Origin of the sequence: Pantoea sp. S61, assembly GCF_016625145.1 — a bacterium.
Classification (GTDB): domain Bacteria; phylum Pseudomonadota; class Gammaproteobacteria; order Enterobacterales; family Enterobacteriaceae; genus Pantoea; species Pantoea rwandensis_B.
The window spans coordinates 346,029-402,519 of the sequence record NZ_JACVUO010000003.1 but is presented as its reverse complement, the minus strand read 5'-3'; the positions used below and the strand labels follow the sequence as shown (position 1 = coordinate 402,519).

The 56,491-nt window shown below is 52.0% G+C and carries 56 protein-coding genes, 1 pseudogene and 1 other annotated feature (2 of these 58 only partly in view); of the genes and pseudogenes, 32 read left to right on the top strand and 25 right to left on the bottom strand.

Annotation, left to right across the window (positions count from 1 at the left end; all coding sequences use genetic code 11):
* The 3 genes in view from galU to IAE30_RS09885 are tightly spaced (at most 23 nt apart) and all read left to right on the top strand, a layout consistent with a single transcriptional unit that may run on beyond the window.
* Positions 1–862 carry the 3' portion of a UTP--glucose-1-phosphate uridylyltransferase GalU gene (galU, locus tag IAE30_RS09895; protein ID WP_034828817.1) on the top strand. Its footprint begins 47 nt before the window's first position, so 862 of the gene's 909 nt are visible here — the last part of the coding sequence; its start codon lies beyond the left edge, outside the window; its stop codon occupies positions 860–862.
* Between the two features lie 23 nt (positions 863–885).
* Positions 886–2,226 (top strand): UDP-glucose/GDP-mannose dehydrogenase family protein, encoded by a 1,341-nt coding sequence (locus tag IAE30_RS09890; protein ID WP_038646648.1) that lies wholly within the window; start codon positions 886–888, stop codon positions 2,224–2,226.
* 14 nt (positions 2,227–2,240) lie between these two features.
* Positions 2,241–3,248 carry an NAD-dependent epimerase gene (locus IAE30_RS09885; RefSeq protein WP_200536824.1) on the top strand — a complete coding sequence of 336 codons (1,008 nt, stop codon included), beginning with the start codon at positions 2,241–2,243 and terminating at the stop codon, positions 3,246–3,248.
* 96 nt (positions 3,249–3,344) lie between these two features.
* Here IAE30_RS09885 and hns read toward each other — a convergent pair whose 3' ends face one another.
* A complete protein-coding gene (gene hns, locus IAE30_RS09880; RefSeq protein ID WP_034828823.1) occupies positions 3,345–3,752 on the bottom strand; it encodes a histone-like nucleoid-structuring protein H-NS in 408 nt (135 codons plus the stop codon).
* A 417-nt stretch (positions 3,753–4,169) separates the two neighbouring features.
* On the opposite strand from hns, the gene tdk reads away from it, so the two are divergent.
* Positions 4,170–4,790, top strand: coding sequence for a thymidine kinase (gene tdk, locus IAE30_RS09875; RefSeq protein ID WP_034828884.1), 621 nt, complete (start codon positions 4,170–4,172; stop codon positions 4,788–4,790).
* A gap of 52 nt (positions 4,791–4,842) precedes the next feature.
* Here tdk and adhE read toward each other — a convergent pair whose 3' ends face one another.
* The gene (gene adhE / locus IAE30_RS09870) at positions 4,843–7,521 is read right to left on the bottom strand and encodes a bifunctional acetaldehyde-CoA/alcohol dehydrogenase (protein WP_045832160.1); all 2,679 of its coding nucleotides are present in this window, start codon (positions 7,519–7,521) and stop codon (positions 4,843–4,845) included.
* A 444-nt stretch (positions 7,522–7,965) separates the two neighbouring features.
* Here adhE and IAE30_RS09865 point away from each other — a divergent pair, with 444 nt between their 5' ends.
* The 7 genes from IAE30_RS09865 to oppF all read left to right on the top strand — a co-directional run bounded on the left by IAE30_RS09865 (position 7,966) and on the right by oppF (position 16,584).
* Positions 7,966–8,613 (top strand): YchE family NAAT transporter, encoded by a 648-nt coding sequence (locus IAE30_RS09865; RefSeq protein WP_038646654.1) that lies wholly within the window; start codon positions 7,966–7,968, stop codon positions 8,611–8,613.
* A 575-nt stretch (positions 8,614–9,188) separates the two neighbouring features.
* Positions 9,189–10,829, top strand: a complete 1,641-nt coding sequence (locus IAE30_RS09860) for an ABC transporter substrate-binding protein (RefSeq protein ID WP_200679439.1) — start codon at positions 9,189–9,191, stop codon at positions 10,827–10,829.
* Between the two features lie 159 nt (positions 10,830–10,988).
* On the top strand, positions 10,989–12,626 hold the full coding sequence (oppA, locus tag IAE30_RS09855; protein WP_034828830.1) for an oligopeptide ABC transporter substrate-binding protein OppA: 1,638 nt from the start codon (positions 10,989–10,991) through the stop codon (positions 12,624–12,626).
* A gap of 81 nt (positions 12,627–12,707) precedes the next feature.
* Positions 12,708–13,628 carry an oligopeptide ABC transporter permease OppB gene (gene oppB, locus IAE30_RS09850; protein WP_038646657.1) on the top strand — a complete coding sequence of 307 codons (921 nt, stop codon included), beginning with the start codon at positions 12,708–12,710 and terminating at the stop codon, positions 13,626–13,628.
* Positions 13,629–13,643: 15 nt separating this feature from the next.
* Positions 13,644–14,552 (top strand): oligopeptide ABC transporter permease OppC, encoded by a 909-nt coding sequence (oppC, locus tag IAE30_RS09845; protein WP_038646658.1) that lies wholly within the window; start codon positions 13,644–13,646, stop codon positions 14,550–14,552.
* 11 nt (positions 14,553–14,563) lie between these two features.
* Positions 14,564–15,583, top strand: a complete 1,020-nt coding sequence (locus IAE30_RS09840; protein WP_038646659.1) for an ABC transporter ATP-binding protein — start codon at positions 14,564–14,566, stop codon at positions 15,581–15,583.
* Positions 15,580–16,584, top strand: a complete 1,005-nt coding sequence (gene oppF / locus IAE30_RS09835) for a murein tripeptide/oligopeptide ABC transporter ATP binding protein OppF (protein WP_200679437.1) — start codon at positions 15,580–15,582, stop codon at positions 16,582–16,584. The genes IAE30_RS09840 and oppF overlap by 4 nt, the downstream gene beginning before the upstream one ends.
* 53 nt (positions 16,585–16,637) lie before the next feature.
* On the opposite strand, the gene IAE30_RS09830 is transcribed toward oppF, so the two are convergent.
* Together IAE30_RS09830 and cls are read right to left on the bottom strand one after the other, a co-directional pair.
* Positions 16,638–16,967: an HI1450 family dsDNA-mimic protein gene (locus IAE30_RS09830; RefSeq protein WP_196250121.1), complete on the bottom strand. Its 330-nt coding sequence runs from the start codon at positions 16,965–16,967 to the stop codon at positions 16,638–16,640.
* A gap of 37 nt (positions 16,968–17,004) precedes the next feature.
* The gene (cls, locus tag IAE30_RS09825; RefSeq protein ID WP_200679435.1) at positions 17,005–18,465 is read right to left on the bottom strand and encodes a cardiolipin synthase; all 1,461 of its coding nucleotides are present in this window, start codon (positions 18,463–18,465) and stop codon (positions 17,005–17,007) included.
* A 163-nt stretch (positions 18,466–18,628) separates the two neighbouring features.
* Here cls and IAE30_RS09820 point away from each other — a divergent pair, with 163 nt between their 5' ends.
* Positions 18,629–18,802, top strand: coding sequence for a YciY family protein (locus IAE30_RS09820; protein WP_097117257.1), 174 nt, complete (start codon positions 18,629–18,631; stop codon positions 18,800–18,802).
* A 16-nt stretch (positions 18,803–18,818) separates the two neighbouring features.
* Here IAE30_RS09820 and IAE30_RS09815 read toward each other — a convergent pair whose 3' ends face one another.
* Together IAE30_RS09815 and IAE30_RS09810 are read right to left on the bottom strand one after the other, a co-directional pair.
* Positions 18,819–18,989, bottom strand: a complete 171-nt coding sequence (locus tag IAE30_RS09815; RefSeq protein WP_200679433.1) for a hypothetical protein — start codon at positions 18,987–18,989, stop codon at positions 18,819–18,821.
* A 3-nt stretch (positions 18,990–18,992) separates the two neighbouring features.
* Positions 18,993–19,289: a YciI family protein gene (locus IAE30_RS09810; protein WP_200679428.1), complete on the bottom strand. Its 297-nt coding sequence runs from the start codon at positions 19,287–19,289 to the stop codon at positions 18,993–18,995.
* Positions 19,290–19,494: 205 nt separating this feature from the next.
* On the opposite strand from IAE30_RS09810, the gene tonB reads away from it, so the two are divergent.
* A complete protein-coding gene (gene tonB, locus IAE30_RS09805; protein WP_200536826.1) occupies positions 19,495–20,217 on the top strand; it encodes a TonB system transport protein TonB in 723 nt (240 codons plus the stop codon).
* A gap of 53 nt (positions 20,218–20,270) precedes the next feature.
* Here the strand turns inward: tonB and yciA are convergent, their stop codons facing one another.
* From yciA to IAE30_RS09790, 3 genes are read right to left on the bottom strand one after another with little or no spacing between them, the layout of a single operon-like run.
* The gene (yciA, locus tag IAE30_RS09800) at positions 20,271–20,687 is read right to left on the bottom strand and encodes an acyl-CoA thioester hydrolase YciA (RefSeq protein WP_038646664.1); all 417 of its coding nucleotides are present in this window, start codon (positions 20,685–20,687) and stop codon (positions 20,271–20,273) included.
* Between the two features lie 53 nt (positions 20,688–20,740).
* Entirely contained in the window at positions 20,741–21,280 is a 540-nt protein-coding gene (locus IAE30_RS09795) for a septation protein A (protein WP_038646666.1), read from the bottom strand.
* 59 nt (positions 21,281–21,339) lie between these two features.
* Positions 21,340–22,074 carry a YciC family protein gene (locus tag IAE30_RS09790; protein WP_034828852.1) on the bottom strand — a complete coding sequence of 245 codons (735 nt, stop codon included), beginning with the start codon at positions 22,072–22,074 and terminating at the stop codon, positions 21,340–21,342.
* A gap of 340 nt (positions 22,075–22,414) precedes the next feature.
* On the opposite strand from IAE30_RS09790, the gene ompW reads away from it, so the two are divergent.
* Positions 22,415–23,047: an outer membrane protein OmpW gene (gene ompW, locus IAE30_RS09785; RefSeq protein ID WP_200679427.1), complete on the top strand. Its 633-nt coding sequence runs from the start codon at positions 22,415–22,417 to the stop codon at positions 23,045–23,047.
* 60 nt (positions 23,048–23,107) lie between these two features.
* Here the strand turns inward: ompW and IAE30_RS09780 are convergent, their stop codons facing one another.
* Positions 23,108–23,422: a BON domain-containing protein gene (locus IAE30_RS09780; RefSeq protein ID WP_034828856.1), complete on the bottom strand. Its 315-nt coding sequence runs from the start codon at positions 23,420–23,422 to the stop codon at positions 23,108–23,110.
* Positions 23,423–23,671: 249 nt separating this feature from the next.
* On the opposite strand from IAE30_RS09780, the gene IAE30_RS09775 reads away from it, so the two are divergent.
* A complete protein-coding gene (locus IAE30_RS09775) occupies positions 23,672–24,109 on the top strand; it encodes a hypothetical protein (RefSeq protein WP_200679426.1) in 438 nt (145 codons plus the stop codon).
* A gap of 45 nt (positions 24,110–24,154) precedes the next feature.
* On the opposite strand, the gene trpA is transcribed toward IAE30_RS09775, so the two are convergent.
* From trpA to IAE30_RS09745, 5 genes and pseudogenes are all read right to left on the bottom strand, one after another.
* Positions 24,155–24,958: a tryptophan synthase subunit alpha gene (gene trpA, locus IAE30_RS09770; protein WP_045832156.1), complete on the bottom strand. Its 804-nt coding sequence runs from the start codon at positions 24,956–24,958 to the stop codon at positions 24,155–24,157.
* Complete coding sequence (gene trpB / locus IAE30_RS09765) at positions 24,958–26,151, bottom strand: tryptophan synthase subunit beta (RefSeq protein ID WP_045814391.1); 1,194 nt, start codon at positions 26,149–26,151, stop codon at positions 24,958–24,960. The genes trpA and trpB overlap by 1 nt, the downstream gene beginning before the upstream one ends.
* A 45-nt stretch (positions 26,152–26,196) precedes the next feature.
* Entirely contained in the window at positions 26,197–27,564 is a 1,368-nt protein-coding gene (trpCF, locus tag IAE30_RS09760; RefSeq protein ID WP_200679425.1) for a bifunctional indole-3-glycerol-phosphate synthase TrpC/phosphoribosylanthranilate isomerase TrpF, read from the bottom strand.
* Between the two features lies 1 nt (position 27,565).
* Positions 27,566–29,159 (bottom strand): annotated as a pseudogene (gene trpD, locus IAE30_RS30030) (bifunctional anthranilate synthase glutamate amidotransferase component TrpG/anthranilate phosphoribosyltransferase TrpD).
* Positions 29,159–30,721 carry an anthranilate synthase component 1 gene (locus tag IAE30_RS09745; RefSeq protein ID WP_200679422.1) on the bottom strand — a complete coding sequence of 521 codons (1,563 nt, stop codon included), beginning with the start codon at positions 30,719–30,721 and terminating at the stop codon, positions 29,159–29,161. Before IAE30_RS09745 ends, trpD begins: the two are co-directional and overlap by 1 nt.
* Before the next feature lie 24 nt (positions 30,722–30,745).
* Positions 30,746–30,850, bottom strand: a sequence feature (Trp leader region).
* Between the two features lie 154 nt (positions 30,851–31,004).
* Between IAE30_RS09745 and IAE30_RS09740 the strand changes: the two genes are divergently transcribed.
* Together IAE30_RS09740 and IAE30_RS09735 are read left to right on the top strand one after the other, a co-directional pair.
* The gene (locus tag IAE30_RS09740) at positions 31,005–31,889 is read left to right on the top strand and encodes a PHP domain-containing protein (protein ID WP_200679420.1); all 885 of its coding nucleotides are present in this window, start codon (positions 31,005–31,007) and stop codon (positions 31,887–31,889) included.
* 12 nt (positions 31,890–31,901) lie between these two features.
* Entirely contained in the window at positions 31,902–32,522 is a 621-nt protein-coding gene (locus IAE30_RS09735) for an L-threonylcarbamoyladenylate synthase (protein WP_200679418.1), read from the top strand.
* On the opposite strand, the gene IAE30_RS09730 is transcribed toward IAE30_RS09735, so the two are convergent.
* Complete coding sequence (locus IAE30_RS09730; protein ID WP_200679416.1) at positions 32,523–33,179, bottom strand: serine protease; 657 nt, start codon at positions 33,177–33,179, stop codon at positions 32,523–32,525.
* 476 nt (positions 33,180–33,655) lie between these two features.
* Entirely contained in the window at positions 33,656–33,895 is a 240-nt protein-coding gene (locus tag IAE30_RS09725) for a hypothetical protein (protein WP_200679414.1), read from the bottom strand.
* Between the two features lie 103 nt (positions 33,896–33,998).
* Here IAE30_RS09725 and rluB point away from each other — a divergent pair, with 103 nt between their 5' ends.
* Positions 33,999–34,916: a 23S rRNA pseudouridine(2605) synthase RluB gene (rluB, locus tag IAE30_RS09720; RefSeq protein WP_034821500.1), complete on the top strand. Its 918-nt coding sequence runs from the start codon at positions 33,999–34,001 to the stop codon at positions 34,914–34,916.
* Between the two features lie 36 nt (positions 34,917–34,952).
* Here the strand turns inward: rluB and cobO are convergent, their stop codons facing one another.
* The gene (cobO, locus tag IAE30_RS09715) at positions 34,953–35,540 is read right to left on the bottom strand and encodes a cob(I)yrinic acid a,c-diamide adenosyltransferase (protein ID WP_200679412.1); all 588 of its coding nucleotides are present in this window, start codon (positions 35,538–35,540) and stop codon (positions 34,953–34,955) included.
* The gene (locus IAE30_RS09710; RefSeq protein WP_200679410.1) at positions 35,537–36,301 is read right to left on the bottom strand and encodes a YciK family oxidoreductase; all 765 of its coding nucleotides are present in this window, start codon (positions 36,299–36,301) and stop codon (positions 35,537–35,539) included. Before IAE30_RS09710 ends, cobO begins: the two co-directional genes overlap by 4 nt.
* Before the next feature lie 174 nt (positions 36,302–36,475).
* Here IAE30_RS09710 and sohB point away from each other — a divergent pair, with 174 nt between their 5' ends.
* On the top strand, positions 36,476–37,522 hold the full coding sequence (sohB, locus tag IAE30_RS09705) for a protease SohB (protein WP_200679409.1): 1,047 nt from the start codon (positions 36,476–36,478) through the stop codon (positions 37,520–37,522).
* A 26-nt stretch (positions 37,523–37,548) separates the two neighbouring features.
* Here the strand turns inward: sohB and IAE30_RS09700 are convergent, their stop codons facing one another.
* Positions 37,549–37,797: a DUF2498 family protein gene (locus IAE30_RS09700; RefSeq protein ID WP_200679408.1), complete on the bottom strand. Its 249-nt coding sequence runs from the start codon at positions 37,795–37,797 to the stop codon at positions 37,549–37,551.
* A gap of 370 nt (positions 37,798–38,167) precedes the next feature.
* Between IAE30_RS09700 and topA the strand changes: the two genes are divergently transcribed.
* The 5 genes from topA (at position 38,168) to acnA (ending at position 45,886) form a co-directional block, all read left to right on the top strand.
* Positions 38,168–40,765, top strand: a complete 2,598-nt coding sequence (topA, locus tag IAE30_RS09695; RefSeq protein WP_200679407.1) for a type I DNA topoisomerase — start codon at positions 38,168–38,170, stop codon at positions 40,763–40,765.
* 192 nt (positions 40,766–40,957) lie between these two features.
* A complete protein-coding gene (gene cysB / locus IAE30_RS09690; protein WP_034821485.1) occupies positions 40,958–41,932 on the top strand; it encodes an HTH-type transcriptional regulator CysB in 975 nt (324 codons plus the stop codon).
* 492 nt (positions 41,933–42,424) lie between these two features.
* Entirely contained in the window at positions 42,425–42,583 is a 159-nt protein-coding gene (locus IAE30_RS09685) for a YmiA family putative membrane protein (RefSeq protein ID WP_071845610.1), read from the top strand.
* Between the two features lie 3 nt (positions 42,584–42,586).
* The gene (locus IAE30_RS09680; protein WP_034821480.1) at positions 42,587–42,766 is read left to right on the top strand and encodes a hypothetical protein; all 180 of its coding nucleotides are present in this window, start codon (positions 42,587–42,589) and stop codon (positions 42,764–42,766) included.
* 438 nt (positions 42,767–43,204) lie between these two features.
* Positions 43,205–45,886: an aconitate hydratase AcnA gene (gene acnA, locus IAE30_RS09675; protein WP_200679406.1), complete on the top strand. Its 2,682-nt coding sequence runs from the start codon at positions 43,205–43,207 to the stop codon at positions 45,884–45,886.
* A gap of 40 nt (positions 45,887–45,926) precedes the next feature.
* Here the strand turns inward: acnA and ribA are convergent, their stop codons facing one another.
* The gene (gene ribA, locus IAE30_RS09670) at positions 45,927–46,520 is read right to left on the bottom strand and encodes a GTP cyclohydrolase II (RefSeq protein WP_034821474.1); all 594 of its coding nucleotides are present in this window, start codon (positions 46,518–46,520) and stop codon (positions 45,927–45,929) included.
* Positions 46,521–46,749: 229 nt separating this feature from the next.
* On the opposite strand from ribA, the gene pgpB reads away from it, so the two are divergent.
* The 5 genes from pgpB (at position 46,750) to yciH (ending at position 50,355) form a co-directional block, all read left to right on the top strand.
* Positions 46,750–47,514: a phosphatidylglycerophosphatase B gene (gene pgpB / locus IAE30_RS09665; RefSeq protein WP_200679405.1), complete on the top strand. Its 765-nt coding sequence runs from the start codon at positions 46,750–46,752 to the stop codon at positions 47,512–47,514.
* Between the two features lie 127 nt (positions 47,515–47,641).
* Complete coding sequence (locus IAE30_RS09660; RefSeq protein ID WP_038646699.1) at positions 47,642–47,947, top strand: LapA family protein; 306 nt, start codon at positions 47,642–47,644, stop codon at positions 47,945–47,947.
* Positions 47,948–47,953: 6 nt separating this feature from the next.
* A complete protein-coding gene (gene lapB / locus IAE30_RS09655; RefSeq protein ID WP_038646700.1) occupies positions 47,954–49,123 on the top strand; it encodes a lipopolysaccharide assembly protein LapB in 1,170 nt (389 codons plus the stop codon).
* A gap of 201 nt (positions 49,124–49,324) precedes the next feature.
* The gene (pyrF, locus tag IAE30_RS09650) at positions 49,325–50,032 is read left to right on the top strand and encodes an orotidine-5'-phosphate decarboxylase (protein ID WP_200679404.1); all 708 of its coding nucleotides are present in this window, start codon (positions 49,325–49,327) and stop codon (positions 50,030–50,032) included.
* Positions 50,032–50,355: a stress response translation initiation inhibitor YciH gene (gene yciH / locus IAE30_RS09645; protein WP_200679403.1), complete on the top strand. Its 324-nt coding sequence runs from the start codon at positions 50,032–50,034 to the stop codon at positions 50,353–50,355. The genes pyrF and yciH overlap by 1 nt, the downstream gene beginning before the upstream one ends.
* A gap of 68 nt (positions 50,356–50,423) precedes the next feature.
* Here yciH and osmB read toward each other — a convergent pair whose 3' ends face one another.
* Positions 50,424–50,642, bottom strand: coding sequence for an osmotically-inducible lipoprotein OsmB (gene osmB, locus IAE30_RS09640; protein ID WP_034821457.1), 219 nt, complete (start codon positions 50,640–50,642; stop codon positions 50,424–50,426).
* A gap of 328 nt (positions 50,643–50,970) precedes the next feature.
* Between osmB and araD the strand changes: the two genes are divergently transcribed.
* The 3 genes from araD (at position 50,971) to IAE30_RS09625 (ending at position 53,890) form a co-directional block, all read left to right on the top strand.
* Entirely contained in the window at positions 50,971–51,669 is a 699-nt protein-coding gene (araD, locus tag IAE30_RS09635; RefSeq protein WP_038646707.1) for an L-ribulose-5-phosphate 4-epimerase, read from the top strand.
* A 230-nt stretch (positions 51,670–51,899) separates the two neighbouring features.
* Complete coding sequence (kdgT, locus tag IAE30_RS09630; protein ID WP_038646709.1) at positions 51,900–52,883, top strand: 2-keto-3-deoxygluconate transporter; 984 nt, start codon at positions 51,900–51,902, stop codon at positions 52,881–52,883.
* A gap of 140 nt (positions 52,884–53,023) precedes the next feature.
* A complete protein-coding gene (locus IAE30_RS09625; protein WP_034821448.1) occupies positions 53,024–53,890 on the top strand; it encodes a crotonase/enoyl-CoA hydratase family protein in 867 nt (288 codons plus the stop codon).
* Positions 53,891–53,902: 12 nt separating this feature from the next.
* On the opposite strand, the gene pdeR is transcribed toward IAE30_RS09625, so the two are convergent.
* The 3 genes from pdeR to IAE30_RS09610 form a co-directional block, all read right to left on the bottom strand.
* A complete protein-coding gene (pdeR, locus tag IAE30_RS09620) occupies positions 53,903–55,888 on the bottom strand; it encodes a cyclic di-GMP phosphodiesterase (RefSeq protein ID WP_200679401.1) in 1,986 nt (661 codons plus the stop codon).
* A gap of 156 nt (positions 55,889–56,044) precedes the next feature.
* Positions 56,045–56,341 (bottom strand): YbdD/YjiX family protein, encoded by a 297-nt coding sequence (locus tag IAE30_RS09615; RefSeq protein WP_038646713.1) that lies wholly within the window; start codon positions 56,339–56,341, stop codon positions 56,045–56,047.
* On the bottom strand, positions 56,334–56,491 hold the final stretch of the coding sequence (locus IAE30_RS09610; RefSeq protein ID WP_200679399.1) for a carbon starvation CstA family protein. It continues 1,909 nt past the right edge of the window; 158 of the gene's 2,067 nt are visible here — the last part of the coding sequence; its start codon lies off the right edge, out of view; the stop codon is at positions 56,334–56,336. The genes IAE30_RS09615 and IAE30_RS09610 overlap by 8 nt, the downstream gene beginning before the upstream one ends.

Genomic DNA, 56,491 nt, shown 5'->3' with positions numbered 1-56,491 from the left:
AGGTCTGGGTACGCGTATGCTGCCTGCTACTAAAGCTATTCCAAAAGAGATGTTACCGCTGGTCGATAAGCCGCTGATCCAATATGTCGTGAATGAGTGTATCGCTGCGGGCATTAACGAAATCGTGTTGGTTACACACTCTTCCAAAAACGCCATCGAAAACCATTTTGATACCAGTTTTGAACTGGAATCCATGCTGGAAAAACGCGTTAAGCGTCAGCTGTTGGACGAAATCCAGTCTATCTGTCCTCCACACGTGACCATCATGCAGGTGCGTCAGGGTATTGCGAAAGGCCTTGGCCACGCAGTGATGTGTGCACACCCACTGGTCGGTGATGAGCCGGTTGCCGTGATTCTGCCGGATGTGATCATCGACGAGTACGAATCTGATCCGACCAAAGACAACCTGGCAGAAATGCTGGCGCGTTACGAAGAAAGCGGCCGCAGCCAGATCATGGTAGAGCCGGTTGCTGATGTAACCGCTTACGGTGTCGTTGACTGCAAAGGTGCTGACCTGGCGCCAGGCCAGAGCGCGCCGATGGTGGGTGTGGTTGAGAAGCCTAAAGCTTCTGAAGCGCCATCTAACCTCGCGGTTGTGGGTCGTTACGTGCTGTCTGCTGACATCTGGCCTCTGCTGGCGAAAACCCCTCCAGGTGCTGGCGGCGAAGTTCAGCTGACCGACTCCATCGCCATGCTGATGGAAAAAGAGACCGTTGAAGCCTATCACCTGACCGGTGTAAGCCATGACTGCGGTAACAAACTGGGTTATATGCAGGCTTTCGTTGAGTATGGCGTTCGTCATCCAGTACTGGGTAAAGACTTTACTCAATGGCTGGAAGGCGCTGTAGGCAACAAAAAGTAATTCATTAAACACAGGATAATTCAATGAAAGTCACTGTATTTGGTATCGGCTATGTCGGTCTGGTTCAGGCTGCGGTGTTAGCCGAAGTCGGACATGACGTTCTCTGTATTGATGTCGATGAAAAGAAAGTCGAAAACCTGAAAAAAGGCCATATTCCGATTTTCGAACCGGGTTTGACGCCGCTGGTGATGTCTAACTATGAAGCGGGTCGCCTGAAGTTCAGCACCAATGCAGAAGAGGGTGTTAACCACGGTGTGATGCAGTTTATTGCTGTGGGTACGCCGCCGGATGAAGACGGTTCTGCCGATCTGAAATATGTGACTGCGGTTGCGCGGACAATTGCAGCGCACATGAACGATCATAAAGTGGTGATCGATAAATCTACCGTCCCTGTTGGAACGGCTGATCGTGTGCGTGCAGTAATGGCCGAGACGCTGCAAAAACGTGATGCAAACATCCCGTTTGATGTGGTTTCTAACCCTGAATTCCTCAAGGAAGGGGCTGCAGTAAACGACTGCATGCGTCCTGAGCGCATCGTAGTGGGTACCGATAACGACGAAGTGGTTGAATTGCTGCGTGAGCTTTATGAGCCATTCAATCGCAATCACGATCGTATGATTCTGATGGATATTCGCAGTGCAGAGCTGACCAAGTACGCAGCGAACTGCATGCTGGCGACCAAAATCAGCTTCATGAACGAGATCTCTAACCTGGCAGAACGTTTGGGAGCCGACGTTGAGAAAGTCCGCCAGGGGATTGGTTCAGATTCACGTATTGGTTATCACTTCATCTACCCTGGCTGCGGCTACGGTGGTTCGTGCTTCCCGAAAGACGTGCAGGCGCTGATTCGCACTGCTGAGTCGATTGGTTACACACCGCGTCTGTTGCAGGCGGTAGAAGATGTGAATGATTCACAGAAGAACAAACTGCCGAGCTTCATCAAACGTCATTTTGGCGACGATCTGCGTGGCAAAACCTTCGCTCTCTGGGGCCTGGCGTTCAAACCTAATACCGACGATATGCGTGAAGCCTCCAGCCGTGTGCTGATGGAAACGCTGTGGGAAGCGGGTGCGACCATTCAGGCATTTGACCCGGAAGCAATGGAAGAAGCGCAGCGTATTTATGGCCACCGCGACGATCTGAAGCTGACCGGTACCAAAGAAGCGGCGTTGCAGGGTGCTGATGGCCTGGTCATTTGTACTGAATGGCAGAACTTCCGTGCGCCAGATTTCGACGTTATCAAAACCGCGTTAAAACAACCCGTGATTTTTGATGGTCGTAACCTGTATGATCCGGAACGTATCAGCAAACGCGGCTTTACGTATTACGCTATCGGCCGCGGAGCATCAATTCAAATTGTGTAATAAATGAGGGATGTATGAAGTTTTTGGTTACCGGTGCGGCAGGTTTTATTGGATTTCACGTGAGTCAGCGTTTGCTGGCCGCCGGTCACCAGGTCGTCGGTATCGATAACCTGAATGACTATTACGATGTCAGCCTGAAACAATCGCGCTTAGACCAAATCCTTCAGCATCCCGAGTTTATTTTCCTGAAAATGGACCTGGCAGATCGCCAGGCCATTTCTTCATTATTCGATGATCATGCATTTGATCGCGTGATCCATCTGGGTGCACAAGCGGGCGTTCGTTATTCAATTGATAACCCACACGCTTACGCCGATGCCAATCTCATTGGCCACCTCAATATTCTCGAAGGGTGCCGCCATCATAAAGTTGGCCACCTGCTGTATGCGTCATCCAGCTCAGTTTATGGGCTTAACCGCAAAATGCCTTTCTCAACGGATGATTCTGTTGACCATCCTATTTCTCTGTATGCGGCCACCAAAAAAGCCAACGAATTGATGTCGCATACTTATTCCCATTTGTACCAGTTGCCCACCACCGGTCTGCGCTTTTTTACTGTTTACGGTCCGTGGGGACGTCCGGATATGGCATTGTTCAAATTCACCCGCGCAATGCTGGCCGGTGAGCAAATTGACGTCTATAACCGTGGGCAAATGACCCGAGATTTCACTTACATTGATGATATTGCTGAAGCTATCGTGCGCATTCAGGATGTGATTCCGCAGGCTGATGAAAACTGGACCGTGGAAGCGGGATCGCCGGCCACCAGTTCTGCGCCCTATCGTGTTTACAATATTGGCAACAGCCAGCCGACCAGCCTGATGACCTATATCGAGTCACTGGAAAAAGCGTTGGGCATTGAAGCGAAGAAAAATATGCTGCCGATGCAGCCGGGAGATGTGCTCAATACCAGTGCGGATACCCAGCCGTTATATGACGCGATTCAGTTCCGTCCGCAAACCAGGGTTGAGCAGGGCGTGCAGAACTTTGTTGATTGGTATCGTCGCTTCTATCAGCAATAACGACGCATTAAAAAAGGAAGCCAGCGGCTTCCTTTTTCTTACCCGGTGTAAAGTGAACTCACGTTAGCGTTATTCACAATTCGAAGCACTGGAGAATTACAGCAGGAAATCGTCCAGTTGTTTACCTTGTTCTTCAATCGCTTTTTTAATCACGGCTGGTGTACGACCCTGGCCTGTCCAGGTACGGTTTTCACCATTTTCATCAACGTAAGAATACTTGGCAGGACGTGCAGCACGCTTGGTTTTACCCGGTGCTTTGGTTTCAGAAAGTGCCTGTAACAGTTCGTTTGGATCGATACCATCCGCAATCAGCATTTCACGGTATTGTTCCAGTTTGCGGTTACGTTCAGCATTTTCAGCCTGCGCGTGAGTTTCTTCTTCACGACGCTCATTGACGACAACCTCGAGTTTTTCCAGCATCTCTTCCAGTGTTTCCAGAGTGCATTCCCGAGCTTGCGCGCGCAATGTACGGATATTATTAAGAATTTTAAGTGCTTCGCTCATTGTCCTAATCTCAAAATATAATAAATGGGAGTTGTTCTGCCGACTCATAATAGTGGGGCTAAAAAATAACTGCAATAGTCAGATTAAAAAGTAAAACGTAAAGTAAAAACCAGAAATCACATTGTATAACGGTTTACAAATATATTTACCATTAGCGCTTAGATCCGAAGCCTTGATTATCCGCGTTTGCCACCGTGACGTTGTGCTAATCCTTACACTTTGGCGGTAATAATGCTGAATAAATTCTCAGCATAGATTGTTCTTTGCCAAAAAGTGCTGTTTTAACTTCGATGATGAATCACGTACCTGCCATTGCCGTTAATTTGAGCAAATGATAAAAATAATGCATCGCTACAGGTTTACTTGTTTATGGTAAACTGCGCGCCATCAGATTTGTGCTGCGATGAGATTCTGCATATGGCCCAACTTTATTTTTATTACTCCGCGATGAACGCGGGTAAATCCACTGCTTTGCTTCAGTCCTCCTATAACTATCAGGAGCGCGGCATGCGCACGCTGGTGTATACCGCCGAGATTGATGACCGCTTTGGTGCGGGCAAGGTAAGCTCGCGGATTGGTCTTTCGTCCCCTGCTTTTTTATATAACGCTGCGACACAATTAAATCAGGAAATAGCCAGGGAGCATGCGAAGCAACCGGTTCATTGTGTGCTGGTGGATGAGAGTCAGTTCCTGACACGTGAGCAGGTCAGAGCGTTATCGGATGTGGTCGACAATATGGATATTCCCGTATTGTGTTATGGATTACGCACTGATTTTCGCGGCGAGCTCTTTACCGGCAGTCAATATTTACTGGCATGGGCAGATAAACTGGTTGAGCTTAAAACCATCTGCCATTGCGGCCGTAAAGCCAGCATGGTATTGCGCCTTGATGCCAACGGTAAACCGTTCAGCGAAGGAGAGCAGGTGGTGATTGGCGGTAATGAGCGATATATTTCTGTCTGCCGTAAACACTATAAACAGGCGATTGATGAAGGATCGTTAAAAGCTATCTATGGTGCGCAATCTCCGCACGCTTGATTATTTAGTGATAAAAAAACCCGCCGCAGCGGGTTTTTTGTTTTTTAGCCGGTTAGGCTTTTTTGGTCTTTTTCTCGATTTTCACCGTTTTATCATCGGCGGCTTCAGCAATTGGGCCTTCAGCTTCAGAGAATTCGCGGCCATAGAAGGTATCCAGCATGATTTGCTTCAATTCAGCAATCAGCGGATAACGCGGGTTCGCACCGGTACACTGGTCATCAAACGCGTCGTCTGCCAGCTTATCGACTTTCGCCAGGAAATCGGCTTCCTGCACGCCTGCTTCACGGATAGAGGTTGGGATACCCAGTTGAGTTTTCATCTCTTCCAGCCATGCCAGCAGTTTTTCAATTTTCTGGGCAGTGCGGTCACCCTGTGCACTCAATCCAAGATGGTCGGCAATTTCAGCGTAGCGACGACGTGCCTGTGGGCGATCGTACTGGCTGAAAGCCGTCTGCTTGGTTGGGTTGTCATTCGCGTTGTAACGGATGACGTTGCAAATCAGCAGGGCGTTGGCCAAACCGTGCGGAATGTGGAACTCCGAGCCCAGCTTATGCGCCATGGAGTGACACACACCGAGGAAGGCGTTGGCGAAGGCGATACCGGCGATGGTTGCCGCATTATGCACACGCTCACGCGCCACGGGATTCTTCGCACCCTCACGATAGCTGGCAGGCAGGTTCTCTTTCAGCAGCTTCAGCGCCTGCAGCGCCTGGCCATCAGAGTACTCATTTGCAAGGACAGAGACATAGGCTTCCAGCGAGTGAGTCACCGCATCCAGACCACCAAATGCACAGAGCGAGCGTGGCATATCCATCACCAGATTGGCATCCACAATCGCCATATCAGGCGTCAGTGCATAGTCCGCTAACGGATATTTCTGGCCGGTCGCATCGTCAGTGACCACCGCAAACGGCGTGACTTCAGAACCGGTACCGGAAGTGGTGGTGATAGCCACCATGCGTGCTTTCACGCCCATTTTCGGGAACTTGTAGATACGTTTACGGATATCCATGAAACGCAGCGCCAGCTCTTCGAAGTGGGTTTCAGGATGTTCGTACATTACCCACATGATTTTCGCGGCATCCATTGGCGAACCGCCACCCAGGGCGATAATCACATCAGGTTTGAAGCTATTCATCTGCTCAGCACCTTTACGTACGATGCTCAGCGTTGGGTCCGCTTCAACTTCAAAGAACACTTCGGTTTCAATGCCGTGGGCTTTCAGCACGCGAGTGACTTGATCGGCGTAGCCATTGTTAAACAGGAAACGGTCGGTGACGATAAAGGCGCGTTTAGCGCCGTCGGTGGCAACTTCCTCCAGGGCAATCGGCAGTGAACCACGACGGAAGTAGATAGACTTCGGAAGTTTATGCCACAACATATTTTCAGCTCGCTTGGCCACGGTTTTCTTGTTGATCAGGTGTTTAGGTCCGACGTTCTCAGAAATTGAGTTACCGCCCCAGGATCCACAACCCAGCGTCAACGATGGCGCAAGTTTGAAGTTATACAGGTCGCCAATACCGCCTTGCGAAGCGGGTGTGTTAATCAGAATTCGGGCGGTCTTCATTTTGTCGCCAAAGAAGTGCACGCGCTCGTGTTGGTTATCCTGGTCAGTGTAGAGACAAGAGGTATGGCCGATACCGCCCATAGCCACCAGTTTTTCTGCCTTATCTACCGCGTCGTAATAATCTTTTGCACGATACATCGCCAGGGTTGGCGACAGTTTTTCGTGGGCAAACGGTTCAGACTCATCCACCAGCTTCACTTCACCGATGAGAATTTTAGTGGTCGCAGGGACGCTGATACCGGCCAGTTCAGCAATTTTTGCCGCAGGCTGACCGACGATAGCGGCATTCAGTGCGCCATTTTTCAGGATGATATCCTGAATGGCTTTCAACTCTTTGCCCTGCAGCAGATAGCCGCCGTGGCTGGCGAAACGCTCGCGAACCGCATCGTACACCGAGTCCACCACGATGACTGACTGCTCTGACGCACAAATGACGCCGTTATCGAAGGTTTTGGACATCAGGATAGAAGCGACTGCGCGTTTGATATCGGCGGTTTCATCGATCACCACAGGCGTATTACCGGCACCGACACCAATCGCTGGTTTACCGGAACTGTATGCGGCTTTTACCATGCCTGGGCCACCGGTGGCCAGAATCAGGTTGATATCAGGGTGATGCATTAACTGGTTAGACAGTTCTACTGAAGGAACATCGATCCAGCCAATAATGTCTTTTGGTGCACCGGCGGCAATGGCGGCTTGCAACACAATGTCGGCTGCTTTGTTGGTGGCATCTTTGGCGCGTGGATGGGGTGAGAAGATGATGCCGTTACGGGTTTTAAGGCTGATCAATGCTTTAAAGATGGCGGTTGAGGTCGGGTTGGTGGTCGGGACGATACCGCAAATCAGGCCAATCGGCTCAGCGATGGTGATAGTACCAAAGGTGTCATCCGTATCCAGCACACCGCAGGTTTTCTCATCTTTATAGGCGTTGTAGATATATTCAGAAGCGAAGTGGTTTTTGATCACTTTATCTTCAACGATACCCATGCCTGATTCGGCGACGGCCATTTTGGCGAGGGGGATACGGGCATCAGCAGCGGCGAGTGCAGCAGCGCGGAAAATGGTATCAACTTGTTCCTGACTAAAGTTGGCGTATTCACGCTGTGCCTTTTTAACACGCTCTACCAGTGCATTAAGTTCGGCAACATTTGTAACGGCCATAGTGCTCTCCTGAAGGAAGTTAAACTCTTTTAGTAAGCAAGCCTGAGTCCGAAAGTATAGTCGCGCTATGCTTATACGTTGTTCAGAGTGGCGAGTAGATTGCCGTTGCTTACTAAAAGGGTTTCCAGGATAAGATGCTTACGCCTATTTCAATAGTTTCGATGGGGTAAGATTACCCCTGATGAGGTAGGCAAATTTTGATGTGGATCAATCTGGCGCCAAGCTGACACCTTTCAGCACCGACTTTAGCAACTAAAGTAACGCATTAAGCGGTTTTGGCTGGTTGAGAGGACGTGAGGTGGGTGACGACCCCTTGTTCGCAGAGGAATAAACTGGAAGTAAGTGGAAATAGCAGCATATATTTCCGCTTAACCCACTGGTTTTCCGTCCGGCTTATGCACTACATTAAGCGCGATTTGAAACACTACCTTCGTGGAGCTCACCGTGAACCCCGTGCTACTTGATTTTTCCGGCTACGTTAAGTTTTTTGTCGGTTTATTTGCCCTGGTTAATCCCGTAGGGATCATCCCCGTGTTTATCAGCATGACCAGCTACCAGGCGGTCGCTGAGCGGAATAAAACCAATTTTACGGCAAATCTTGCTGTGGCGATTATTCTCTGGACCTCACTGTTCCTGGGGGATGCCATTCTCCATTTGTTTGGCATTTCCATTGACTCATTCCGTATCGCCGGGGGCATTCTGGTGGTCACAATCGCGATGTCGATGATCAGCGGCAAACTGGGCGAGGATAAGCAAAACAAGCAAGAAAAGTCAGAAACCGCGATTCGTGAAAGTATTGGTGTGGTGCCACTGGCCTTGCCCTTAATGGCCGGCCCGGGTGCGATCAGTTCGACCATCGTCTGGAGCACGCGTTACCACAGCTGGATAAACCTGATCGGTTTCACTATCGCCATTGCGATATTCGCTTGCTGCTGTTGGTTACTGTTTCGGGCTGCCCCTTTAATGGTGCGCGTTCTAGGGCAAACAGGCATTAACGTGATTACCCGAATCATGGGATTGCTATTAATGGCACTGGGGATTGAGTTTGTTGTCACCGGAATGAAAGCGATATTTCCGGGGTTGCTGAATTAAATTGTCGGTGTTTTCAGTTAAAAAATAACTTTCGTGATCCATGTTGGTGCAATTGGCCATTATTTTGCACCAATAGGGTGAAATTATTCGCCTAGCTTAATATGATTTGCCTGTCATCACTTTTGCTACTACTTTTCCTTCCTGCGCCAGTTCATCAATAAATATATGTGATAATTATCACAGTATATTTCACTGCTATATTCATTTTAATTAGTCACTATTCGGATGTTTTCTCGCCTCAAATAACGTTTCATATTGTTGGTCGAGGGTTTGGCAGCGTTAACAGTAAAATGGCGGGTTGCAGAGCTTTATTGGCGAGAAAATCGACTGAATATTGACTTATTGCTTGTAAAACATATGCTTGAATAATATTTCAGGGTGAAAATTAACACTTCTCCTGTCGCGGACTCCATGATAAAAGAGAATTAGCTAACATTTTTGCTGTTTAGCTTTGGCGTGCGGGCATCGGTTCTGATAATTTTCGGCTCATCACAAATTTTTTCCCTGTTCGCGACAAATGTGTACGCTTCTTGCTTACTCGCTATCAGGTTTTTATTTAAGGTTGATATTTGTTGATGAAAAACATGGTAGCGAAAAAGGTTGCGCGCACGTCTTTGGCACTTTGTCTGGCAGGTGCAGGTTTTGTCTCTCACAGTCAGGCAGCTGACATCCCGGCTGGGACGCAATTATCAGCAACACAGCGCATCGTCATCAACAACGGCAGTGAAGTGTCTTCTCTCGATCCGCAAAAAACGGAAGGGGTGCCTGAATCCAACGTTATCCGCAATTTGCTCGAAGGGCTGGTTGAGACCGACAACAACGGTCAGATTGTGCCCGGGGTTGCAACGCAGTGGAGCAACCAGCAAGGGCGTATCTGGACCTTCACCCTGCGTGAAGATGCGCGCTGGAGCAACGGTGAACCCGTCACCGCGCAAGATTTCGTCTACAGCTGGCAGCGTCTGGCCGATCCGAAAACAGCTTCACCCTATGCCAGTTATTTGCAAGCCGCTCATATCGCCAACATTGACCCCATTTTGGCGGGCAAAGCCTCGCCGGATTCACTGGGCGTGAAAGCGATTGATGCGCATCACCTCGAAGTGACACTCACTGAGCCTGTTCCCTATTTTGTCGATATGCTGGCCCACACCGCGATGAAGCCGGTGTATCGTGCGGCGATTGAAAAATTCGGCGAGCAGTGGACCCAACCGCAGAACTATGTGGGAAATGGTGCCTACACGCTGGCTGACTGGGTGGTGAATGAAAAGATTGTCCTGAAGCGTAATCCGCAATATTGGGATAACGCGCACAGCGTGATTGATGAGGGCGTTTTTCTGCCGCTCTCTTCCGAAAACAGTGACATTAACCGCTATCGCAGCGGCGGCACGGACATGACCAATAGCGTGGTGCCTCCTGATTTGTTCAAGAAGTTGCAGCAGGATTTGGGCGATCAAGTCAAAGTCAGCCCTGTGCTCTGCACCTTCTACTATGAGATGAATAACAAAAAAGCCCCGTTCGATGATGCCAGGGTACGAACAGCGCTGAAGCTGACGCTCGATCGTGACATCATCGCCGACAAGATCATGGGGCAAGGTCAGATTCCCGCCTATGCGCTGACGCCGCCATTTACGCACGGCATCTCGCCTGAAGCCCCGGCATGGTCGAAGCAAACTCAGGCCGAGCGCAACGCCAGTGCGAAGCAACTGCTGACAGAAGCGGGTTTCAATGCTCAGCATTCGTTGCGTTTCACGCTGCTTTATAACACCTCTGAACAGAACAAACGGCAGGCCATCGCCGCCGCCTCAATGTGGCAAAAGAATCTCGGTGCCGAGGTGACGCTACAAAATCAGGAGTGGAAAACGCTGCTGGAGACACGTCGTCAGGCACAATACGATGTAGTGCGTGCGACATGGTGCTCGGATTATAACGAGCCCTCAACCTTCCTAAACATGCTGTTGAGCGGATCGTCCATTAACACCGCATTTTATCACAGCGATGCTTTCGATAAATTGATGGCGCAAACCCTGACGGTTGCCGATAACACTCAACGGGCATCTTTGTATCAGCAGGCCGAAGCGCAGCTGGATAAGGACTCGCCCATCGTGCCGGTTTACTATCGCGTCAGCGTTCGTCTGGTGAAACCCTGGGTAGGCGGTTTCACCGGCAAGGATCCGCAAGATATGCTGGCATTGAAATACTATTACATAAAGAAACATTGAGTAATGTGGGGAACCGGCGCTACAGTCGGACGGCACATTAACGTGGTAAACCCTGAAGGGTGATAGTGGTCTCTGTTCAGACAGGCAGAGATCTCCCGGAAACGGGGTACGCCGGGCAGTTCACTGACCCGGTGACGATAATAAAACTGGAGCTAAGTAATGAACAACATCACGAAAAAAAGCCTGATTGCCGCAGGCGTTCTTGCAGCAATCGGCGCACTGGCAGGGAATGCCGCTTTGGCAGCAGTGCCAGCAGGGGTTGAATTGGCAGCAAAACAGGAGCTGGTACGTGGTAACGGTGATGAAGTGCAATCACTCGACCCACATAAAATTGAAGGCGTGCCAGAAGATAACATCGCACGCGATCTGTACGAAGGTCTGATCATCAGCGACAGCGATGGCAAACCGATTCCGGGCGTAGCGGAAAGCTGGGAAAACAAAGATTTTAAAGTCTGGACTTTCCATCTGCGTAAAAATGCCAAATGGTCCAATGGTGAGCCGGTAACGGCACAAGATTTCGTGTACAGCTGGGAGCGTTTAGTCGATCCTAAAACTGCATCTCCTTACGCCAGCTATCCACAGTACGGCCACATCCTGAATGTCGATGACATCATTGCCGGTAAAAAACCGATCACCGATCTCGGTGTGAAAGCCATTGACGATCATACGCTGGAAGTGACCCTCAGCGAGCCGGTTCCTTACTTCTACAAGCTGCTGATCAACTCCGTGATGTCTCCGGTGTATAAACCAGCCATCGATAAGTTTGGCGATCAGTGGACGCAGCCGCAAAACTGGGTCGGCAACGGTGCCTTCAAACTGGAATCACACGTCATCAACGAACGTGTCACCATCGTACGTAACCCAGAATACTGGGATAACGCGCATACCGTGCTGAACAAAGTGACCTTCCTGCCAATTAACTCAGAAGTCAGTGACGTGAACCGTTACTTCTCTGAAAACGGCAGCGACATCACTTATAACAACATGCCGATCGAGCTGTTCAAAAAACTGCAGCGTGATAACGGCAAAGAGTTGATGGTGAAGCCGTATCTCTGCACCTATTACTATGAAATCAACAACCAGAAGGCGCCATTCACCGATCCGCGCGTGCGTACTGCGCTGAAACTGGGGCTGGATCGCGACATCATGGTGAACAAGGTGCTGGCGCAGGGTCAGTTACCCGCCTACAGCTTCACCCCACCAGCCACCGATGGTATGGAATTGCTGCCGCCAGACTGGTTCAAGTGGGATCAGAACAAGCGTAACGAAGAAGCGAAAAAACTGCTGGCTGAAGCCGGTTATACCGCTGATAAGCCACTGACCTTCAACCTACTGTATAACACCTCAGATCTGCATAAGAAACTGGCTATCGCCGCTTCTTCGATCTGGAAAAAGAACATCGGCGTCAACATCAAGCTGGAAAACCAGGAGTGGAAAACCTTCCTGGATACCCGCCATCAGGGCAACTTCGATGTTTCCCGTGCGGCCTGGTGCGCAGACTATAACGAGCCAACCTCGTTCCTGAACATCATGCTGTCTGACAGCAGCAGTAACACCTCGCACTATAAGAGCGCGGACTTCGATAAAGTGATCCACGATGCGGTGAAAGCGGTTGACGATAAAGCCCGTGTCGCGGATTACCAGAAAGCTGAGCAGATTCTGGATAAAGACAGCACCATCGTGCCGGTTTACTACTACGTGAATGCGCGTCTGGTGAAACCGTACGTTGGCGGTTACACCGGCAATGACCCGCTGGATAAAACCCTCGATAAAAACCTGTATATCATTAAACATTAATAGCACTCAGGCTATCGACAGTGGCGGCGCTGTAGCGCCGCCTTTTTGACTTTGTGAAGCACCAGCCTGGTAGGTACGGCAATGTTAAAATTCATCCTGCGTCGGCTTCTGGAAGCGATCCCGACGCTTTTCATCCTGATCACCATCTCCTTCTTTATGATGCGACTGGCACCCGGCAGTCCGTTTACCGGCGAACGTACGCTCTCGCCTGAAGTGATGGCGAACATTGAAGCCAAATATCACCTGAACGATCCGATCGGCAAACAGTACGTCAGTTATTTAGTGCAACTGGCGCACGGCGACTTTGGTCCATCGTTTAAGTACAAAGATTACTCCGTAAACTATCTGGTCGGCCACGCCTTCCCGGTATCGGCCAAACTCGGCCTCGCCGCCTTCTTCCTTGCTGTCATCCTCGGCGTGACGGCCGGCGTTATTGCCGCGCTTAAGCAAAACAGTTTGTGGGATTATGCGGTAATGGGGGTCGCCATGACGGGCGTCGTGATACCCAGCTTTGTCGTTGCACCGCTGCTGGTGCTGGTCTTCGCCATCACCTTGCGCTGGTTGCCGGGCGGTGGCTGGAACGGCGGGCAGTGGAATTACATGCTGCTGCCCATGGTGGCGCTGTCTCTGGCCTATATCGCCAGCATCGCGCGTATCACCCGTGGCTCGATGATTGAAGTGATGCACTCCAACTTTATCCGCACTGCGCGCGCCAAAGGGTTGCCGCTGCGCCGTATCGTACTGCGCCATGCATTGAAACCTGCCATGCTACCCGTGCTCTCGTATATGGGGCCGGCATTCGTCGGCATCATTACCGGTTCAATGGTGATCGAATCGATTTACGGTCTGCCGGGTATTGGTCAGCTGTTTGTCAACGGCGCCCTGAACCGTGACTATTCTTTGGTGATGAGTCTGACCATTTTGGTCGGCGTGTTGACCATTCTGTTTAACGCGATTGTTGATGTGCTGTATGCCGTCATCGATCCGAAAATTCGTTACTGATTCTGGAGTTCGCCCATGATGTTAAGTAAGAAAAACAGCGAAGCTCTGGATGCCTTCAGTGAAAAACTGGAAGTCGAAGGGCGCAGCCTGTGGCAGGATGCGCGTCGCCGCTTCATCCATAACCGCGCTGCGCTGATCAGTTTGCTGGTGTTGTTAGCGATTACTCTGTTCGTGATCTTTGCGCCGGTATTGTCGCAGTTTAAATATGATGATACCGACTGGGGCATGATGTCTGCGGCACCGGATACGGTATCAGGCCACTGGTTTGGTACCGACTCCTCAGGACGTGACTTGCTCGTGCGCGTGGCGATTGGCGGTCGTATCTCATTAATGGTCGGCATTGCCTCCGCGTTGATCGCGGTGCTGGTGGGCACGCTGTATGGTTCGCTGGCGGGCTATCTCGGCGGCAAAATCGACTCCGTGATGATGCGTATTCTGGAAATCCTCAACTCCTTCCCGTTCATGTTCTTCGTGATCCTGCTGGTGACCTTCTTCGGCCGTAATATCCTGCTGATCTTTGTGGCGATCGGCATGGTGTCGTGGCTGGATATGGCGCGTATCGTGCGTGGCCAGACGCTGGGCCTGAAGCGCAAAGAGTTTATTGAAGCGGCTCAGGTGGGTGGGGTGTCGACCTTCAACATCGTGCTGCGTCACATCGTGCCAAACGTGCTGGGTGTGGTCGTGGTCTATGCCTCATTGCTGGTACCCAGCATGATTCTGTTTGAATCCTTCCTCAGTTTCCTTGGGTTGGGTACGCAAGAGCCGCTGAGCAGTTGGGGCGCACTCCTGAGTGACGGCGCCAACTCCATGGAAGTCTCGCCCTGGTTGCTGATGTTCCCGGCGGGTTTCCTCGTGGTTACGCTGTTCTGTTTCAACTTTATCGGCGATGGCCTGCGTGATGCCCTCGACCCGAAAGATCGTTAAGGAGTTTCCCGATGACCATACATGAATTTCAGCCAGCAATGGCTGCACGTGCGGGAAACAGTAACCTGCTGCTGGACGTTAAAGACCTGCGCGTGACCTTTGGCACCCACGATGGTGATGTCACCGCAGTCAACGACCTGAACTTTTCACTGCGTGCCGGCGAAACCCTGGGTATCGTCGGCGAATCGGGATCGGGCAAGTCGCAAACCGCTTTCGCCCTGATGGGCCTGTTGGCAAAAAACGGACGCATTGGCGGTTCGGCAAAATTCAATGGCGATGAGATTCTCAATCTGCCGGAGAACAAACTGAACAAGCTGCGCGCCGAGCAGATTGCGATGATTTTCCAGGACCCGATGACCTCGCTTAATCCGTACATGCGCGTCGGCGAGCAGCTGATGGAAGTGCTGAAACTGCATAAAGGGATGAGCAGCGCGCAGGCGTTTGAAGAGTCCGTACGCATGCTGGATGCGGTGAAAATGCCTGAAGCACGCAAGCGCATGAAGATGTTCCCGCATGAGTTCTCTGGCGGCATGCGTCAGCGTGTGATGATCGCCATGGCACTGCTGTGCCGTCCTAAATTGCTTATTGCCGATGAACCGACCACGGCACTGGATGTGACGGTGCAGGCACAAATCATGACGCTGCTGAACGAGCTGAAACGCGAATTCAACACTGCGATCATCATGATTACGCACGATCTCGGCGTGGTTGCCGGTATCTGTGACAAAGTGCTGGTGATGTACGCCGGTCGTACCATGGAGTATGGCCGCGCACGCGATGTGTTTTATCAGCCTGCACATCCTTACTCCATTGGCCTGCTAAGTGCGGTGCCGCGCCTGGATGCGGAAGAGGGGGATTCACTCACCACGATTCCCGGCAACCCGCCTAACCTGTTGCGCTTGCCGCAGGGCTGCCCGTTCCAGCCACGTTGCGCCTTTGCGATGGACGTCTGTGCCAAGTCACCGCCGCTGGAGCCTTTCGCGGAAGGGCGTTTGCGTGCCTGCTTCAAACCGGTGGAGGAATTAGCATGAGCACCGTCATCGAAGAGAAGAAAGTCTTACTGGAAATCGCCGATCTTAAGGTGCATTTCGATATTAAAGACGGCAAACAGTGGTTCTGGCAGCCGCCAAAAACATTGAAAGCAGTGGATGGCGTTAGCCTGCGCTTGTATGAGGGGGAAACCCTCGGCGTAGTGGGCGAATCGGGCTGTGGTAAATCAACCCTTGCACGCGCCATCATCGGCCTGGTGAAAGCTACCGACGGTCGTGTGGCCTGGCTGGGACGTGATTTATTGGGACAGAGTCAGGATGAGTGGCGCCAGGCGCGCAGCGATATCCAGATGATTTTCCAGGATCCGCTGGCCTCGCTGAACCCGCGTATGACCATTGGCGACATCATTGCCGAGCCGCTGCGCACCTACTATCCGAAGATGCCAAAGCAGGAAGTGAAGGATAAGGTGAAGAACATGATGATGAAGGTTGGGCTGCTGCCAAACCTCATCAACCGTTATCCACACGAGTTTTCCGGTGGTCAGTGTCAGCGTATCGGTATTGCGCGTGCGCTTATCCTCGAACCCAAGCTGATTATTTGCGATGAACCGGTTTCGGCGCTGGATGTGTCGATTCAGGCGCAGGTAGTGAATTTGCTGCAGCGGCTGCAACGTGAAATGGGATTATCGCTAATCTTCATTGCGCACGATCTGGCGGTGGTGAAGCACATCTCTGACCGTGTGCTGGTAATGTATCTCGGTCATGCGGTTGAGTTGGGCACCTATGATTCGGTGTACAACAATCCGCAGCATCCATACACCCGTGCACTGATGTCTGCGGTGCCGATCCCGGATCCGGATCTGGAAAAAAACAAACAGATCCAGTTGCTGGAGGGTGAACTGCCTTCACCGATCAATCCGCCATCGGGCTGTGTATTCCGCACCCGCTGTCCGATTGCCGGACCTGAGTGTGCGAAAACGCGTCCTTTGCTGGAGGGGAGTTTCCGCCACGCAGTATCCTGTTTGAAGGTCGATCCTTTATAAGGTCGAAAAGAAAACGCCGGGCAATTGCCCGGCGTTCTTTTATGCGTCAGCGATTATTCACGCCAGAGAATGTGGCAGAGCTTATGGTCTTTCTCGCGGCACAGCAGCACGCGGGCAAACACATCGGTAATCGGCTCGCCGTCCGCTTCACCCAAACCAATCACCACTTCCGCAAAGAAGTCCGGGTTGAGATCGAAATCGACGTGCTCCTGCCAGTCTTCCGACGGGTCAAACAACTCTGCACCGCCGCGCTCTTCAAACTGCAGATTGAACAGAATGATGTCAGCCGGATCGAGGTTATCACCTGCCAGTTCTAGAAAAATGTCGTAGGCCTGTTCCAGCGTTTCATCTTCGGTAAGGCGATTATTTAAATCCATGGTCATTCCTGCTTACTCTGAGGCGGTAATCTTGTCGCTCGTTTTACAGTAAAGGGCTAAAGAAGTAAAACAGTCGTTCAACGATGCGCTGCCACCACGCACGTTTAGCCCAGCGCGCACCATCCAGTAAGCGTGAGCGGGCGATATAGTCATCCTGCACCGTGGCTAAATCGCTGCCAAATCCATCATCATCCACCACCAGGGTGATTTCAAAATTAAGCCACAGGCTGCGCATATCAAGGTTTACGGTACCGACCAGACTCAGCTGTCCATCGACCAGCACGCTTTTGGTATGCAGCAAACCATCTTCAAACTGATAAATTTTTACGCCGGCTTCCAGCAACTCGGTGAAGAACGCGCGGCTGGCCCAGCCCACCAACAGCGAATCATTGTGGCGTGGCACCACAATACTGACTTCCACACCGCGTTGCGCAGCGGTGCAGATGGCGTGCAGCAGGTCGTCACTGGGGACGAAATAGGGCGTTGTCATGATCAGCTGTTCACGTGCGGAGTAGACCGCCGTCAGCAGCGCCTGATGAATCATATCTTCCGGGAAGCCCGGTCCCGAAGCGATCACCTGGATGATATGACCGCTTTCCTGCTCAAAGGGCATGATGTTGGCATCCGGCGCGGGTGGCAGAATGCGTTTGCCGGTTTCGATCTCCCAGTCACAGGCATAAACGATGCCCATCGTGGTCGCGACCGGCCCTTCCATACGCGCCATCAAATCGATCCATTGACCCACGCCTGCATCCTGCTTGAAGTAGCGAGGATCGACCAGGTTCATGCTGCCGGTGTAGGCAATATAGTTATCGATGAGCACCACTTTACGATGCTGTCGCAAATCCATCCGGCGCAGGAACACACGCAGCAGGCTCACTTGTAACGCCTCAACCACGTCGATACCGGCATTGCGCATCATATTCGCCCAGGGGCTGCGGAAAAATGCCACGCTACCCGCGGAGTCCAGCATCAGGCGGCAATGCACACCCCGGCGTGAAGCCGCCATCAGCGACTCCGCGACTTCATCCGCCAGGCCGCCCGGATGCCAGATGTAAAACACCATCTCGATGTTGTGACGAGCCAGTTGGATATCACGGATTAACGCATGCATCACATCATCAGAGTTAGTGAGCAGCTGCAGCTGATTGCCTTTTACACCCGCAATGCCCTGACGATGGTGACAGAGTTCAAATAATGAACGTGCCACGTCACTGTGCTCGGTGGCAAAGATATGGCGGCACTGTTTGAGGTCGTTAAGCCACTTGGCGGTGGAGGGCCACATGGTGCGTGCGCGCTCCGCCCGGCGTTTGCCCAGATGAAGTTCACCAAACGACAGATACGCGATAATACCCACCAGCGGCAGAATATAGATGATCAGCAACCAGGCCATGGCGGACGTCACTGCGCGGCGTTTCATCAGGATACGCAGCGTGACACCCGCAATCAGCAACCAGTAGCCGAACAGCAGCAACCAACTGATTAGGGTATAAACTGTAGTCATTAAGTGGACATCCTGTTCGCGCTTTGATGAGGAAAGTTTACGTGCTGAATAGCACTAGTGAAACCTTTAATCGTGAATGACAGTTCTATGAAGCTTTCGATTTGGCATTTTCAATCAGATCTTTATAATGCCTGGCGAGTTTAGCCTGTCTGATGAGGATGTGATGAGACGAAGCAGAAATGAAGTGGCGCGCTGGAGAATGTTACGTCAGGTACACCGCCGTCGTGCACGTTGGCTGGAAGGGCAGTCACGTCGCTATAAACGTATCCATGCCATTCGTCATCAGGTGGCGCAGCAGCATCGCCGATCCATCCTGTTCATCACGCAGAATATGTAAATGGCTTACGCGGCCGTTAAGCGCCGCGTAACACCAGATAGACATTGACGATCTGTAATGCGGCCGCCAGCACGACTAACATCACAATGTGCTGCCGGGCCTGGCGCCAGCCTTGCTGACGCCAAATCCAGAGTGCTCTGCCAATCAGCGTTAACACCGCTACCAGCAGTAAAACAGACTGCCACATCGGTTAAAATACGCGTTTAAACGGTTTGACCGCCACTTTCTCATACACGCCAGCGGCAATGTACGGATCGTCATTAGCCCAGGATTGTGCGGTTTCCAGCGAGGAAAACTCGGCAATGATCACTGAACCGGTAAAGCCTGCGGGACCCGGATCGTTGCTATCGACAGTGGGCATTGGGCCAGCGGCGATCAGTCGACCTTCATCCTGCAGTAACTGCAAGCGCGCGAGATGCGCAGGGCGTACGGAATTGCGTTTTTCCAGTGAATCTGCGGTATCTTCCGCATAAATGACGTAAAGCACGATGGGGTACTCCCGTTAGACTTGCCGAAATTGCGAGACACGTTAAGTGATCGTTAATCAGAGTGCAAATGAAAGATAAATCCACCGTCATATAGCGCAATCCCCGCTAAAAAACGCCTTTCTGCGAGTGGCTTACACATCGCTTATTGAAACTGATTGCTATTTGCATTTAAAATCTGCGCTTCACTCAATGAATATGACTGATATGACGACGTTGACTACGCCTCTTCCTACACGTACCCCCGTAGCTATGATCTTGTCCGTGGTACTCCACGGCTCGCTGATTGCGGGCATTCTCTATGCATCGTTTCATCAGACCATTGAGGTTCCGAAAGCATCCCAGCCAATCAGCGTGACCATGGTGGCGCCTGAAGTGCAGCCTGAACCGGCTCCCGCAGTGGTGACTCCGCCGCCGCCAGAGCCCGAAACTGAGCCGGAAGTCGCACCAGAGCCGCCTAAAGTCGAGCCCGTGCCGATTCCGAAACCTGAACCTAAGCCCAAGCCAAAACCGAAGCCCAAGGTAGAGAAAAAGGTCGAGCCGAAGCCGCGTAAAGAAGTGAAGCCGCAGGAGAATCCGTTTAAGCAGGATATCCCGACCACCCAGACGCGCCCGACCACGGCACCGAAGAGCAATCCAGCACCAACGCAGACCGTCTCGGACGGGCCGAAAGCGATGAACGTGAGCAAACCTGCCTACCCAGCGCGCGCGTTTGCGTTACGCGTGGAAGGGCGTGTACGCGTACAGTTTGATGTGGATAGCGACGGTCGTGTCGATAACGTGGAAATTCTCTCTGCCGAACCGCGCAATATGTTTGAGCGTGAAGTGAAGCAGGCCATGAAGAAGTGGCGTTATCAGCCAGGTCGTCCTGGCAAAGGCCTGACCATGAACATTGTGTTCCGCATTAACGGCGGCGCGAACATTGAGTAAGCCTGGGTTGAAGGCAAAGAAAAAGCGGTCATTGACCGCTTTTTTAATCGCTGTTAATCGGCAAGATTGGCTTTGCCAGGAGGCAGCGGACGGGATTTCCCGGTGTTATCCACGGCAACGTAAACAAATACCGCTTCAGTGGCGCAATACGTTTGACCGATTGGCTCAGACGAAACCTTCTTGATCCACACTTCTACATTGATGGTCATCGAACTGTTGCCGGTACGTATGCAACGCGCATAGCAGCTCACGACATCGCCCACGGCTACCGGTTTCAGGAACGACATGCCATCAACACGTACGGTGACCACACGACCTTCGGCGATCTCCTTGGCCATGATGGCACCGCCCATATCCATCTGTGACATCAACCAGCCGCCAAAAATATCACCATTGGCATTGGTATCCGCTGGCATCGCCAGGGTGCGCGACACCATTTCGCCTTGCGGCAATTTATGTTTTTCGTCCATTGCTCAGTTCTTCTGCAGGTGAAGAGAAGCCCGACAGTGCCGGGCGGAGTGGCTTATTTTTGTTCTTGTTGCGGCATCTGTCGCCAGATGTACACGCCGCTAAACAGAGTAAACAGTAGGGTCAGGCCGGTCAGACCAAACACTTTAAAGTTAACCCAAAACTCTTGTGATAACCAAAACGCAACATAGATATTTACCAGGCCGCAGACGAAGAAGAAGATGGCCCAGGCAATGTTCAATCGACGCCACACAACGCCAGGCAGCTGCAGTTCTTTGCCGAGCATGCGTTGAATCAGCGGCTGTTCCATAAAGAACTGGCTATAAAGCAGGGCCAATGCGAACAGGGAATAGATCACGGTGACTTTCCATTTGATGAACTCATCGTTATGGAACACCAGAGTCAATGTGCCAAACACCGTCACCAGTGCGAAGGTGAATAGCGTCATCTTTTCCAGTTTACGATACAGCACCCAACTGACGACCAGCGCCAGGCCCGTAGCAACAATCAGGGCGCCAGAGGCGACAAAGATGTCGTACAGCTTGTAGAAGATGAAGAAAACTACCAGGGGAAGAAAATCAAGTAACTGCTTCATAGTGTTTCCAGTTAGGGCAGGAGCATTCAATTAAGGCGCTCCGCAGAGCGCCACTGCTGTTAACGTAACAGCATATACAGTCGGTACAAATAGATAATCAGAATCGCGGATACCAGATTACCCAGCGCATTCATCACCACCGACGCAATGTTCACCGGTAGCACCGTGAGTGATGAAATAAGGAACATCAGCACAATCTTCGCCAGTAACCACAACACGATGGCGGGGGCGATGACTTTCATGTTCTTCCATGCCAGTTTCATACTGGCGCGCATCGCGCCAATCACGCCCATTTTCTCGCTGACCAGCATCACCGGTGCCAGTGACAGCAGAATCGCCAGAATCACGCCAGGCACCATCAATACCATAAAGCCGATTTGCACCAGCAGGGTAATCAGGAAGGTCTGCAGCAGCAGTTTTGGCAGCAGTGGCGCGGAGGCTCCGATCGCTCGCAGCGCACTCACGCGTTGGCCATTCGAAACCAGCGGGATCAGGCACAGCATACCGCCCAGCAGCAGCGTGTTGCCGATCAGGGCAGCGAAGGTGCCGGCAGCCGAAGCGCGCAGCAAGATGCGTTGCTGATCCGGTGACATATTCTGTACCAGTTCAAACAGTGAGGTTGCACTGTCGTCAGCCTGACTAAGAAGCGATAACTGGTCTTCGCCTGGGGTTAATGCATGACCGACAATCACCGTAATGAACGACGTCAGCAACGCCATCAGCACAATAGTAACCAGCTGATGACGCAGAAAATTTCCTGTGTCACGGTATAACGAGCTTGCCGTGATAGACATGTACTCTCCTTGATGGAACCGGGTTAATTAACCCGGCGATTGTACATGTTCTGTGGGCTGGCGGGCACCCGGAAGACCATAACTTTGTGTCATCTCTGGTAAAGAATAGGAAATTGTCACTCGCAACCAGTTCATAAAATGTGCAAACCCACTTGATCTGCGTTCAAGCCCTCCTCAGCGGTTTTTCTTCATGACGTGCAATGCCGGAAATTGATCTGAATCAATCCATTGTTTTTTAAGTGATTAATTTGAATTGATGCAGATGATCTTTTACCAAAAAAGGGTTAGATCTTGTGCCGCAAACCCGATTAAGACCTTACTTTTCTGCAAAGGAGTGATTATGAAACTGGCAAAATGCGCATTGCTCATGGCTCTGGCTATTCCTCAACTGGCACTGGCCCATCAGGCGGGTGATTTCTTCATGCGTGCCGGCAGCGCGACTGTTCGTCCAACCGAAGGCTCTGACAATGTGCTGGGTATGGGCGGCTTTAACGTGAGCAACGACACCCAGCTTGGCTTGACCTTCACCTACATGGCGACGGACAACATCGGTGTTGAGCTGCTGGCGGCGACACCGTTCCGTCACAAAGTTGGCCTTGGTGCCACCGGAAATCTCGCTACCGTGCGCCAGCTACCGCCTACGCTAATGGCACAGTACTATTTCTTCGATAGCAGAAGCCCGGTGCGTCCGTATGTTGGGGTGGGTATCAACTACACCACGTTCTACGATGCCAAATTTAATCAAACCGGCCAGGACGCAGGCTTAAGCGATCTCAGCGTCAAAGACTCATGGGGTGTGGCGGGTCAGGTGGGGATGGATTATCAAATCAACCGCGACTGGATGCTAAATGCATCCCTATGGTACATGGACATTGATACTACCGTGAAATTTAAAGCCAACGGTGAGCAGCAGAACATTAACACGCGCATCGATCCGTGGGTGTTCTTCTTTGGTGTGGGCTACCGTTTCTGAGGCAACAACCGAAACACAACGGGCGACCCGAAGGTCGCCCGCTGCATGATGGGTACGCTGTTACTTAATCTGCATATTGTTAACCACAGATTTAACGCCTGCCACGCTGCGGGTCACCGTCACTGCACGGTTCGCCATCTGCGGAGAACTGACAAAGCCACTTAACTGCACTTTTCCTTTAAAGGTTTCGACGTTGATCTCGGTGGATTTCAGCGAGTCGTCATTCAACAACTGTGCCTTAACCTTGGTGGTGATCACCGTATCATCGATATAGCCCCCGGTCCCTTCCTTTGTTGCTGTTGGTGCACAGGCGCTCAGTGTGATCGCCATTACCGCAGCCATTAATAATCCTGCAACGACTTTGAAAAAATTCATTGGTTATCTCCCTGTCTTAGATGGTGTTTCACCGCAACGAGACGGTGCGATTAATTGTGGTATGCGCTTTTCAAATCGGCAAATCGCCTGAGGTGAAAAAGATGGAAATACGCGATTTTTACCACTTATTGATCCAATGAAGGCAGCAAGGCAAACGGTAAGCTGGAAGAGCAGGGCAAAACTAACAATAAAACAACAAGACGATAAGCCGACAGGTGCAAATTGAAGCATCAGGCAGGGAAAACAATAATGAAAAAGCGCGCCATTCTGGCGATAGCGACGATTAGCTATCTGTCCTACCTCCAGCTATTTGCTTCACAAATTTTGCCGGTGCCCAGCGCACAGGCAGAACCGTTGATCAATCCACACCTTGGTACCCTGTGCAAGGCGGCTACCGCGCTGAGCTTTGGTCGCAGCTTCAAAATTATGCAGCTGGATAAGGTGGATGAGCAGGGCGTGGCGTGGGTGCACTATATCCGGCCGTCCGACCAATCACGCTGGGCCGTGCGCTGCCGGATCCAGGGCGAGAGAGTTATCTTGATGTCAGATAACCCGAATAGCAGTGGACGCTGGCGTGAGGGGCCAGATGACGAGAAGCTGACGTGGCAAATCAGAAACGACATGCTGACGATGAAGCTGAGATATCCTGATGGTTCGGGAGATGAGCAAACGTTCAGGCTGGAATAATCAAGGGAAGACCTTATTCGCGGTTGCGAATAAGGTCTTAAAGATTTAGCGCGTACCGGCTTTCAGATCACTGACAAACGCTTTGAGTTCAGCTAACAGCGTGTCGGGATCGTTCTGGTTACGTTCGATGATCTTCACAATCGCTGATCCCGAAATAGCACCCGCCGCGCCCGCCGCGATGGCTTCTCTCACCTGGCTTGCTTCTGAGATACCAAATCCCTGCAACGGGGGTGCAGCGTGATATTCGCTCAGCTTCTCAATCAAATGATTCAGCGGTTGGCTGGCGCGATTTTCTGCACCCGTCACGCCCGCGCGCGACAACAGATAGGTATAACCGCGGCCGTGTGAGGCAATCTCCCGCAGCAAATCATCATCTGCATTCGGCGGGCAGATGAAGATTGGCGCAACGTTATGACGCATCGCAGCCTGACGGAACGGCGCAGACTCTTCAACCGGTACATCTGCCACCAGCACGGAATCAACGCCGACGGCTTCACACTGCGCGTAGAAGTTGTCGATACCTTTGCTGAATACCAGATTAGCGTACATCAACAGCCCAATCGGCAGTTCAGGATACTTCTGGCGCACGGCGGCAAGGATCTCGAAACACTGCGCGACAGTGGTACCCGCCGCGAAGGCACGTAAGGTTGCTCCCTGAATTGTTGGGCCGTCCGCCAGTGGATCGGAGAATGGAATGCCCAGCTCTAACGCATCGGCGCCACCGGCTACCAGGGTATCGATGATCTTCAGTGACAGTTCAGGGGTCGGATCGCCAAGGGTGACGAAAGGAACAAAGGCGCCTTCTTTCTTCGCCGACAGACGTTGAAACAGCTGATTATAACGTTCCATCAGATCTCTCCCTTAGCTTTCAAAATATCGTGAACGGTGAAGATGTCTTTGTCGCCGCGACCGGACAAGTTAACCACCAGCAACTGCTCTTTCTCTGGATTCTCGCGGATCATTTTCAGCGCGTGCGCCAGAGCATGAGAGGATTCCAGAGCCGGAATAATGCCTTCTGCACGACACAACTCTTTGAACGCTGACAGCGCTTCATCATCGGTAATCGACACATACTCGGCGCGACCAATGCTGTTGAGATGGGCGTGCTGTGGGCCGACAGAAGGGAAGTCGAGGCCAGCAGAAATGGAATAGGACTCCTCTATCTGGCCTTCCTCGGTCTGCATCATTGGCGCTTTCATGCCGAAGTAGATACCGACGCGGCCATGCTTAAGTGGCGCGCCGTGTTCGCCGGTTTCGATGCCGTGACCCGCGGGCTCAACCCCGATCAGACCGACGCTGGTGTCATCAATAAAGTCAGCGAACATGCCGATGGCATTTGAACCGCCACCCACACAGGCCAGCACCGCATCCGGCAGACGGCCTTCACGCTCCAGAATCTGCGCTTTGGTCTCTTCGCCAATCATGCGCTGGAATTCACGCACAATGGTCGGGAAGGGATGCGGACCGGCTGCTGTGCCGAGCATGTAGTGCGCGGTTTCATAGCTACCAGACCAGTCGCGCAGCGCTTCATTACAGGCATCTTTCAACGTAGCCGAACCACTGTGCACCGGAATCACTTCCGCGCCCATTAAACGCATACGGAATACGTTGGGTGACTGGCGCTCAACATCTTTCGCCCCCATGTAAATGCGACACTTCATGCCCAGCAGCGCGCACGCCAGCGCTGAAGCCACGCCATGCTGCCCGGCGCCGGTCTCAGCGATAATTTCATTTTTGCCCATGCGCTTAGCGAGTAGCGCCTGGCCCAACACCTGGTTGGTTTTGTGTGCACCGCCGTGCAGCAAATCTTCACGCTTCAGATACAGGCGGGTTTTCGTGCCTTTAGTCAGATTGCTGCAAAGCGTTAATGCAGTGGGACGGCCAGCATAGTTTTTTAACAGATCGGTAAATTCAGCCTGAAATTCGGGATCACGCTGCGCCTCAACAAAGGCGCTTTCTAACTGGCGCAGAGCGGGCATTAAAATCTGTGGAACATATTGACCGCCAAACTCGCCAAAGTAGGGATTCAATAACGTAGTCATCTTTCATCTTCCTTATGCGGCCCGCACATTGGCGGGCGAGCGAAATTAATAGGCGCGCAGCGTGCGAAATACCGCCGCGACTTTACTGGCATCTTTGATGCCAGGCGCGGATTCAACGCCAGAGTTAAAGTCCAGTCCGGCGCAGCCCAGTTGTGCAGCCTCTACGCAGTTGTCGGCGCTTAATCCGCCGGCCAGCAGCACGTTGCTCAGGTCTTCACCCTGCAGCAGTGACCAGTCAAATCGCTGTCCGCTGCCGCCCTGGCCGTTATCGAACACGTAACGATCCACATGCGGCCAATCGCGGGCTGGAAGGCTGCTGCTAATACTCAGCGCCTTCCAAATTTTCACCTCTTCTGGCAGGGCGCTGCGCAGTTCTGCGACGAACGCCTGATCTTCATCGCCATGCAATTGCACAGCAGAAAGTTTAAGTGACGTGGCGTGCGTGACAACGTCACTTGCAGTGTTATTGCGGAATACGCCGACATACTTCAGTGGTGCAGCCGCTATTACATTATGCGCTTGTTCGGCGCTAACTTTACGCGGTGAACCCTCAGCAAAGATCACCCCGCCATAAATCGCTCCTGCTTCGTGCGCAATACGCGCATCTTCAGGTCGGGTCAGGCCGCAGACTTTGTTGTCACCGAGCAATACGCGACGCACGCCAGCATTCAGATCGGCTTCTTCCATCAGCGCGGAACCAATCAGGAAACCGTTGGCGAAGTGGCTCAGCTCACGCACTTGTGCGTAGTTATGAATGCCCGATTCGCTGATGACCGTGACACCATGGCTTAAACGTGGTGCCAGTTGGCGGGTGCGATTCAAATCGATGGACAGATCGCGCAAGTCGCGGTTGTTGATGCCGACGACTTTCGCTTCCAGCGCAATGGCACGCTCCAGCTCTTCTTCATTGCTGACTTCAGTCAGTACGCCCATTTTCAGGCTATGCGCCACGGCGGCGAGCTGACGATATTGCTCATCATCCAGCACCGACAGCATCAGCAGAATGGCATCGGCCTGATAGTGGCGCGCCAGGTAGATTTGATAGGGATCGATAATGAAGTCTTTGCACAGCACCGGTTGAGTAATCGCGGAGCTGACGATGGGCAGAAAGTCAAAATCACCCTGGAAATACTTCTCGTCAGTTAAAACGGAAACAGCCGAGGCGTGATGACGATAAACCCCGGCAATAGTCGCAGGATCAAAATCTTCGCGGATCAACCCCTTTGACGGAGACGCTTTTTTGCATTCCAGGATAAACACTGTGCGCGTACCGCGCAGTGCATCGTAAAAGTGGCGTCCTGCAGGCTGCAAGCTGTTCTGGAAGGTCGCCAGCGGCTGCTGTACCTTGCGCGCTTCAACCCAGACGGCTTTATCCTGAACAATTTTCTCTAAAACGGTGCCCTTGATACTCATCTCATCCTCTCGCTGCCAGAGCAACAACGCGTTCGTAAGCCTGACCACTGCGAATTGCGGTGATGGCGCGCTGAGCGTTGTCGCGCAAATCTTCATTTCCGAATACTTTCAGCAACATTGCGACGTTCACCGCAACGGCCTGCTCATGGGCCGGCTGGCCTTTACCCTGGAGTAAACGCGCCAGAATGTCACGGTTTTCTTCCGGCGTGCCGCCCGCCAGTGCTTCTTTATCATGGAAGCCAAAGCCGAAGTCTTCTGGCGTTAGCTGATAACCGGTGATTTCACCATCACGCAGCTCAGCAACCTGGGTCGGACTGTGCAGCGCCACTTCATCCATCCCGCCGCCATGCACCACCGCCGCACGCTGATAACCGAGCACTTTTAAAGTTTGAGCAATCGGCAGCACCAGTTCCGGGCTGTAAACGCCGATGACCGCGAGAGGAGGCCGTGCCGGGTTAATTAAAGGGCCCAGCACGTTAAATAAGGTGCGGGTTTTTAACTGTTGACGCACCGGCATCGCATGGCGGAATCCGCTGTGATATTGCGGGGCGAACAGGAAGCAGACGTTCAGATCGTCCAGTGCCTTACGCGCTTTTTCCGCCGGCATATCCAGATCGATCCCAAAAGCGGCCAGCAGATCGGAAGAGCCGGATTTGCTCGAGACGCTGCGATTGCCGTGTTTTGCCACTTTCAACCCGCAGGTTGCCGCAACAAAGGCGCTGGCGGTGGAGATGTTAATGCTGTTGCTGCCGTCACCGCCGGTGCCAACGATATCGGCAAAGGTGTAATTTGGACGCGGGAATGGTTTCGCGTCTTCCAGCAGTGCCGTAGCGGCACCCGCAATCTCTTCCGGGCGCTCGCCACGGACTTTCATGGCAATCAGCGCGGCGGCTAATTGAGTTGGCTCCAGCTGCCCTTTAATAACGGCGCTAAAAAGCTGGTGGCTTTCCGCCTGGCTCAGGGTTTGTGCCTGATAGAGTTTTTCCAGAATAGTTTGCATCATAATCTCCCTATTATTTCGCCAGCGCCCAGGCCAGCGTTTGCTCTAACAAACGTGCACCCTGGGTGGTGAGAATCGATTCGGGGTGGAACTGGAAGCCACACACACGGTCGGCATCATGGCGAACGGCCATGACCATGCCGTTGTAGCTGGCGTTAACGGTCAATTCGGCAGGCGTATTGCTGCCCACCAGCGAGTGGTAACGGGCCACCGGCAACGGATTGCTCAGCCCGCTAAACATCGCTTCACCATCATGATTAATCGAAGAGGCTTTGCCGTGCAGAATCTCACCGGCCTGGCCTACATGACCACCATAAGCCTCAACAATCGCCTGATGACCGAGGCAAATACCAATAATCGGCAGGCGACCTCGCAGGGCTTGCAGCAGCGCAGGCATGCAGCCGGCATCTTTCGGTGCACCGGGGCCAGGGGACAGCATCAGCACCGGATTCTCCATCTGCTGCAGGCGTTCAATCAGTAAATCAGCAGGGACGTTATTGCGGTAAATCACCACGTTGTGGCCAAAAGTACGCAGCTGATCAACGAGGTTATAGGTAAAGGAGTCGATATTATCGAGCAACAGGATATCGGCCATCAGAAAATCTCCTTGCAATGATGGGCTGTGGCGATGGCACGTAATACCGCGCGCGCTTTATTGCGGCTTTCATCCGCTTCAGCCTGAGGCTGAGAGTCCAGTACCACACCGGCACCGGCTTGCACGGTGGCAACACCGTCTTCCACCCACGCGGAGCGAATCACGATGCAGGTATCCAAATCGCCGTGTGCGGTGAAATAGCCGACCGCACCGCCATAGCTGCCACGACGCGTACCTTCTTTCTCAGCGATTAACTGCATGGCACGCACTTTTGGTGCGCCGCTTAAGGTGCCCATGTTCATGCAGGCGCGATAGGCGTGCAGGACGTCAAGATCGTTACGCAGCGTGCCGACCACGCGAGAGACCAGATGCATCACGAAAGAGTAACGATCGACTTTGGTCAGGTCTGCCACATAGCGGCTACCGGGAACGCAGATGCGAGCCAGATCATTACGCGCCAGATCCACCAGCATGAGATGTTCTGCCAGCTCTTTATGGTCGGTGCGCATTTCCAGTTCGATACGGCTGTCGAGATCGCGATCCAGTGAACCATCGGCATGACGGCCACGTGGACGCGTACCGGCAATCGGGTAGATCTCAATCTGACGTGAAGTGGCGTCATACTTGAGTGAGCTTTCTGGTGAAGCGCCAAACAGCGCAAAGTCCTGATCCTGCATAAAGAACATATATGGGCTGGGATTGCTGTGCTTCAGCGTGTCATAAGCGGCCAGTGGAGAAGGGCACGGCAGCGAGAAGCGGCGCGATGGCACCACCTGGAAGATTTCGCCGATGCGAATTGCTTCCTGCATTTCACGCACCACGGTGCAATACTCTTCATCGCTCTGGTTGGTGCTCAGTGCCATTTGCTCAACGCGCTGAACTGGCAAGGCCGGGGCAGGCTGCGTCATTTGACCGCGCAGTTGCTCAACACGGCTCTGCAAGCGCTGGAATTCGCTGGTGGACGGGCTGAACAAGCTCGCCTGCAGACGAGCGCTGCGCGTCTGGTGATCAATCACCAGCAGGGTTTCAGCCAGGTAGAAGCAGTAATCCGGGCAGCTTTGCTCGTTACGCAGTTCAGGTAAATCTTCGAATCCGGCCACCAGGTCATAAGCAAACAGGCCGCCGAGGAACATCGCTTCACGCTCTTCCGCCGGGCTGTTCACCAACTGCGGAATCAGGCGCAGTGCGTCGAAAACAGATAATGCTTTCAGACGTGAATCTTCATCGTGCAGGCCCTGAGGCAGCGGGAAATGCAGCACGCGGCCATCCGGACGTGCTTCAATTCTGACATCCTGCGGCAGTGCTTCATCCAGCAGCGGCAGAATGGTGCGGCCGTTTTCTGACAGCGCCTGCAATGTCACCACGTTGCCCAGTGCGCTGATGCGCAGGGCGCTATCCACAATCAGTAAGCTTTTCAGATTCTTTTTGCTGTCGATATCGGCCGATTCAAGCAGCAGAGTTGCCGGACGTGCGCCGCAAATTTGATGGAACACTGCGGCCGGATCTTCGCGGTAGGGCGCGGTACCGGTAATCAACTTCAATGTAGGTTTCGCATTAGCCATTATTGTCATCTCTGAATTTCGCTCAAAAAAAAGCCCGCTCGGTGGCGGGCTCAGGTATCTGCACAGTGGTTACGCATGTTGTGCACGACGACGTCGCCCGTTTAAAGGATTATCGCGCCACCAACCTTTTGCATGCGTACCAAAATTAGCCATGATGAGATACCCGTTACGTGTGAACTTGTGTACTAGTTAACTGGTTCATGTGAAAAAAGTCAATACCCTTTTTCAGTCAGGGGCAAAATCGTTATCATGCCAGCCGAGTTAAGTTGCTGCTGGAGTTACCTTGTCGGATATTGCCCGTTTTCCCCTTTACGATTTACACAGCCATACCCAGGCGTCTGACGGTTTGCTGACCCCAACCGAGTTGGTGCAACGTGCCGTCGCAATGAAAGTAGGGGTACTGGCGATTACCGATCACGACACCATTGCTGGCGTGGCAGAAGCGCAAGCCGCCGTGCTGCAACAGAATCTACCGATTCGTATTCTGGCCGGATTAGAAGCCTCTACATTGTGGGAAAACCACGAAATTCATATCGTAGGTTTGAATGTGGATTGCCAGCACCCGGCGCTGACCTCGTTTCTTGAGCAACAGCATCAATGCCGTGTTGAACGGGCGCAGCTGATCGCTGAACGCCTCGAACGTGCCCGCATTCCTGACGCGTGGGTTGGGGCGCAACGCCTGGCGCAGGGCGGTGTCATCACCCGCGGTCATTTCGCCCGTTATCTGGTCGAGATCGGTAAAGCCGATAACATGGCGCAAGTGTTCAAGAACTATCTTGCCCGTGGGAAAACCGGCTATGTGCCGCCGCAATGGTGTACAATTAAACAAGCTATTGATGCCATTCACCATTCTGGCGGCGTTGCGGTACTCGCACATCCGGGTCGCTATGGATTGTCTGCAAAGTGGCTTAAACGACTGATTGCCCATTTCGCCGAGGTCGGTGGTGATGCAATGGAAGTGGCGCAGTGTCAGCAGGCACCCAACGAGCGCACGCAGCTCGCGACATATGCGCGCGACAATAAGCTGGCGGGATCGCAGGGATCAGATTTTCACCAACCCTGTCCGTGGATAGAACTGGGGCGCAAATTATGGTTGCCAGGCGGCGTTGAACCCATCTGGGAGCGCTTTCCTGCGCTAGCGCCCGCCGTAACTCTTGCAGACAGGTGACATGAGGTTTTTATGAGTCAATTTTTTCACATTCATCCAGATAACCCGCAACCGCGCCTCGTCAATCAGGCGGTCGATTATCTCAATAAAGGTGGCGTGATTGTCTATCCCACTGATTCGGGTTATGCGCTGGGCTGCCGACTGGAAGAGAAGAACGCCATGGAGCGTATCTGCCGTATCCGGCAGTTAGATGGCAACCACAACTTTACTTTGATGTGTCGCGATCTGTCTGAGCTCTCAACGTATTCGCAGGTGGACAATACCGCGTTTCGTATTCTGAAAAATAATACGCCGGGCAGTTACACCTTCATTCTTAAAGCGACCAAAGAAGTGCCGCGTCGTTTAATGAATGACAAACGTAAAACCATTGGTTTGCGCGTACCTTCCAACCCGGTGGCGCTGGCGTTACTGGAGAGATTGAATGAGCCGATGATGTCTACTTCGCTGATGTTGCCCGGTAATGACTTCACGGAATCGGATCCGGAAGAGATTCAGCACAGCATCGGTAAGCTGGTGGATCTGATCATTGATGGCGGCACGGTAGGGCAGCAGCCGACGACGGTGATCGATCTCACCAGCGATATCCCGGTTGTGGTTCGTGAAGGGGTCGGCGACACGCGCCCGTTCCTCTAATCACGCGTGGTCAGGCGGCGTTAACGTCGTCTGGCCAATATTTTTTTCTAACCAATGTTTAAAATCACCGTACGGAATATACAGTGAAACATCTTTGAGGATGACTTGTTTGCTGCGCACATTGGAAATTTCATGGCTGTAGCCCACAATCACTCCGCCAATTGTCTGGTCAGCATTATATACCGCGCCCCCCGACATTCCCTGCACAACGCCAGCATTTGATGCCATTGCCATGCACGGTTTTTTATTCCATTTATTGGTAATCGCTGTGCGCGCTAAATTAACGCCACTTGATTCCACGGGCATAGCAGAAATAAAGCTGTAACCGTACATCTTAATGGGCTCACCCACTTTACTGGTGCGGAATTTTGCCAGCGTTTCCGGGCTATTCTTATGATAAATAATCGCGACGTCGCAATAAGGATGATAAGCCTTAACACGCTGCACGGCAGTGGTGGCGACGTGCGCAGCTGTCAGGCTGTACTCTGGCGTTAAGGGGATGGTTGTACCAAGGATACCCAGACCCAGTACCGTCGGGATGCCTGTCACGCTCATATCCACGTGTTTAAGCGCCGCGCGACTATACTCAGTATGGCCAACGGAACAGCCGCTCAGTGCCAGCGCCGCGAGGGCAGGCCAAAGCAGAGAGGTTTTCATGATAGTCATCTTCTTTTAAGCATGTCAGGAAAATCCCTGGTGAAGACTTTCGACATGCAAATTAAATTCATTCCGTGAATGAATAAACGCGTCAATTCCTGCGTGCGCCGGTTTATATTATCAACAATGCCACAGTGATTTCGTTAATGGCTTGTTAGAGAAACGAGTGTAAATAGTAAAGGTTACGCTTTTATAAATACGGCACACTCTGTTTCAGGCTTAAATTTTACACAATTTTTTAATCAGAACAATTCATCAAATTTAATCTGAATCAAATAATGCGAAAATACAGACTTAATCCAACCTGCAGTGCCAATTAACTGGTAATTTAAATTTACTGGATTAATGAGCCTTATTTATCCCGGTTAATTAGTTGTTTATCCTGTTTTGCAGTTTGGGTTTAGATTTTATGTTTGGGATTATCCTTAAGCGTGGTGCGCAATGCTAGCAGACCAGTCTTGAAAAGCGCTAATGTATCACGGGTCTAAAGTGGGGGTAATAACCAGGCTTATAGTGCCAGCAGCAAATGATAAAAATTCAGTCACTTGGCGCATGAAGAAGAGAAGTGCGGTTGGTGTATCTATCAGCAGCGTAAATGTATAGGCATAGGGCACTAAACGAGTGACGCAGCCTTTGGCCTTTATTATCGGCAGCAAAGGAAAAGGTGTTAACGAAACTTGCGTTAGTGTAAAATCGCGGGCCGCCTGGGATGGCATGCGCTATGCTCAGCGGTAACAGATTCTGATATGGGAACTGGTAATCCCCGTATCGTACCTCTTCTTACCACGACGCCTGGGAAGGCGACAACGAGGCATCTCCATGAGTGAGAAACTACAAAAAGTATTAGCGCGCGCCGGTCACGGTTCACGCCGCGAAATCGAAACGATGATTTCAGCCGGACGCGTCAGCGTCGATGGCAAACTGGCGACGCTGGGCGATCGCATTGAAAATGATAAATCCCTGAAAATTCGTATTGATGGCCATCTGGTTTCGATTGCTGAATCCGCAACCGAAGTCTGCCGGGTGCTGGCGTATTACAAACCAGAGGGCGAACTCTGTACTCGTAACGATCCTGAAGGGCGCCCAACGGTATTCGACCGTCTGCCACGTCTGCGCGGTTCACGCTGGATCGCTGTGGGTCGTCTGGACGTTAACACCTGTGGTCTGATGTTATTCACCACCGATGGTGAACTGGCGAACCGCCTGATGCACCCAAGCCGTGAAGTTGAGCGTGAATATGCGGTGCGTGTATTCGGCGAAGTGGATGACGATAAAATTCGTCAGCTCAGTAAAGGTGTGCAGTTAGAAGATGGCCCGGCATCGTTCAAAACCATTAAGTTTGCTGGCGGCGAAGGCATCAACCAGTGGTACAACGTCACCCTGACCGAAGGTCGTAACCGTGAAGTCCGCCGTTTGTGGGAAGCCGTAGGTGTGCAGGTTAGCCGTCTGATGCGCGTCCGTTATGGTGATATTCAGCTGCCAAAAGGCTTACCACGCGGTGGCTGGATGGAGATGGAATTGCCGGCGGTTAACTACCTGCGTACGCTGGTGGATATGCCGGAAGAGACGGTGACGAAAGTCGCGGTTGAAAAAGATCGTCGTCGTACTAAAGCCAATCAGATTCGTCGTGCGGTAAAACGTCATAGCAATGTGAGCGGCAGCCCACGTCGCGGTGGCAGCAGTAGCAGCCGCAACAGCAGCACGCGGACCAGTGGAACCAACAAGCGCGGTTCCTGATATGCCCGTGACGCCGCATGCAGCGGCGTCACTGTTTTACCAATCTATTCCCTGCTGAGCCTGAATGCCTGCATCAAACGCATGCTTAACCGGGCGCATCTCGGTCACGGTATCCGCCATCTCGAGCAAGGTTCGATGGCAGCCTCGACCGGTGATAATCACACTTTGCTGAACCGGACGTTGTCCCAGCACGCGCACCAGTTCATCCAGATCCAGATAATCCATGCTGACCATGTAGGTGATTTCATCGAGGATCACTAAATCCACATGCTCATCGGCAAGCATACGTTTTGCCTGTTGCCAAACTTGTTGGCAGGCGGTGGTATCGGTCTCCCGATTCTGGGTATCCCAGGTAAAGCCGGTGGCCATCACCTGAAATTCCACGCCATGCTGCTCCAGCAAATTGCGCTCACCATTTGGCCATTCACCTTTAATAAACTGCACGGCGGCAACGTTTTTACCGTGTCCGCAAGCGCGTAAAGCTGTACCAAAGGCGGCGGTGGTTTTGCCTTTGCCATTGCCGGTGAACACCATCAAAATGCCGCGCGCTTCTGTCGCGGCGGTAATGCGCGCATCAACCTGTTCTTTTAAACGCTGCTGTCGCTGCTGATGACGGTCACTCATGCGCTGGCAGGCCCCGGTTTGCGTCCCGGCTGTGCATCAAAACTGATGCCGGTTTTGCGACGGCTATCATCGCCCATTAAATAAAGATAAAGCGGCATCAAATCGGCAGGCGTTTTCAGTAAACTGGCATTTTCTTCCGGGAAAGCGCTGGCACGCATTTTAGTGCGGGTGCCACCAGGATTGATGCAATTCACCCGAAGATGGCGATTTTTATACTCATCGGCCAGCACCTGCATCATGCCTTCGGTGGCGAACTTCGACACCGCATAGGCTCCCCATCCCGCACGGCCGGTGCGACCCACGCTGGACGTGGTAAACACCAGTGAACCGGCGTCTGATTTTAGCAGTAGCGGCAGCAATGCCTGAGTTAAGTAGAAGGTGGCGTCAAGATTGATCTGCATCACCTGGCGCCAGACCTGAGGATCGAGTTCCGCCAGCGGGACGATGTCACCCAGAATCCCGGCATTGTGCAGCACACCATCGAGCCTTGGCACCAAAGCGGCAATCTGATTGGCCACCTCGGCACAGTTTTCTGGTGTGGCATGCGACAAGTCCAGCAGCAAATGTGATGCGGGCTGCTTATTCAGTTGATTGATGGCATGCTCCGTTTGTTGCAGCGTCTCGGCATTGCGGCCCAGCAAAATGACGCGTGCGCCGTAGCGCGCATAAGTTAGTGCCGCTTCACGGCCAATGCCGTCTGAAGCGCCGGTCACGAGGATAATGCGATTTTCCAGCAGATCGCTTTTCGGTTGATAATGCACAGCGATGTCCTTTGGCAGGTCAGAGGGTTTTTGGCTTTATGCCTCAATTTGGCGTCAGGTGCAATCATCGCGCCTCGCAATCTGTGCCGCCTGCGGGCATTTCAGGCGACGAAAGTCGCTAAAGCGGTTAAACTCAGCCTTTGTTTGTAATTCACTGTTTAATAAGGCGGCAGAATGGATTTACTCTCCAGTTATGGATTATTTCTGGCCAAGGCCGTCACCGTGGTGGTGGCGTTCGCAGCTATTGTTCTGATTGTGCTCAATGCCGCGATGCGTAAACGCCACAGCGGTGGTCAACTGCGCTTGACTCATCTCGACGATGATTATCGTGAAATGAAGGAAGACCTGCAGTTGGCGAAGATGAAGCCACAGGCGCAAAAAGTGTGGCTGAAGCAGCATAAAAAAGAAGAGAAGCAAAAAGCCAAAATCGAGAAGCGCAATGCCAAAGCCGGAGTGAGCGAAGCTACTAAATCCACTCTCTACGTGCTGGAGTTTAAAGGCAGCATGGATGCGGGTGAAGTCAGCTCTTTGCGTGAGGAAATTTCCGCTGTGCTGGCGGTGGCAGTGCCGGGAGATGAAGTCTTGCTGCGTCTGGAAAGTCCGGGTGGCGTGGTGCACGGATATGGCCTGGCCGCATCTCAGTTGCAGCGCCTGCGTGACGCGGGCCTGCAGTTGACCGCAGTCGTCGATAAAGTGGCGGCGAGCGGTGGCTATATGATGGCTTGTGTTGCGGACCGTATTGTTGCGGCGCCTTTCTCCATTATTGGCTCAATTGGTGTGGTCGCGCAGATCCCCAACTTTAACCGCCTGCTGAAACGCAATGATATCGACGTTGAACTGCACACTGCGGGTCAATATAAGCGCACGCTGACCTTGTTTGGTGAAAACACCGACGAAGGCCGTGAGAAGTTCCAGGAAGATCTCAACGAAACTCATCTGCTGTTCAAAGAGTTCGTTCAGCAGATGCGCCCAACACTGGATTTGGAAAAAGTGGCCACTGGTGAACACTGGTATGGACGCCAGGCGCTGGACTTGGGCCTGATTGATGAAATCGGCACCAGCGATGCGTTAATCATCAAACAGATGGACCGATTCAATGTGTTGGGTGTCCATTATGCACGGAAGAAGAAAATGATGGACCGTTTCACCAACAGCGCCAGTCTGGCGGCCGAGCGGTTAATTCTGAAAATATGGCAGCGCGGTGATAAGCCGCTGTTGTAAGCGAGCCCGGCAAATGCCGGGCTTTTTTATGCCAGGTGATAGCGTGAGGAGAGTTCAACGGCAAGGGATTTAAACACGTTAAACACGGCGGTAGTTTTCGCGCTCGGCAAGCCTTCATCATCCAGAAACCAGGGGCCACGAAACACCAAAACGTTGCCCTGCTGTATCACGTCATTGGCTTCCATCCCGGCTAAATAATCGTCGTGCTGCTTGAGCATTTGATTGGCTATATCCAGTAACGCCTGGCGTGAAATGGATTCCGTTTCTACTGACATTGTTCACCTCTTTTTTGACAGCAATCGTTCTCCTTCTATATTACTAGCGAGTTAGGCTGTTCATCAAATCAACGTCCGTCAGCAAAACTGGCGCAAAATTAATCAGAATGCTAATTAAGTTGCGTAACGGATTTTATCAGGTAGAGTGTGGGCGATTCAGCTTTCAGGGAGATCACACCCGGATGTGTGGTGCTGTCAGATGGAAAACCCGCTTCTAATCATAAAGTTGCATAAGTCGATGCAATCTGACCTGAGATTATCCCCGCTGCCTTGAAATGTGAAAAGTTGGCAGCAATATTGAACCCGTTGGGTTTTGGGGCACCGAATCCTCTCCCGTTTATCAGGACGTTTCAATTAGGTAAAGGTACATATGGGTAAAGCACTCGTAATCGTTGAGTCCCCGGCAAAGGCCAAAACAATCAATAAATACCTCGGTAATGACTACGTGGTGAAATCCAGCGTCGGTCATATCCGTGATTTGCCGACCAGCGGTTCAACTGCCCGTAAAACTACCGACGGGGAAAAGGCGAAAACAGGAAAAAAGGTTAAGAAGGATGAGAAGGCCGCATTGGTCAGTCGCATGGGTGTCGATCCCTGGCATGGCTGGGAAGCGGACTATCAGATTCTGCCGGGTAAAGAAAAAGTCGTAGCCGAACTGAAAAGCCTCGCCGCCGATGCTGACCACATCTACCTCGCAACGGACCTTGACCGCGAAGGGGAGGCCATTGCCTGGCACCTGCGGGAAGTGATCGGTGGCGATGACAAGCGGTTTAGCCGCGTGGTGTTCAACGAAATCACCAAAAATGCGATTCGCCAGGCGTTTGAAAAACCGGGCGAACTGAATATTGAGCGTGTTAATGCACAGCAGGCGCGTCGCTTTATGGACCGCGTGGTGGGCTACATGGTTTCCCCGCTGCTGTGGAAGAAAATTGCCCGTGGTTTGTCTGCGGGTCGTGTACAGTCTGTGGCTGTGCGACTGGTGGTTGAGCGCGAGCACGAAATTAAAGCGTTCGTGCCGGAAGAGTATTGGGAGATCGATGCGGATTTCTCTACGCCGAAAGGCGACGCGCTGGGGATGCAAGTCACGCATCAGGGCGACAAAGCGTTCCGTCCGGTTAATCGCGAGCAAACTTATGCTGCGGTATCCGTGCTGGAAAACGCGCGTTACGAAGTGCTGGATCGTGAAGACAAACCGACCAGCAGTAAACCGTCTGCGCCTTTTATTACCTCGACATTGCAACAAGCGGCGAGTACACGTCTCGGTTTTGGCGTGAAGAAAACCATGATGATGGCGCAACGTCTCTACGAAGCAGGTCACATCACCTATATGCGTACTGACTCCACCAACCTGAGTCAGGATGCGGTGGCGATGGCGCGCGGCTTTGTCGAGAAGAGTTTTGGTAAAAAGTATCTGCCAGAATCACCGATCACCTACGCCAGTAAAGAGAATTCGCAGGAAGCACACGAAGCGATCCGTCCTTCGGATGTCAATATTCAGGCAGAACAGCTGAAAGATATGGAAGCTGATGCACAGAAACTGTACCAGCTGATCTGGCGTCAGTTTGTAGCCTGCCAGATGGTGCCTGCGCAGTATGACTCCACCACCCTGACGGTGGGTGCAGCAGACTTTAAACTGAAAGCGAAAGGCCGCACCTTGCGTTTCGATGGCTGGACAAAAGTGATGCCAGCCCTGCGTAAAAACGATGAAGACTTGACGCTGCCACCGGTCAATGTCGGCGATATGCTTGACCTGAAGGAGCTGATGCCAAGCCAGCACTTCACCAAGCCGCCAGCCCGCTTCAGCGAAGCTTCCTTAGTCCGTGAGTTGGAAAAACGGGGTATCGGCCGTCCATCGACCTATGCCTCAATTATTTCCACCATTCAGGATCGCGGTTACGTGCGGGTAGAAAACCGCCGCTTCTATGCTGAAAAGATGGGTGAAATCGTCACCGATCGTCTGGAACAGAATTTCCGTGAGCTGATGAACTATGACTTCACCGCGCGCATGGAAGACAGCCTTGACCAGGTCGCCAATAACGAAGCGCAGTGGAAAGCGGTGCTGGATTCCTTCTTCAGCGATTTCAGCCAGCAGTTAGGTCAGGCCGAGAAAGAGCCAGAAGAGGGCGGCATGCAGCCGAACCAGATGGTGCTGACCTCGATCGACTGCCCGACCTGTAGCCGCCAAATGGGTATCCGTACCGCCAGTACCGGTGTGTTCCTCGGCTGCTCCGGTTATGCGCTGCCACCCAAAGAACGCTGCAAACAGACCATCAATCTGATTCCGGAAAACGAAGTTCTTAACGTACTGGAAGGCGATGATGCTGAAACCAATGCGTTACGTGCCCGTCGTCGTTGCCAGAAGTGTGGCACCGCGATGGATAGCTACCTGATCGACAATCAGCGTAAGCTGCACGTCTGTGGTAACAACCCGGAATGTGACGGCTACGAAATCGAACAGGGCGAATTCCGCATCAAAGGTTATGACGGCCCGATCGTAGAATGTGAAAAGTGTGGTTCTGAAATGCACCTGAAAATGGGGCGCTTCGGTAAATACATGGCCTGCACCAACGACGAGTGTAAAAACACTCGCAAGATTCTGCGCAATGGTGAAGTTGCACCACCGAAGGAAGATCCGGTGCCGTTGCCTGAGCTGGCGTGTGAAAAGTCAGATGCCTACTTTGTATTGCGTGACGGTGCGGCAGGGGTATTCCTGGCGGCCAACACCTTCCCGAAATCGCGTGAAACGCGTGCGCCGCTGGTGGAAGAGCTGCAACGTTTTGCTGACCGTCTGCCTGAGAAGCTGAAATACCTGGCGGAAGCGCCAGCAGCGGATCCGGAAGGCAATAAAACGTTAGTGCGTTTTAGCCGTAAAACTAAGCAGCAGTATGTTTCCTCCGAGAAGGAGGGCAAAGCGACTGGCTGGTCGATGTTCTATATCGACGGTAAGTGGCAGGAAGCGAAGAAGTAATTCCCCTCAAGGCCAGCTTCTGCTGGCCTTTTCCTCATCCTTATAGCTAATCGTTCTACATTCTTACGTTAACTGATATAGTGGTTATAGCTTTTTTCGTTTCGCTGACATGCTTTCCCTCCCTATACCTTAATTAAGGCGGAAACACGCCTGCAGGGATGGCCCCTCTGTCGCTACCGGGAAGATATAACTATGAAATTGCAGCAGTTGCGTTACATCGTCGAGGTGGTTAATCACAACCTCAACGTCTCCTCCACCGCTGAAGGTCTCTATACCTCACAACCGGGCATCAGTAAGCAAGTGCGTATGCTGGAAGATGAACTCGGCGTGCAGATTTTTGCGCGTAGTGGGAAGCATCTCACTCAAGTTACGCCAGCGGGTGAAGAGATCATCCGAATTGCTCGCGAAGTATTATCCAAAGTAGATGCTATTAAGTCTGTCGCGGGTGAGCACACCTGGCCTGATAAAGGCTCGTTGTATGTGGCGACCACACATACTCAAGCGCGTTATGCCTTGCCTGGTGTGATCAAAGGGTTTATCGAGCGTTACCCGCGCGTTTCGCTGCATATGCATCAGGGCTCGCCGACGCAAATTGCTGAAGCCGTGTCGAAGGGGAATGCTGACTTTGCGATTGCGACCGAAGCGCTGCATTTGTATGACGACCTGATTATGTTGCCCTGCTATCACTGGAACCGCGCGATTGTCGTCACGCCAGATCACCCGCTAGCAGGCAAATCGAATGTGACGATTGAAGAGTTGGCCGATTTCCCGCTCGTCACCTATACCTTTGGCTTTACTGGCCGCTCAGAGCTGGATACTGCGTTCAATCGTGCAGGATTAACACCACGTATCGTCTTTACTGCCACCGACGCTGATGTCATCAAAACGTATGTGCGACTGGGCTTAGGCGTGGGTGTGATTGCCAGTATGGCGGTGGACCCGGTATCCGATCCGGATCTGGTGCGAATTGAAGCATCAGAAATTTTTACCAATAGTACAACCAAAATTGGCTTTAGGCGTAGCACGTTCCTTCGAAGCTATATGTATGATTTTATTCAACGTTTTGCACCGCATTTAACCCGTGATGTCGTGGATGCCGCGGTCGCATTGCGTTCAAATGAAGATATCGAAGCGATGTTCCGCGATATCAAGTTACCTTTTAAATAATCCCCTAACTCATTATTTTCACAAGGTGTCCAGTGGGCATCTTGTGAATACCCCCTCGTTAGCGCCACAAGAATCTCAAAAAATTTCATTATTTTTTTGTAAATGAAACATCGATCACATGTTTTTTCATTGTTATTTCTTAAATGAGAAACAGTACACAAAATTTACGCTGCCGCTTTGCGGACCGCCAGGAATATTCCCATACTCCAGTTATCAACTGATGAGAAAGGGCTTTTAGTCTGGTCCTTAAAATTAAACTAAAATTTAGAATGGTACTAAATTTGTTTTAACCCAAATTTACAAAGTAGTTATTTGATGAATAGTTTGATCAGTAATTAAATTTATCTCATCAATATTTTGGGTTTTGATAAATAGCGTTAATCGTTGTACTCAATAAAAATAACTGGATTTTCGGACTTAACAAGTTTAGGATTCGTCCTAAATCTTAATCGTTATCAACAATCGTTTTATTGAGAGTGATTATCAAAAACTATGAATACTAGACTGACTGTACAACAAGATTTTCGTACTAAAACCGCCAAGGTTGAGCGCTCTGGTAATGTGCGTCGCAAGGCTTGGTTGACCGTCTTCGCTGCTTCAGCACTGTTCTGGGTAGTGGTGGCATTGATGATTTGGCGTATGTGGGGTTAAGCCATGTGGGCAAATACACTCAGCCGTAAGTCTCCGGTTTCTGCGCGTCAGCCGAACACGTCAGCGTGCAAAGCGAAAGAAGTAAAGAGCGTTGAACAGCCTGTGGCGATTCCTGCGTCGTGGGAACTGAGTGAAAACCAGCGTAACTTTATCGAATCGTTCATGGATCCGAAGTCGAAATAACGCAGTCTGCGTTCTGTTCTATATATAGACATCCATACCTCTCTTTACCGGATTATCCGGTGGGCATTTTAAAAGCCCGTCCTTTAACACTCAGCATTCAAAAAACGGTGTCATCAGTACAACGCTGAAGACGGTGGACTTTTTTTGCCCGGAATCCGGGAGGGAGTGACTCGATGAATACAACGACTTTTTCATGGTTCGGCGTTTATGCCTTTTCCTTTGCATTTTGGGCCGCGGCCGTGTGGGCAATGATCTAATCCAATAACTCAAATTGTACTGACTTCTATTAATGCCCTGACAAACGTCGGGGCATTTTTCTTTGTGCCTTTATGTGTCATTTCGTGTTGTTATCAAATCGTTAACGAAATTGTGGTCTATCTTTAAGCTAAACCTTGTGGTTATTGAGGTTTAAAAGAGAGGCCCATAAAAGGAGGAGCTATGTCGTTAACGTTACGGGAGCACAGTCAGGATACGCTGGACGTTCGGGCAAAAAAATATCATTACTACAGCCTGCCAAAAGCTGCCCAGCAATTGGGTAATATCGATCGCTTACCCAAATCAATGAAGGTGTTGCTGGAAAACCTCCTGCGCTGGCAGGATGAGGATTCCGTAACCGCTGAAGATATTCAGGCTCTGGTTGGCTGGCAGAAAGATGCTCATGCTGACCGGGAAATTGCCTATCGCCCCGCGCGCGTGTTGATGCAAGATTTTACTGGCGTGCCAGCGGTAGTCGATTTAGCGGCGATGCGTGAAGCGGTAAAACGCCTCGGCGGCGATGTGGCCAAAGTTAACCCCTTATCGCCGGTCGATTTGGTTATTGACCACTCGGTGACTGTTGACCATTTTGGGGATGAAGACGCCTTCGAAGAAAACGTGCGTCTGGAGATGGAGCGCAACCACGAACGCTACGTTTTCCTGCGCTGGGGGCAAAAAGCGTTTAACCGCTTCCGCGTAGTGCCGCCAGGCACCGGTATCTGCCATCAGGTTAACCTTGAATATCTGGGTAAATCCGTCTGGCATGAAACGCTAGAAGGCAAAGAGGTCGCTTATCCTGATACCTTAGTCGGCACAGACTCCCATACCACGATGATCAACGCGCTGGGCGTATTAGGCTGGGGTGTCGGCGGTATTGAAGCCGAAGCCGCCATGTTAGGGCAGCCCGTGTCTATGTTGATCCCCGACGTTGTCGGTTTCAAACTCACCGGCAAACTGCGTCCTGGCATCACCGCGACCGACCTGGTTTTAACCGTGACGCAAATGCTGCGCAAGCATGGTGTGGTGGGCAAATTCGTTGAATTTTATGGTGATGGCCTGGCCGATTTGCCGCTGGCCGATCGCGCAACTATCGCCAATATGGCACCGGAATATGGTGCCACCTGCGGTTTCTTCCCCATTGATGAAATCACCCTGAGCTACATGACCCTGACCGGGCGTGATGCTGAACAAGTCGAGTTAGTCGAAGCTTATGCTAAGCAACAAGGGATGTGGCGAAATCCGGGCGACGAACCACGGTTTACCAGCTCACTGGCGCTGGACATGGCAAACGTTGAATCCAGCCTTGCGGGTCCAAAACGTCCGCAGGATCGTGTCTCCTTAGGCGATGTGCCCGCAGCTTTTGATGCCAGCAACGAACTCGAAGTCAATCATGCGCAGAAAGCCCACAAGACCGTAACCTATAGTGACAGCGAGACCGGCGATAACTATAAGCTGGAAGACGGCGCGGTGGTTATTTCGGCCATCACCTCTTGTACCAACACATCCAACCCCAGCGTCTTAATGGCGGCGGGTCTGCTGGCGAAAAATGCGGTTGAGCGCGGATTGATGCGCAAACCTTGGGTGAAAGCGTCGCTGGCACCGGGATCAAAAGTGGTGTCGGATTACCTCGCGGTGGCCCAGCTGACGCCATATCTGGATGAATTAGGCTTCAATCTGGTGGGGTATGGTTGCACCACCTGCATTGGTAATTCGGGCCCATTGCCAGATGAAATCGAGAGTGCCATCAAAGAAGGCGATCTCACCGTGGGTGCTGTGCTATCGGGTAACCGTAACTTCGAAGGGCGCATCCATCCGCTGGTGAAAACTAACTGGCTTGCATCGCCGCCGCTGGTGGTGGCTTATGCGTTGGCCGGTAACATGAAGCTCAACCTGCAGAACGATCCCATCGGGCAGGATAGACAAGGCAACGATGTCTATCTGCAGGATATCTGGCCATCACCTGAAGAGATTGCCTCCGCAGTGCAGAAAGTGACCAGCGATATGTTCCATAAAGAGTATGCGGAGGTCTTTGACGGTACGCCGGAATGGCAGCAAATCAAAGTGAGTGAAGCCGCAACCTATGACTGGGATGAGGGATCGACTTACATCCGCCTGTCGCCGTTCTTTGACGATATGGGCAAAACGCCGGAACCGGTCAAGGATATTAAGGGCGCACGCATTCTGGCAATGTTGGGTGATTCTGTCACCACTGACCACATCTCTCCGGCGGGCAGTATTAAAGCGGAAAGTCCTGCTGGACGCTATTTGCTGTCGCATGGTGTTGAGCGTACCGATTTCAACTCATACGGTTCGCGTCGTGGTAACCACGAAGTGATGATGCGCGGGACCTTTGCAAATATTCGTATTCGAAATGAAATGGTGCCGGGCGTGGAAGGGGGATACACCAAACACTTCCCCAGCAATGAACAGCTGGCGATTTACGATGCGGCCATGAAATATCAGGCAGAAGGTGTGCCACTGGCAGTGATCGCCGGGAAGGAGTATGGCTCAGGTTCGAGCCGCGACTGGGCTGCGAAAGGCCCACGTTTGCAAGGTGTGCGCGTGGTCATTTCTGAGTCGTTCGAGCGTATCCACCGCTCTAACCTGATCGGCATGGGGATCCTGCCGCTGGAATTCCCCGCTGGCGTCACGCGCAAAACATTGGGACTAACCGGGGAGGAGTTTATTGATGTCGAAAACCTTTCACAGTTGAAACCCGGTTGTACTGTGAATGTCACCCTGACGCGTGTCGATGGTAAAAAAGAGACGCTGGAAACCCGGTGTCGTATCGATACCGGCAATGAGCTGACCTATTACCAGAACGACGGCATATTGCACTATGTGATACGTAATATGCTGAACTAAAGAAAAAGCCGGGAGATTTCCCGGCTTTTTGCTATCTGCATTACGCTTTTGGCAGCAGATGGCCCATTTTTTCTGCCTTGGTATCAAGGTAGTGAGCATTTTTGGGGTTGCGCCCAACCACTAACGGCACACGTTCTACAATATTAATTCCCGCTTCGCTCAAGATCTCGACTTTGCGTGGATTGTTCGTCAGCAGGCGGACTTCATTGACGCCCAACAGTTTGAACATATCTGCACACAGGGTGAAATCGCGCTCATCGGCGGCAAAGCCCAACTGATGATTCGCTTCAACGGTGTCGTAACCTTTGTCTTGCAAAGCGTAGGCGCGGATCTTGTTCAACAGACCGATATTACGGCCTTCCTGGCGGTGATATAACAGCACGCCACGGCCTTCTTCAGCGATAGCGGTGAGTGCCGCTTCCAGTTGAAAACCACAATCGCAGCGCAGGCTGAACAGCGCATCACCGGTTAGACACTCAGAGTGAACGCGCGCCAGCACTGGATTGTGGTCGCTAACATCACCGTAAACCAGCGCGACATGATCCTGGCCAGTTGCCAGTTCTTCAAAACCAACCATCAGGAAATCTCCCCATGGCGTGGGCAGTTTGGCTTCTGCTACCCGTTTAAGCTGCATGTGACTCTCCAGAACCTTCAGAGGATGCGCTATCATCATGATAACGCACGGGCCCGACTGGCCCGACAAAACTGACAATATTGTGCCACAACCTGTACCCGGGCCGTTAATCAGTCAGAGTTATTGTAGTGATAAAGCACAATTATCTAAGCCGCAACGGGTATGTTATTCTTTTTTCAGCTAAAGTTATGCCACCCACGCGATTACCCACGGACCTAAAAGGAAACGGATGTTAAAAATTGCTCAGCGCACTACCCTGGGAATGCTTTTGTTATTAGTCATGCCCGTTGCGGTCTGGCTCTCTGGCTGGCAATGGCAGCCAGGTGAGAGTAGCGCGTTTTTGCGGGTGCTTTTCTGGATGACAGAAACCGTCACCAGCCCCTGGGGTATATTGACCAGTATTATCCTCAGCACCTGGGTTTTATGGTGCTTACGCTTTAGGCTTAAACCCGCCATATTACTGATTATCTTCATGAATGGCGCTATTCTTGTCGGTCAGTACACCAAATCTTTCATTAAAGAGCAGGTACAGGAACCGCGTCCTTATGTCGTTTGGCTGGAGAAGAGCCACGGTATTGATGAAGCGGCGTTTTATCAGCAGAACCGTCAGGGGCGCAGTCAGTTAGTGTCGACATTATTGGCTAACGATACTCAACTGCCGCAATGGCTGAAAAACCACTGGGCGTTTGAAACCGGTTTTGCCTTTCCTTCCGGACATACCATGTTTGCCGCCAGTTGGGCGCTGCTGGTGATTGGCTTACTCTGGCCACGGTGGCACATAGTGACCGTGGTCGTGCTGTTTGCCTGGGCTACCATGGTCATGGGCAGTCGTTTGCTGCTGGGCATGCATTGGCCGCGCGATTTGGTGGTGGCCACCCTGATTTCCTGGCTGCTGGTTACGGTTGCCACATGGCTGGCGCAGCGTTTTTGTGGTCCGCTTACGGTGCCGCGCGAAGAGCAGCAGGAGATCGCACAGCGTGATGACGCATTGTAATTTTCGCGCGCGACCCCATATGATTGATTGCGCTTACGGAAAATGCGCTAAGTGATGTGCTGATAAGCAGCATCGACGGCACTTTTTTGGCATACTTCTACTGGATAACCTCACGACAGGACGCATTGTGAAATATTTGCTGATTTTTCTCGTGGTTTTGGTCATTTTTATCATCTCCGTCACGCTTGGAGCGCATAACGACCAAATCGTCACTTTTAACTATCTGCTGGCGCAGGGTGAATTCCGCATCTCCACATTGCTGGCGAGCCTGTTTGGTGCCGGATTCCTGCTCGGATGGGCAATTTGCGGTCTTTTCTGGTTGCGGATACGTGTTTCTCTCGCTCACGCGCAGCGCAAGCTGAAACGCATGCAGGCGCAGAATGAACAATCAACGGCTGTGACAAATTCTTCCACTGCTGGTCGTCGGGATTAAGTTTCGATGCTTGAATTGCTGTTTTTGCTTCTTCCTGTTGCTGCGGCATATGGCTGGTACATGGGCCGCCGAAGTGCACATCAGGATAAGCAACAGGAAGCGAATCGCCTGTCACGTGAATACGTTGCCGGTGTAAACTTTCTGCTTTCCAATCAACAGGACAAAGCTGTCGATCTCTTTCTGGATATGTTGAAGGAGGACAGCGGCACAGTCGAAGCTCATCTGACGCTCGGCAATCTGTTCCGTTCACGCGGCGAAGTTGACCGCGCCATTCGTATCCACCAATCGCTGATGGAAAGCGCTTCCCTGAGCTATGAACAACGCCTGCTGGCGATTCAGCAGTTGGGACGCGATTACATGGCCGCAGGGTTGTACGACCGCGCTGAAGACATGTTTAGCCAGCTGATTGATGAAACCGACTTCCGCATCGGTGCATTACAGCAACTTCTACTGATACATCAGGCAACCAGTGACTGGCAGAAAGCTATCGAAGTGGCGGAAAGATTGGTCAAGCTGGGCAAAGACAAGCAGAAGGGTGAAATTGCCCATTTTTACTGTGAGCTTGCGCTACAGGCATTGAGCAGTGACGATCTGGATCGCGCCATGACGTTGCTGAAGAAAGGTGAATCGGCCGATCACCAGAGTGCACGCGTTTCCATTATGATGGGACGCATTTTTATGGAGCAGGGGGAATACGCCAAAGCAACGGCTCGCCTGCAGCGCGTACTGGATCAAGATAAAGAGCTGGTGAGCGAAACCTTATCGATGCTCGAAACCTGCTATCAGCGACTGAATCAGCCTGAAGATTGGGCTCAGTTTTTACAACGCTGCGTCGAAGAGAATACCGGCGCGGCCGCTGAACTGTACCTTTCTGATATCCTTGAACAGCAGCAGGGCCCGGAAGCGGCGCAGCTGTATATCAACCGCCAGTTGCAGCGCCATCCGACCATGCGCGTGTTCCATCGCTTGATGGATTTCCACCTGCACGAAGCAGAAGACGGTCGTGCCAAAGAGAGCCTGATGGTGCTGCGTGATATGGTAGGCGAACAGATTCGCACTAAACCGCGCTATCGCTGCCAGAAGTGTGGATTTACCGCACATGCGCTTTATTGGCATTGCCCATCCTGTCGCGCATGGTCTTCGGTGAAACCGATTCGCGGACTCGACGGCCAGTAACGGCCGTTTTTTTTATTTATTCTGCTATATAGTTACAACATACTATTTGGCTGATTCATCAACCGAAACTGCAGCATTGTGCAGCGTTCAGTCTATCATCGGTATTAACCGCGCTGTGAGATTGTCGGGAAGGGCACGCACGGGTAGAATGCTTGCCGTTTGTCCATTGCGCCTGCGGGTGCCTGCCTTTGAGGAAACGTTATGCCTGTAACCACTTCACCGATTCTGGTAGCACTCGACTATCATAATCTCGACAGCGCACTGCAGTTTGTGGACCGCATTGACCCGAGCCAGTGCCGCCTGAAAGTCGGCAAAGAGATGTTTACGCTATTTGGCCCGTCGCTGGTGAAAACACTGCAGTCGCGTGGTTTTGACGTTTTTCTCGATCTGAAGTTTCATGATATTCCCAATACTACCGCGCACGCGGTAGCCGCTGCTGCCGATCTCGGTGTGTGGATGGTCAACGTTCACGCCAGTGGCGGGGCGCGGATGATGAATGCGGCTCGTGAAGCGCTGCTGCCTTTTGGTAGCGATGCGCCGTTGCTGATTGCGGTAACTGTGCTGACCAGCATGGATGAAGACGATCTCAGGGGTCTCGGCATTACGCTTTCTCCCTCAGAGCAGGCAGAACGTCTCGCTCGCCTGACGCGTGAGTGTGGCCTCGATGGCGTAGTCTGTTCAGCTCAGGAAGCTGCGCACTTTAAACAGGTGTTGGGTCAGGATTTCGCGCTGGTGACACCAGGTATTCGTCCGGCAGGCAGTGATGCGGGCGATCAACGCCGTATCATGACGCCGCAGCAGGCAAAACTGGCTGGCGTGGATTACATGGTGATTGGGCGTCCGATCACCCAATCAAATGATCCGGCTGCAACGCTGCACACTATCCTGCAAAGTTTACAGGAGGCCTAATGGCTCAGGACAACCGACTGGTTTACTCCACTGAAACTGGCCGTATTGCACAGGAAGAAGAAAAAGCGCCGCGCCCACAAGGGGATGGCATAGTGCGTATTCAACACCAGACCAGCGGCCGTAAAGGTAAAGGCGTCTGCCTGATTACGGGGATTGATCTGGATGATGATGCGCTCACTAAACTGGCGGCAGAACTGAAGAAGAAGTGTGGCTGCGGTGGGTCACTCAAAGATGGCGTCATCGAGATTCAAGGCGATAAACGCGATCTCTTGAAAGCGCTACTTGAAGCCAAAGGCATGAAGGTTAAATTAGCAGGCGGTTAATAAAAACGGGCCGCACACTGTGCGGCCCGTGATGCTGTAGATGTGCTGCGTAGCCTGAATCTTTATCGTTATTTAGAAACCTGATGGCCGATAATACCGCCAACGGCTGCACCACCCACGGTACCGAGTGCACTTCCGTTAGTCAGAACAGAACCACCGATTGCACCCGCACCCGCGCCAATGGCGGTATTGCGGTCGCGTTTTGACCAGTTCGAACAACCACTCAAGGCAACAACCAGGGTGGCAGCTAATACCGCAACGGTCATACGTTTCATTGTTGTCGTCATCTCTTTCTCCTTGATTGTATGTACAGAGGCAACCTTGTAAGTATAGATGTTGCGCAACGAAGTACGTCATCCCAGCGTGTCATTCATTGTTCACTTTGATGCCTGTATACAGTGTTTTAATGGGCGAATTAACCGCTGGAAACCGTACCGCTCCTGACTTTAGCCACCTAAAGCAAAGCTAAATGCCATGAAGATAGAAAATTCTGAATTCACGCCACACTTCTCCGGTCTCAGCGACTTTCCGCTGCTTTTACAGCGATTCGCTCCATAACGTTTTCTCTGCTCGTTCAGCACAATTCAGCTATCACAGTTCGCAGGAGAAAAAATTATGCTGGAATTGCTCAAGCAGCAGGTGCTGGAAGCCAACCTTGACTTACCGCGCTATAACCTGGTCACTTTTACCTGGGGTAACGTCAGCGCCATTGACCGCGACCATGGCCTGCTGGTGATCAAACCTTCGGGCGTGAAATACGAGAATATGCAGCGCGACGATATGGTGGTTGTGGAGTTAGCGAGCGGCAAGGTGGTGGAAGGGGCGCTTCGCCCATCATCCGATACGGCCACCCATCGCGCGCTGTATCTCGCCTGGCCGGAGATTGGTGGCATCGTACATACCCATTCACGCCACGCCACAATTTGGGCGCAGGCCGGGCGCGACATTATGGCGCTGGGGACAACACACGCGGATGATTTCTACGGCACCATTCCCTGTACGCGTGCGATGAAGCGTGAAGAGATACAGCAAGAGTATGAATGGAACACCGGGCAGGTGATTATTGAAAGCTTTGCTCAACGCCGCATTAAGCCAGCCGACATCCCTGCTGCGCTGGTCAACTCGCACGGCCCCTTTGCCTGGGGTAAAGATGCAGCTGCAGCTGTGCACAGTGCGGTGGTGTTGGAAGAAGTGGCTTATATGGCGCTTCACACGGAACAACTGCGCAGCGAACTGCCTCCGATTTCGCAGAATCTACTCGATCTACATTATCTGCGTAAGCATGGCAAGAATGCCTGGTACGGGCAGAATTGAACATTGAAACTTTATTGAGGCGCGTGAGGGCGCCTTAATTTTTTGCCATTTAGCGCTGGTATGGCGATGCACATCATAAAAAAGAAATGCCCACCCTATAAAAATAAAACACTGTTTCATTAATATCGATGCGATCACTTTTTTCCAGACTGTCAGTGGTTATCTTGCCTGCCATGCCATCCGGCGAACGATAACGCACCTCCTTCTGGCTCAGTAAAGGTGACACAACTATGCATATCAAACGTGCAATCGATAAGATTCCAGGCGGTATGATGTTAATCCCGCTGTTTTTGGGCGCGCTCTGCCACACATTTTCACCCGGCGCAGGAAAATACTTTGGCTCTTTTACTAACGGCCTGATGACGGGCACTGTGCCGATTCTGGCGGTATGGTTCTTCTGTATGGGTGCATCGATCAAACTCAGCGCAACCGGAACCGTGCTGCGTAAATCCGGCACCCTGGTATTAACCAAAATCGCCGTTGCCTGGGTCGTGGCTGCCGTGGCATCCCGCATGATGCCGGAAAATGGCGTAGAAGTCGGTATGTTCGCCGGTTTATCCACGCTGGCATTGGTTGCTGCCATGGACATGACCAATGGCGGCCTTTATGCCTCCATCATGCAGCAATACGGTTCAAAAGAAGAAGCCGGCGCGTTTGTGCTGATGTCGCTGGAATCCGGTCCGCTGATGACCATGGTGATCCTGGGGACTGCAGGCATTGCTTCGTTTGAGCCACACGTGTTTGTTGGCGCGGTGTTACCCTTTATTGTCGGTTTCGCGCTTGGCAATCTTGACCCGGAATTACGCGAGTTCTTCGGCAAAGCCGTTCATACCTTGATTCCGTTCTTTGCCTTCGCTTTGGGTAACACCATCGATTTGGCCGTGATTGCACAAACCGGTTTGTTGGGCGTATTGCTCGGTGTAGCAGTCATCATCATCACCGGTATTCCACTGATTATTGCCGACCGCTTGATAGGTGGTGGTGATGGCACGGCGGGGATCGCAGCCTCCAGCACCGCAGGCGCGGCAGTGGCCACGCCGGTACTGATTGCAGAGATGTTGCCTCAGTTTAAACCGGTCGCTCCTGCAGCGACTGCACTGGTAGCGACATCCGTTATTGTGACTTCTGTATTAGTGCCGATTATTACCGCCGTCTATTCGAAACGCGTTAAGCGTTCTCATGTGGCGGTGGGACAGCGCGCTGCCATCAAGTAAGCCTGCTTATCTTTCCCCGGCCCTATGGTCGGGGATATCTCTGGATTTTACTTTATAAATCAATCTCTCATTTGGTCTGGCCTCACTCTGGATTACGCTGATGTTGCGTTTAACGCATCACATAACTAGAGGATGAGACAATGACAGTAATTAACCAACCAACTTGCAGATTGTTTACCGAAGTCGGACAAACTACCCAGCTGGCGGCCTATTATGAGGAGGGCCGACACACCATGTGGATGATGCTGCGTGCGCAGCCACGGCCCAGTTTCAACCACGAATTAATCGAGGAAATCATGAATCTGAGCTATGCCGCTCAGCGTTCGGGTTTGCCGATTGATTTTTGGGTGACGGGTTCGCTGGTGCCGCAGATGTTCAACGCCGGTGGCGATTTGCGTTTCTTTGTGGAGTGCATTCGTAACAACCGTCGTGAAGCGCTGCGGGCTTATGCGCGCGCCTGCGTGGATTGCATCCATTCGGCAGCGCGGGGGTTTGATACCGGAGCGGTGACGCTGGCGATGATTGAAGGTAGTGCATTGGGTGGTGGCTTTGAAGCCGCGCTGGCCCATCACTTCATTCTGGCGCAGAACTCTGCACGGATGGGGTTCCCGGAGATCGCGTTTAACCTGTTCCCTGGCATGGGCGGCTATTCACTGGTTGCACGTCGTTCTGGCATGAAGCTGGCCGAAGAGCTGATCTGTGAAGGGGAGTCGCATAGCGCGGAATGGTATGAGACGCGCGGTCTGGTGGATAAAGTCTTCCAGCCAGGCGATGCCTACCGCACCACGCGTACCTTTATCGATACCTTGCGTCCGAAGCTGAATGGTGTGAGAGCCATGCTGAAAGCGCGCCAGCGCGTGCTGCAACTCTCACGAGCCGAGTTGATGGATATCACGGAAGATTGGGTGGATTACGCCTTCACACTGGAGCCTAAAGACATTGCTTACATGGAACGACTGGTGCAACTACAGAACCGTCATAGCGCATCCCTGCGCAAAGCCGGATAATCGAGACCAGCGTTAAACGCGGGCAGGATGCTTAGCCAGCCAATGCCCGAGCTGTTCTGCGGGCATTGGTTTTGCATAATAATAGCCCTGACGCCCATCGACACCGTTGGTCATAACAAACTTCTCTTCGGCTTTGGTTTCAATCCCTTCCGCAATGACTTGCAGATCGAGGGTTTTGGCCACGGCGACAATGGCACGAACCAACGATTGCGCCACGGGTTGTTTGTTGATGTTACGTACGAAACTTTGATCCAGTTTGATTGCATCAATGGGCACGCGAGCCAACTGGGAAAGCGAGGAATAACCAGTACCAAAGTCATCAAGATGAACCTGAGCACCCAGTTCCTGGAACTGCTTCATCAGCGTGAGTGCACCGGCTTCGTTCTCAATCAGGCAGCTTTCGGTGAGCTCGATATCAATAGGACAATCAGTGAGACCAGCTTCGCTCAGCGCCTGCTTTAAATCGGTATAAATACTTTGGTCAATCAATTGTTTAGCTGAAACATTAACGGCAACGCGCAGGAAAATTCCCTCGCTGCGCCACTGAATAATTTGTTGCAGAACGTTCAGCATAACCCAGCGGCCGAGCGGAACGATGAGGCCCGATTCTTCAGCATACGAGATAAAGTCGCCAGGCGGCACCAGACCGCGCTCGACGGAATTCCAGCGTACTAATGCTTCTGCGCTGCGCACTTCGCCGTCACGATCTAATTTGGGCTGGTAATACACCACCAGATGCTCCAGTTCCAGTGCTTTACGCAGGTTGGTATCAAGCCACAAGTATTCGAAAACACGCTGATTCATCTCGTTGGCGAACACGCAGAATTTGCCGCGCCCATTCTCTTTGGCGTGATACATCGCGGTATCGGCGTTGCGGATCAGACTTTCCCGATCCTCGCCATGCAGCGGGGCCAGGGCAATACCAATCGAGCAACCACTGTAGACTTCGATCAAACCAACGCGGAAGGGTTGACGCAGGCGCTCAAGAATACGTGATGCCATGGCTTCCAGCGCAGCCTGACTGGTATGCTCTGCCAGTACCACGAACTCATCACCACCAAGACGGGCCAGCGTCTGATCTTTGCCCAGACAACTGAGAATGGCGAGGGAGACCGCTTGCAGCAGTTGGTCACCAAACATATGGCCGTAGGCGTCGTTCACCTTCTTAAAATTGTCCAGATCGAGATAAACCACGCCAGTTTGACTGCCATTGGCTAATTCCAGTGCCAGACTAATCTGTTGATGGATGGCATTGCGGTTCGGTAAACCGGTCACCGTATCGGTGTTGGCGAGAACACGTAAGCGTTCCTGAGCGCGTCGCTCTTCTGTGATGTCGGTTCCAGAACAGATGAGGAAAATTTCATTTTTCCCGCTACCGCTGTGCACAAACTTATTACGAAACAGAAACAGTCGCTGACCTTTTTTGGTTTTGATCCAGCGTTCCACTTCATAAGAATTGCCATCGCGGAAGAAACCCGAAATGTTGCGCCGTGAAGCCTGCGCCTCCTGCTTGGTCATAAACAGTTGAAACACGTTGCGGCCGATCACTTCCTGCTCTTTCAGACCGGTGTACTCTTCGCTTAAGCGATTGAATCGCTGAATATTCCCACGTTGATCGAGGATCACAATCACCGAGTTTGCCTCGGAGACCACTTGTTCAGCAAAAGACAATCCGAGTGTTAAATCACGCGCCACGGAGGAGGTATCACCCCAGGCGGAAGAGGTACCAGCCCATGTTGATTGGTTCACCTTGCGGCCGACAAAGTGCATAGGCACCGGCGCACCGCGCAGGGAGAGGGTCAGGTTGATACTGGAAGTGATCACCGTCATCGCACGCAGCAAACTGGCCTGCGCGGGGGTTAATGGAACCGCCAAATTAGTATTGGCATTCTCATCTTCGGCAAAATGCAAAGCATCGCTATCTGAAGTTAAACGCCAATGAGGGCTGGTTGTGCCAAACAGGGTGTATAGCAACGTTTGCCCTTGTTCATCGGTCATGGAAACTTCCTCCGGGGAAATGCTGAGCAGGCGGTATCTCATTATTTTAGCAACAGTATTCAACCTCCTGCGTTAGCACAAGATGCAAACCAAATATATTTTTGTTTTCACTAAAGAATGGCACGAAAAAGCCCCGAAAATCGGGGCTTAAAAATGTCAGCAAGGACACTTGCCGAGCTTGCCTGCCTGGCTGGGAAAACGGGCCTCAAGGCAGTAGCGATGAAAGGCTCGCTCATCCATCGGCGTTTGCCCGGGATGGTGCTCGTGCATATGCTTCAGATAAGTTTGATAGTCGTGAACGCCAACCATTAAGCGAAAACTTTGCTTCAATCCCTGCCATATTCGTTGCCAGCGATTAAGAGTTTGCCCGGTGGCCTGGGGTGCGATCGGTAAGCAATGCTGAATGTGCCAGGCACCAATCGGTTTTTTCCAGCGATGAATGGACTCAGACATTCCGCACCTCCTTACGCAGGGAGACTTCGGACTCATGGGTGGTAGGGACCTGGCTGCCCAGGGCACGGCGGATAACAAAGAACGCTGCAATTAACATGGTGACGGCCACCAGCATAAAGAAGCCACACAGGGCCGCGTTAATTTGATTGC

What these genes read in the sequence shown, in the direction of transcription:
- yciA (WP_038646664.1), bottom strand. Translation starts at nt 20,687, where the DNA reads ATGGACGAAAAACATAAATTGCCGCAAGGCGAAATGGTGTCGCGCACC.
- araD (WP_038646707.1), top strand. Translation starts at nt 50,971, where the DNA reads ATGCTGGAATTGCTCAAGCAGCAGGTGCTGGAAGCCAACCTTGACTTA.
- IAE30_RS09735 (WP_200679418.1), top strand. Translation starts at nt 31,902, where the DNA reads ATGAGTCAATTTTTTCACATTCATCCAGATAACCCGCAACCGCGCCTC.
- oppB (WP_038646657.1), top strand. Translation starts at nt 12,708, where the DNA reads ATGTTAAAATTCATCCTGCGTCGGCTTCTGGAAGCGATCCCGACGCTT.
- acnA (WP_200679406.1), top strand. Translation starts at nt 43,205, where the DNA reads ATGTCGTTAACGTTACGGGAGCACAGTCAGGATACGCTGGACGTTCGG.
- IAE30_RS09725 (WP_200679414.1), bottom strand. Translation starts at nt 33,895, where the DNA reads ATGCCATCCCAGGCGGCCCGCGATTTTACACTAACGCAAGTTTCGTTA.
- cysB (WP_034821485.1), top strand. Translation starts at nt 40,958, where the DNA reads ATGAAATTGCAGCAGTTGCGTTACATCGTCGAGGTGGTTAATCACAAC.
- trpCF (WP_200679425.1), bottom strand. Translation starts at nt 27,564, where the DNA reads ATGAGTATCAAGGGCACCGTTTTAGAGAAAATTGTTCAGGATAAAGCC.
- adhE (WP_045832160.1), bottom strand. Translation starts at nt 7,521, where the DNA reads ATGGCCGTTACAAATGTTGCCGAACTTAATGCACTGGTAGAGCGTGTT.
- ribA (WP_034821474.1), bottom strand. Translation starts at nt 46,520, where the DNA reads ATGCAGCTTAAACGGGTAGCAGAAGCCAAACTGCCCACGCCATGGGGA.
- yciH (WP_200679403.1), top strand. Translation starts at nt 50,032, where the DNA reads ATGGCTCAGGACAACCGACTGGTTTACTCCACTGAAACTGGCCGTATT.
- IAE30_RS09815 (WP_200679433.1), bottom strand. Translation starts at nt 18,989, where the DNA reads ATGTGGCAGTCTGTTTTACTGCTGGTAGCGGTGTTAACGCTGATTGGC.
- IAE30_RS09840 (WP_038646659.1), top strand. Translation starts at nt 14,564, where the DNA reads ATGACCATACATGAATTTCAGCCAGCAATGGCTGCACGTGCGGGAAAC.
- cobO (WP_200679412.1), bottom strand. Translation starts at nt 35,540, where the DNA reads ATGAGTGACCGTCATCAGCAGCGACAGCAGCGTTTAAAAGAACAGGTT.
- sohB (WP_200679409.1), top strand. Translation starts at nt 36,476, where the DNA reads ATGGATTTACTCTCCAGTTATGGATTATTTCTGGCCAAGGCCGTCACC.
- rluB (WP_034821500.1), top strand. Translation starts at nt 33,999, where the DNA reads ATGAGTGAGAAACTACAAAAAGTATTAGCGCGCGCCGGTCACGGTTCA.
- IAE30_RS09685 (WP_071845610.1), top strand. Translation starts at nt 42,425, where the DNA reads ATGAATACTAGACTGACTGTACAACAAGATTTTCGTACTAAAACCGCC.
- kdgT (WP_038646709.1), top strand. Translation starts at nt 51,900, where the DNA reads ATGCATATCAAACGTGCAATCGATAAGATTCCAGGCGGTATGATGTTA.
- IAE30_RS09795 (WP_038646666.1), bottom strand. Translation starts at nt 21,280, where the DNA reads ATGAAGCAGTTACTTGATTTTCTTCCCCTGGTAGTTTTCTTCATCTTC.
- tonB (WP_200536826.1), top strand. Translation starts at nt 19,495, where the DNA reads ATGACGACGTTGACTACGCCTCTTCCTACACGTACCCCCGTAGCTATG.
- oppA (WP_034828830.1), top strand. Translation starts at nt 10,989, where the DNA reads ATGAACAACATCACGAAAAAAAGCCTGATTGCCGCAGGCGTTCTTGCA.
- IAE30_RS09700 (WP_200679408.1), bottom strand. Translation starts at nt 37,797, where the DNA reads ATGTCAGTAGAAACGGAATCCATTTCACGCCAGGCGTTACTGGATATA.
- oppC (WP_038646658.1), top strand. Translation starts at nt 13,644, where the DNA reads ATGATGTTAAGTAAGAAAAACAGCGAAGCTCTGGATGCCTTCAGTGAA.
- pdeR (WP_200679401.1), bottom strand. Translation starts at nt 55,888, where the DNA reads ATGACCGATGAACAAGGGCAAACGTTGCTATACACCCTGTTTGGCACA.
- trpB (WP_045814391.1), bottom strand. Translation starts at nt 26,151, where the DNA reads ATGACTACGTTATTGAATCCCTACTTTGGCGAGTTTGGCGGTCAATAT.
- pyrF (WP_200679404.1), top strand. Translation starts at nt 49,325, where the DNA reads ATGCCTGTAACCACTTCACCGATTCTGGTAGCACTCGACTATCATAAT.
- IAE30_RS09625 (WP_034821448.1), top strand. Translation starts at nt 53,024, where the DNA reads ATGACAGTAATTAACCAACCAACTTGCAGATTGTTTACCGAAGTCGGA.
- topA (WP_200679407.1), top strand. Translation starts at nt 38,168, where the DNA reads ATGGGTAAAGCACTCGTAATCGTTGAGTCCCCGGCAAAGGCCAAAACA.
- IAE30_RS09890 (WP_038646648.1), top strand. Translation starts at nt 886, where the DNA reads ATGAAAGTCACTGTATTTGGTATCGGCTATGTCGGTCTGGTTCAGGCT.
- trpA (WP_045832156.1), bottom strand. Translation starts at nt 24,958, where the DNA reads ATGGAACGTTATAATCAGCTGTTTCAACGTCTGTCGGCGAAGAAAGAA.
- pgpB (WP_200679405.1), top strand. Translation starts at nt 46,750, where the DNA reads ATGTTAAAAATTGCTCAGCGCACTACCCTGGGAATGCTTTTGTTATTA.
- hns (WP_034828823.1), bottom strand. Translation starts at nt 3,752, where the DNA reads ATGAGCGAAGCACTTAAAATTCTTAATAATATCCGTACATTGCGCGCG.
- ompW (WP_200679427.1), top strand. Translation starts at nt 22,415, where the DNA reads ATGAAACTGGCAAAATGCGCATTGCTCATGGCTCTGGCTATTCCTCAA.
- oppF (WP_200679437.1), top strand. Translation starts at nt 15,580, where the DNA reads ATGAGCACCGTCATCGAAGAGAAGAAAGTCTTACTGGAAATCGCCGAT.
- IAE30_RS09680 (WP_034821480.1), top strand. Translation starts at nt 42,587, where the DNA reads ATGTGGGCAAATACACTCAGCCGTAAGTCTCCGGTTTCTGCGCGTCAG.
- IAE30_RS09730 (WP_200679416.1), bottom strand. Translation starts at nt 33,179, where the DNA reads ATGAAAACCTCTCTGCTTTGGCCTGCCCTCGCGGCGCTGGCACTGAGC.
- lapB (WP_038646700.1), top strand. Translation starts at nt 47,954, where the DNA reads ATGCTTGAATTGCTGTTTTTGCTTCTTCCTGTTGCTGCGGCATATGGC.
- IAE30_RS09780 (WP_034828856.1), bottom strand. Translation starts at nt 23,422, where the DNA reads ATGAATTTTTTCAAAGTCGTTGCAGGATTATTAATGGCTGCGGTAATG.
- IAE30_RS09830 (WP_196250121.1), bottom strand. Translation starts at nt 16,967, where the DNA reads ATGACCATGGATTTAAATAATCGCCTTACCGAAGATGAAACGCTGGAA.
- IAE30_RS09615 (WP_038646713.1), bottom strand. Translation starts at nt 56,341, where the DNA reads ATGTCTGAGTCCATTCATCGCTGGAAAAAACCGATTGGTGCCTGGCAC.
- cls (WP_200679435.1), bottom strand. Translation starts at nt 18,465, where the DNA reads ATGACTACAGTTTATACCCTAATCAGTTGGTTGCTGCTGTTCGGCTAC.
- IAE30_RS09790 (WP_034828852.1), bottom strand. Translation starts at nt 22,074, where the DNA reads ATGTCTATCACGGCAAGCTCGTTATACCGTGACACAGGAAATTTTCTG.
- tdk (WP_034828884.1), top strand. Translation starts at nt 4,170, where the DNA reads ATGGCCCAACTTTATTTTTATTACTCCGCGATGAACGCGGGTAAATCC.
- IAE30_RS09820 (WP_097117257.1), top strand. Translation starts at nt 18,629, where the DNA reads ATGAGACGAAGCAGAAATGAAGTGGCGCGCTGGAGAATGTTACGTCAG.
- IAE30_RS09860 (WP_200679439.1), top strand. Translation starts at nt 9,189, where the DNA reads ATGAAAAACATGGTAGCGAAAAAGGTTGCGCGCACGTCTTTGGCACTT.
- IAE30_RS09775 (WP_200679426.1), top strand. Translation starts at nt 23,672, where the DNA reads ATGAAAAAGCGCGCCATTCTGGCGATAGCGACGATTAGCTATCTGTCC.
- osmB (WP_034821457.1), bottom strand. Translation starts at nt 50,642, where the DNA reads ATGACGACAACAATGAAACGTATGACCGTTGCGGTATTAGCTGCCACC.
- IAE30_RS09745 (WP_200679422.1), bottom strand. Translation starts at nt 30,721, where the DNA reads ATGGCTAATGCGAAACCTACATTGAAGTTGATTACCGGTACCGCGCCC.
- IAE30_RS09885 (WP_200536824.1), top strand. Translation starts at nt 2,241, where the DNA reads ATGAAGTTTTTGGTTACCGGTGCGGCAGGTTTTATTGGATTTCACGTG.